This is a genomic window from Scytonema sp. UIC 10036 (assembly GCF_009725235.1).
In genome coordinates this window covers 115343-173013 of the sequence record NZ_WJFC01000004.1, presented here as the reverse complement: position 1 = coordinate 173013, position 57671 = coordinate 115343, and the positions used below count along the sequence as shown (strand labels likewise).

52 protein-coding genes (2 of these 52 running past the window's edge) are annotated in these 57671 nt (G+C 42.1%); 37 read left to right on the top strand and 15 right to left on the bottom strand.

What is annotated here, in order from left to right; translation table 11 throughout:
- Together F7734_RS03935 and F7734_RS03930 are read left to right on the top strand one after the other, a co-directional pair.
- Positions 1 to 201: the 3' portion of a hypothetical protein gene (locus F7734_RS03935; RefSeq protein WP_155743469.1), read on the top strand. 198 nt of this gene lie to the left of the window's left edge; the window shows 201 of its 399 coding nt (coding positions 199-399); its start codon lies off the left edge, out of view; its stop codon occupies positions 199 to 201.
- Positions 202 to 497: 296 nt separating this feature from the next.
- A complete protein-coding gene (locus F7734_RS03930) occupies positions 498 to 1214 on the top strand; it encodes a pirin family protein (protein ID WP_155743468.1) in 717 nt (238 codons plus the stop codon).
- 141 nt (positions 1215 to 1355) lie between these two features.
- Here F7734_RS03930 and F7734_RS03925 read toward each other — a convergent pair whose 3' ends face one another.
- Entirely contained in the window at positions 1356 to 1496 is a 141-nt protein-coding gene (locus F7734_RS03925; RefSeq protein WP_243146661.1) for a hypothetical protein, read from the bottom strand.
- Positions 1497 to 3329: 1833 nt separating this feature from the next.
- Between F7734_RS03925 and F7734_RS03920 the strand changes: the two genes are divergently transcribed.
- From F7734_RS03920 to F7734_RS03890, 7 genes are all read left to right on the top strand, one after another.
- Positions 3330 to 3731, top strand: a complete 402-nt coding sequence (locus tag F7734_RS03920) for a hypothetical protein (RefSeq protein WP_155743467.1) — start codon at positions 3330 to 3332, stop codon at positions 3729 to 3731.
- A 64-nt stretch (positions 3732 to 3795) separates the two neighbouring features.
- Complete coding sequence (locus F7734_RS03915; protein ID WP_155743466.1) at positions 3796 to 4743, top strand: tyrosinase family protein; 948 nt, start codon at positions 3796 to 3798, stop codon at positions 4741 to 4743.
- Positions 4744 to 4841: 98 nt separating this feature from the next.
- Entirely contained in the window at positions 4842 to 5993 is a 1152-nt protein-coding gene (locus F7734_RS03910) for an MFS transporter (protein WP_155743492.1), read from the top strand.
- Between the two features lie 338 nt (positions 5994 to 6331).
- A complete protein-coding gene (locus F7734_RS03905; RefSeq protein ID WP_155743465.1) occupies positions 6332 to 6997 on the top strand; it encodes a 2Fe-2S iron-sulfur cluster-binding protein in 666 nt (221 codons plus the stop codon).
- Between the two features lie 10 nt (positions 6998 to 7007).
- Positions 7008 to 7997: a xanthine dehydrogenase family protein subunit M gene (locus F7734_RS03900; protein ID WP_155743464.1), complete on the top strand. Its 990-nt coding sequence runs from the start codon at positions 7008 to 7010 to the stop codon at positions 7995 to 7997.
- Between the two features lie 11 nt (positions 7998 to 8008).
- Positions 8009 to 8407: a carboxymuconolactone decarboxylase family protein gene (locus F7734_RS03895; protein ID WP_155743463.1), complete on the top strand. Its 399-nt coding sequence runs from the start codon at positions 8009 to 8011 to the stop codon at positions 8405 to 8407.
- A gap of 1 nt (position 8408) precedes the next feature.
- Entirely contained in the window at positions 8409 to 10649 is a 2241-nt protein-coding gene (locus F7734_RS03890; RefSeq protein WP_155743462.1) for a xanthine dehydrogenase family protein molybdopterin-binding subunit, read from the top strand.
- A 25-nt stretch (positions 10650 to 10674) separates the two neighbouring features.
- Here the strand turns inward: F7734_RS03890 and F7734_RS03885 are convergent, their stop codons facing one another.
- Both F7734_RS03885 and F7734_RS63050 read right to left on the bottom strand, forming a co-directional pair.
- Entirely contained in the window at positions 10675 to 11343 is a 669-nt protein-coding gene (locus F7734_RS03885; RefSeq protein ID WP_243146660.1) for a LysR family substrate-binding domain-containing protein, read from the bottom strand.
- Positions 11282 to 11566 carry a LysR family transcriptional regulator gene (locus F7734_RS63050; RefSeq protein WP_243146659.1) on the bottom strand — a complete coding sequence of 95 codons (285 nt, stop codon included), beginning with the start codon at positions 11564 to 11566 and terminating at the stop codon, positions 11282 to 11284. The genes F7734_RS03885 and F7734_RS63050 overlap by 62 nt, the downstream gene beginning before the upstream one ends.
- Positions 11567 to 11849: 283 nt before the next feature.
- Here F7734_RS63050 and F7734_RS03880 point away from each other — a divergent pair, with 283 nt between their 5' ends.
- The 6 genes from F7734_RS03880 to F7734_RS03855 all read left to right on the top strand — a co-directional run bounded on the left by F7734_RS03880 (position 11850) and on the right by F7734_RS03855 (position 22772).
- Positions 11850 to 12773 (top strand): alpha/beta hydrolase, encoded by a 924-nt coding sequence (locus tag F7734_RS03880; RefSeq protein WP_155743461.1) that lies wholly within the window; start codon positions 11850 to 11852, stop codon positions 12771 to 12773.
- Positions 12770 to 13381: a flavodoxin domain-containing protein gene (locus F7734_RS03875; protein WP_155743460.1), complete on the top strand. Its 612-nt coding sequence runs from the start codon at positions 12770 to 12772 to the stop codon at positions 13379 to 13381. The genes F7734_RS03880 and F7734_RS03875 overlap by 4 nt, the downstream gene beginning before the upstream one ends.
- A 198-nt stretch (positions 13382 to 13579) precedes the next feature.
- The gene (locus tag F7734_RS03870) at positions 13580 to 16240 is read left to right on the top strand and encodes a glucosidase (protein WP_155743459.1); all 2661 of its coding nucleotides are present in this window, start codon (positions 13580 to 13582) and stop codon (positions 16238 to 16240) included.
- 252 nt (positions 16241 to 16492) lie between these two features.
- Positions 16493 to 17833, top strand: coding sequence for an efflux RND transporter periplasmic adaptor subunit (locus tag F7734_RS03865; RefSeq protein ID WP_155743458.1), 1341 nt, complete (start codon positions 16493 to 16495; stop codon positions 17831 to 17833).
- Positions 17834 to 17952: 119 nt separating this feature from the next.
- On the top strand, positions 17953 to 21165 hold the full coding sequence (locus tag F7734_RS03860; RefSeq protein ID WP_155743457.1) for an efflux RND transporter permease subunit: 3213 nt from the start codon (positions 17953 to 17955) through the stop codon (positions 21163 to 21165).
- Between the two features lie 413 nt (positions 21166 to 21578).
- Complete coding sequence (locus F7734_RS03855; RefSeq protein ID WP_155743456.1) at positions 21579 to 22772, top strand: MFS transporter; 1194 nt, start codon at positions 21579 to 21581, stop codon at positions 22770 to 22772.
- Between the two features lie 22 nt (positions 22773 to 22794).
- On the opposite strand, the gene F7734_RS03850 is transcribed toward F7734_RS03855, so the two are convergent.
- The 5 genes from F7734_RS03850 to F7734_RS03830 all read right to left on the bottom strand — a co-directional run bounded on the left by F7734_RS03850 (position 22795) and on the right by F7734_RS03830 (position 30551).
- On the bottom strand, positions 22795 to 23034 hold the full coding sequence (locus tag F7734_RS03850; RefSeq protein ID WP_155743455.1) for a hypothetical protein: 240 nt from the start codon (positions 23032 to 23034) through the stop codon (positions 22795 to 22797).
- Positions 23035 to 23272: 238 nt separating this feature from the next.
- On the bottom strand, positions 23273 to 25831 hold the full coding sequence (locus tag F7734_RS03845) for a CHAT domain-containing protein (RefSeq protein WP_155743491.1): 2559 nt from the start codon (positions 25829 to 25831) through the stop codon (positions 23273 to 23275).
- A 40-nt stretch (positions 25832 to 25871) separates the two neighbouring features.
- Complete coding sequence (locus tag F7734_RS03840) at positions 25872 to 27200, bottom strand: response regulator (RefSeq protein ID WP_155743454.1); 1329 nt, start codon at positions 27198 to 27200, stop codon at positions 25872 to 25874.
- The gene (locus tag F7734_RS03835; RefSeq protein ID WP_155743453.1) at positions 27197 to 29722 is read right to left on the bottom strand and encodes a CHASE2 domain-containing protein; all 2526 of its coding nucleotides are present in this window, start codon (positions 29720 to 29722) and stop codon (positions 27197 to 27199) included. Before F7734_RS03835 ends, F7734_RS03840 begins: the two co-directional genes overlap by 4 nt.
- Positions 29723 to 29846: 124 nt before the next feature.
- Positions 29847 to 30551, bottom strand: a complete 705-nt coding sequence (locus F7734_RS03830) for a DUF928 domain-containing protein (protein WP_347566120.1) — start codon at positions 30549 to 30551, stop codon at positions 29847 to 29849.
- Between the two features lie 954 nt (positions 30552 to 31505).
- On the opposite strand from F7734_RS03830, the gene F7734_RS03825 reads away from it, so the two are divergent.
- From F7734_RS03825 to F7734_RS03775, 12 genes are all read left to right on the top strand, one after another.
- Complete coding sequence (locus tag F7734_RS03825) at positions 31506 to 32771, top strand: NF038122 family metalloprotease (protein ID WP_243146658.1); 1266 nt, start codon at positions 31506 to 31508, stop codon at positions 32769 to 32771.
- A gap of 213 nt (positions 32772 to 32984) precedes the next feature.
- Positions 32985 to 35585: an S-layer family protein gene (locus F7734_RS03820; RefSeq protein WP_155743451.1), complete on the top strand. Its 2601-nt coding sequence runs from the start codon at positions 32985 to 32987 to the stop codon at positions 35583 to 35585.
- Between the two features lie 260 nt (positions 35586 to 35845).
- A complete protein-coding gene (locus F7734_RS03815) occupies positions 35846 to 37393 on the top strand; it encodes an energy transducer TonB (RefSeq protein ID WP_155743450.1) in 1548 nt (515 codons plus the stop codon).
- Between the two features lie 51 nt (positions 37394 to 37444).
- Complete coding sequence (locus tag F7734_RS03810; protein WP_155743449.1) at positions 37445 to 37840, top strand: VOC family protein; 396 nt, start codon at positions 37445 to 37447, stop codon at positions 37838 to 37840.
- 45 nt (positions 37841 to 37885) lie between these two features.
- Positions 37886 to 39553 (top strand): response regulator, encoded by a 1668-nt coding sequence (locus tag F7734_RS03805; protein ID WP_155743448.1) that lies wholly within the window; start codon positions 37886 to 37888, stop codon positions 39551 to 39553.
- Between the two features lie 239 nt (positions 39554 to 39792).
- Positions 39793 to 40053: a hypothetical protein gene (locus F7734_RS03800; RefSeq protein WP_155743447.1), complete on the top strand. Its 261-nt coding sequence runs from the start codon at positions 39793 to 39795 to the stop codon at positions 40051 to 40053.
- A 50-nt stretch (positions 40054 to 40103) separates the two neighbouring features.
- The gene (locus F7734_RS03795) at positions 40104 to 40415 is read left to right on the top strand and encodes a type II toxin-antitoxin system RelE/ParE family toxin (RefSeq protein ID WP_347566119.1); all 312 of its coding nucleotides are present in this window, start codon (positions 40104 to 40106) and stop codon (positions 40413 to 40415) included.
- A 129-nt stretch (positions 40416 to 40544) separates the two neighbouring features.
- Complete coding sequence (locus tag F7734_RS65050; protein ID WP_155743446.1) at positions 40545 to 40712, top strand: CopG family transcriptional regulator; 168 nt, start codon at positions 40545 to 40547, stop codon at positions 40710 to 40712.
- A gap of 52 nt (positions 40713 to 40764) precedes the next feature.
- Positions 40765 to 41394, top strand: coding sequence for a Uma2 family endonuclease (locus F7734_RS03785; protein WP_155743445.1), 630 nt, complete (start codon positions 40765 to 40767; stop codon positions 41392 to 41394).
- 21 nt (positions 41395 to 41415) lie between these two features.
- Entirely contained in the window at positions 41416 to 41643 is a 228-nt protein-coding gene (locus F7734_RS65945; RefSeq protein ID WP_347566123.1) for a type II toxin-antitoxin system VapC family toxin, read from the top strand.
- Between the two features lie 88 nt (positions 41644 to 41731).
- Positions 41732 to 43123: an ATP-binding protein gene (locus F7734_RS03780; protein WP_155743444.1), complete on the top strand. Its 1392-nt coding sequence runs from the start codon at positions 41732 to 41734 to the stop codon at positions 43121 to 43123.
- A gap of 10 nt (positions 43124 to 43133) precedes the next feature.
- Positions 43134 to 43985 (top strand): ATP-binding protein, encoded by an 852-nt coding sequence (locus F7734_RS03775; protein WP_243146657.1) that lies wholly within the window; start codon positions 43134 to 43136, stop codon positions 43983 to 43985.
- A 72-nt stretch (positions 43986 to 44057) separates the two neighbouring features.
- Here the strand turns inward: F7734_RS03775 and F7734_RS03770 are convergent, their stop codons facing one another.
- Positions 44058 to 44591: a Spy/CpxP family protein refolding chaperone gene (locus F7734_RS03770; RefSeq protein WP_155743443.1), complete on the bottom strand. Its 534-nt coding sequence runs from the start codon at positions 44589 to 44591 to the stop codon at positions 44058 to 44060.
- A gap of 606 nt (positions 44592 to 45197) precedes the next feature.
- On the opposite strand from F7734_RS03770, the gene F7734_RS03765 reads away from it, so the two are divergent.
- Entirely contained in the window at positions 45198 to 45656 is a 459-nt protein-coding gene (locus F7734_RS03765; RefSeq protein ID WP_155743442.1) for a hydrocarbon-binding protein, read from the top strand.
- On the opposite strand, the gene F7734_RS03760 is transcribed toward F7734_RS03765, so the two are convergent.
- Positions 45653 to 46558, bottom strand: coding sequence for a helix-turn-helix domain-containing protein (locus F7734_RS03760; RefSeq protein ID WP_155743441.1), 906 nt, complete (start codon positions 46556 to 46558; stop codon positions 45653 to 45655). The two genes, F7734_RS03765 and F7734_RS03760, sit on opposite strands and share 4 nt — an antisense overlap.
- A gap of 144 nt (positions 46559 to 46702) precedes the next feature.
- Here F7734_RS03760 and F7734_RS03755 point away from each other — a divergent pair, with 144 nt between their 5' ends.
- Positions 46703 to 47086 carry a DCC1-like thiol-disulfide oxidoreductase family protein gene (locus tag F7734_RS03755; RefSeq protein ID WP_155743440.1) on the top strand — a complete coding sequence of 128 codons (384 nt, stop codon included), beginning with the start codon at positions 46703 to 46705 and terminating at the stop codon, positions 47084 to 47086.
- Between the two features lie 83 nt (positions 47087 to 47169).
- Here the strand turns inward: F7734_RS03755 and F7734_RS03750 are convergent, their stop codons facing one another.
- Complete coding sequence (locus F7734_RS03750) at positions 47170 to 47589, bottom strand: hypothetical protein (protein WP_166481711.1); 420 nt, start codon at positions 47587 to 47589, stop codon at positions 47170 to 47172.
- 386 nt (positions 47590 to 47975) lie between these two features.
- On the opposite strand from F7734_RS03750, the gene psbQ reads away from it, so the two are divergent.
- The 3 genes from psbQ (at position 47976) to F7734_RS03735 (ending at position 50647) form a co-directional block, all read left to right on the top strand.
- Complete coding sequence (psbQ, locus tag F7734_RS03745) at positions 47976 to 48443, top strand: photosystem II protein PsbQ (RefSeq protein ID WP_155743439.1); 468 nt, start codon at positions 47976 to 47978, stop codon at positions 48441 to 48443.
- A gap of 206 nt (positions 48444 to 48649) precedes the next feature.
- Complete coding sequence (locus F7734_RS03740) at positions 48650 to 49762, top strand: FAD-dependent oxidoreductase (protein ID WP_166481719.1); 1113 nt, start codon at positions 48650 to 48652, stop codon at positions 49760 to 49762.
- A 42-nt stretch (positions 49763 to 49804) separates the two neighbouring features.
- Entirely contained in the window at positions 49805 to 50647 is an 843-nt protein-coding gene (locus F7734_RS03735) for an alpha/beta fold hydrolase (RefSeq protein ID WP_155743438.1), read from the top strand.
- A 118-nt stretch (positions 50648 to 50765) separates the two neighbouring features.
- On the opposite strand, the gene F7734_RS03730 is transcribed toward F7734_RS03735, so the two are convergent.
- Positions 50766 to 50978, bottom strand: coding sequence for a hypothetical protein (locus F7734_RS03730; protein ID WP_155743437.1), 213 nt, complete (start codon positions 50976 to 50978; stop codon positions 50766 to 50768).
- Between the two features lie 80 nt (positions 50979 to 51058).
- On the opposite strand from F7734_RS03730, the gene hemJ reads away from it, so the two are divergent.
- Both hemJ and menH read left to right on the top strand, forming a co-directional pair.
- Positions 51059 to 51634: a protoporphyrinogen oxidase HemJ gene (gene hemJ / locus F7734_RS03725; RefSeq protein WP_155743436.1), complete on the top strand. Its 576-nt coding sequence runs from the start codon at positions 51059 to 51061 to the stop codon at positions 51632 to 51634.
- 430 nt (positions 51635 to 52064) lie between these two features.
- Positions 52065 to 52922, top strand: a complete 858-nt coding sequence (menH, locus tag F7734_RS03720) for a 2-succinyl-6-hydroxy-2,4-cyclohexadiene-1-carboxylate synthase (RefSeq protein WP_155743435.1) — start codon at positions 52065 to 52067, stop codon at positions 52920 to 52922.
- Between the two features lie 16 nt (positions 52923 to 52938).
- Here the strand turns inward: menH and F7734_RS03715 are convergent, their stop codons facing one another.
- Both F7734_RS03715 and F7734_RS03710 read right to left on the bottom strand, forming a co-directional pair.
- Positions 52939 to 53598, bottom strand: coding sequence for a glycoside hydrolase family protein (locus F7734_RS03715; RefSeq protein WP_155743434.1), 660 nt, complete (start codon positions 53596 to 53598; stop codon positions 52939 to 52941).
- Between the two features lie 166 nt (positions 53599 to 53764).
- Entirely contained in the window at positions 53765 to 54424 is a 660-nt protein-coding gene (locus tag F7734_RS03710; protein WP_155743433.1) for an NAD(P)H-binding protein, read from the bottom strand.
- Between the two features lie 165 nt (positions 54425 to 54589).
- Here F7734_RS03710 and F7734_RS03705 point away from each other — a divergent pair, with 165 nt between their 5' ends.
- Positions 54590 to 55243 carry a DUF1997 domain-containing protein gene (locus tag F7734_RS03705; RefSeq protein ID WP_155743432.1) on the top strand — a complete coding sequence of 218 codons (654 nt, stop codon included), beginning with the start codon at positions 54590 to 54592 and terminating at the stop codon, positions 55241 to 55243.
- A gap of 66 nt (positions 55244 to 55309) precedes the next feature.
- On the opposite strand, the gene F7734_RS03700 is transcribed toward F7734_RS03705, so the two are convergent.
- A complete protein-coding gene (locus F7734_RS03700; RefSeq protein ID WP_155743431.1) occupies positions 55310 to 55780 on the bottom strand; it encodes a DUF4079 domain-containing protein in 471 nt (156 codons plus the stop codon).
- A 202-nt stretch (positions 55781 to 55982) separates the two neighbouring features.
- On the opposite strand from F7734_RS03700, the gene F7734_RS03695 reads away from it, so the two are divergent.
- Positions 55983 to 57260, top strand: a complete 1278-nt coding sequence (locus tag F7734_RS03695) for an ankyrin repeat domain-containing protein (protein ID WP_155743430.1) — start codon at positions 55983 to 55985, stop codon at positions 57258 to 57260.
- A gap of 135 nt (positions 57261 to 57395) precedes the next feature.
- A protein-coding gene (locus F7734_RS03690; protein WP_155743429.1) for a hypothetical protein crosses the window boundary here: on the top strand, positions 57396 to 57671 show its 5' portion. It continues 69 nt past the right edge of the window; 276 of the gene's 345 nt are visible here — the first part of the coding sequence; its start codon is at positions 57396 to 57398; the stop codon falls past the right edge of the window.

Here is a 57671-nt window from a genome sequence, read left to right as displayed (position 1 = left end):
CATTCCTTAAGAAGTGCTTCACTTGGCGAGTATCAACCGATTGCCATCTGTAAAGTTGTTTCAGAAACTTCTGACCTAGTCGAGGCTTTTTTCTTATCACATTTCTCAGCCTACCGAGGTAGAAATTTATCTGCGTCCGTCTGCGTTCATCAGCGGTTAATTTTTTCTGAAAATACCTCACGGAAGTGTGAATCTCCATAATGAAGCTTTTTGTTTAAGACAAATGGTTGCCTTATTTACGCCATGCTGTACTAGGATATTTGTATCACCAAAAAAGTGAAATGATATCACTACAAAAATCGGTAATTTTAGAGTGATAATGGAGTAGTATCTTTTTGGTAAGTACCGCACTTTGAAGTGCGTACTTTTCATTTTAAATATACATAGTTTAAGATAAAGATAGTTAAAAAAGAGTTGCAAGAATATTGGTTGTAATGCTTACTTATTCAAGCAACTTGCAAACATTAATTGTGAATTTTTAAATGGAGGAAAAACTTATGGCTGTTAATTCTAAAACGCACCTTATTCACGATCGCAACGCACGGGGTCAAAGTAAAACTGGCTGGTTGGATAGCCGTCACACATTTTCTTTTGGTGGTTTTTACGATCCAAATCGCATGGGCTTTCGTTCTCTAAGGGTGATTAACGACGATCGCGTTGTTCCTGGTGCGGGTTTTCCAACTCACGGGCATAAAGATATGGAGATTCTCACCTATGTTTTGGAAGGAGCGATAGAGCATAAAGATAGTTTGGGAAATGGCTCAATTATACTTCCGGGCGACGCGCAAATCATGAGCGCTGGTACTGGTATTCTGCACAGCGAATATAATCCTTCTGAAACAGAACCAGTTCATTTTCTGCAAATTTGGATTGTTCCTAACAAGCAAGGGCTGCAACCAAGATACGAACAAAAAAGTTTTCCCATTGAAGAAAAACGTGGAAAGCTGCGTTTGATTGGTGCCAAAGATGGACGTGATGGTGCAGTGACTATTTATCAAGATGTTGATTTATACACATCTATCTTAGATGCTGGTGATGTTATTAACTATCACGTTCAACCCAATCGTTATGCTTGGTTGCACTTGACTCGGGGCGTAGCAACCTTGAACGGAGAAGAACTTAGAGCAGGCGATGGGGTACAAATTAGCGGAGAGGAACAACTTGAAATTACCACAGATGTAGGTGCGGAAATCTTGCTCTTCGATCTACGCTAATGTGTTTGATTGAGATAGTCTTGCTATCTTACGAAACTAAATTAACCTGAGTTCGCTCCCTCATCTCGTTCCCAGCCTCAGGCTGGGAATGCTTTTTAGAGGCTCCGCCTAGTTAATAGGGTGGACTACTAACGTTATTTCTCAACTTTCACTCTCAAAGAGTTTGACAATAGTCGTCATTGGCAGAAACAGGCGGTTAGGATAATCTGGAAACTGAATAAATTCGTAATGTTCGTAAAAAGAGCGTGCTTGGTCATCTTTGGCATAAACAACAACAGCCATTACAGCAATTCCCGATCGCGAAGCGCAAGCTGTACCCAGCTTATCGCAAACAGTTCAAGGACCATACTACCTCGACCCCAAACTGATCCGCGCTGATATTGCTGATTATTACCTAGCATCCATTATCATTGGCGTGGATCGCAATGCCAGACCCACAGGGGAAATTCCTGCTGGTATAGACTTTCAAACGCTACCGAAACCCACCACGCCCCTCGTTCCTGCCATTTCTAGTACACAGTAACTTACACGATCGCTCTCCCGATTTGCCTCAACTCCCACTCGTACAGCGAAGCCGTACTACTTTATCAAAGAGCATTGCAAATTGCTGAACTTAGTTTAGGGATAAATCATCCCAACACAATTAATCCGTGAAAATTTGGGCATTGTATAGTACATAACCTCTATTTCTCCCTCTTTTATGCAACTGCCTGTAAAGATAGGGTATACCTATATTTACAAACAGCGAAGCCGTTTTAATTCTTCTTGCCCTAACCCTCATATACAGTAGATTACAACAAGTGTAAGGTACAGATTGTTGTATGAATTTCCTATTAAAACAAATGGATATCAGTCGTATAAATGTTAGTATTGAGACAAACGCCATTGCCTGATTTAACTTATCCCCAAGCGCTGCAAAAGCCTTTTCTGTCTGTTGCCAAACAGTAACCGCTTCCTCAAACAAACCTGCTTCATAAAGCCTTTTGCCTTGTTCTTCCAACCGGGAAGTATCAGCTTGGGTTTGGACGGTAGAAGTTGATGCTCCAACTTGGTTAGCAACTAGAATTATGTCAACCGACTTTTTCCTACTTTTTAAGTATTGTCGCTAATTCGTTTAAATAAAATATCCTATTTTTACCCATTGCACTCTAAAAAAATCATGAGAGTATAGTGACAAAAAATTGATTTATGCAGTTCTTGAAATTTTTTGTGCTGAAAAGAAGGTGAATGTTATGAGTAAAAATACTATTAATCTACTTCTTTATTTATCTATAGAAGATGAGATAAAAGAGGTAGTAACGCTCACTAAAAGTAACTCACGACTCTAGCAGTAGTGTTGATAGCGTCCCAATACTACTCGGTTAAGATATAAATTCCAAAACATGTAGGTTGGGTTGAGGAACGAAACCCAACATCTAAAAGCATTTGTTGGGTAACGCTTGTGCTCAACCCAACAAAGCTAAAATTCTCAGCCCTTGCAGTATTGGATAGCGTCCAGCAATTGTAAGAGGTAATGACAGTGACTAGAAGGTATTCATTTTGGAAATAGGCAGTCGTAATCGTTACAGTAGCATTGCTTTGTACTGACAATTGGTAGTGGTGTCAATTTGAAGTAAAAAGGTGACAATTGATACGATTGTCACCCTTGCGTCGATCGCAATCTTTAGGAGGCTAGGACAACGAATTTATTTCAATAATAGTGCTCGTACCTCATACTGGAACACCTTAAACATAAGGTTTATTTGAATACATACAGTTAGAATCTTGTCAATGCGTATGTCTTATATTTCTGTTTACAGGTCACTACACTTAGATAAGTAGTTTCAATATCAATATCTATCTATAGATAGATATTGATATTGAAACTACTATGTCATTATTGCTACATTCTAAATAAAGCAGTTAGTGCCGAAATATAAACTTTGCAAGGTAAGCGTAAAATATGCATTCGTAAGAATTACGGTAATTGACATTGCTGTGAAGTTTCTAAACAACCTAGTGTGAGATTACCCTATATAGGGAAATTTGACTAAACTCCGCTTAACTACTTGGAATTTAGAATTCTCTCAAGGACTTTCGTAACAAATTAGTGAATTGTATTCAAAAGGAAAATAGATGTTTTCTAATTTTTCTCGCCGTCAGCTTTTAAGCTTAATTGGTTTTGGAGTTACTGGAACTGTAGTAGCCGGAAGTGTTCCATTTCTGGGCAAGTTCTTTGCTAGTAAAGCCCAAGCTCAAGAAACCGAGGAGTTCGTATACAAAGGCAGGAAATATAGAATTGTGACCAATCGAAATTTAGGTAGACCTGCATCTGTAGACAATACATTTGATACGTCTGAGCAGCTATTTCTTGATAACAAACAAATTAATATTACCCGAAATAAGATAACACAGACATATATGACACCTCTTTTATTTGGTCAGTTTAACTCGCCCCATGAAATAGCCAAAAGGTTAATAGACCAGGGAATAAAGTTTCCTAGTGGTGAGGTAAAGCTAGATCCTAATGTTGATTGAAAATACTTGGCGTAAGCATTTAAGGAATTGAAGAAACAAATGTTGCAAAAAATTGAGGTAGAAGATGAAGAATATTAGAAAAAATGTCAGGGATCTGAGTAGCACTGAAAAACAAAACTACATTGAGACAGTCAAAGCAGTCAAAGCTAGTACTAGTCGTACTACTAACCGTAGTATTTATGATGAGTATGTGCTTTGGCATATTTTAGCAACAGAACGCGAAGACCCAAACGATCCCAGGCATTTCCGGAATGCTGCTCACGCGGGTCCGGCGTTTCTTCCTTGGCATCGCTATTATCTTTACAGATTTGAGCGGCAATTACAAAAAAAGATACCTGGTGTAACAATTCCTTACTGGGACTGGACCCAAGATGCTGACGATCCTTTCAATTCACCAATTTGGGATGCTGACTTTATGGGAGGTAATGGTGACCCTGAGGATAATAACTTAGTTAAGACCGGTCCATTTGCAACCGATCGATGGATAACCATTAATTTAGATGGCAGTCCTAAGGGAGGCATACAACGCGAGTTTGGTAAATTCATCAAAGGACTACCAACTCAAACAAATGTGAGGATCGCGATTGAAGAAACTCCTTACGATCGAGAACCATGGAGCGTAGATAGCAGTCCCAGTCATCGCAATCGGCTTGAAGGCTTCCTCCCTGAGGGCGGGGCATTTAATCCAGACGGAACACTGAATGTTGCTCCAGACGGAACATTTGTTCTCGAATTACACAACCAAGTTCATGCATGGATCGGAGGCGATATGTCAAATGTGTTTATTTCACCAAACGATCCAGTTTTTTGGCTCCATCATTGCAACGTAGATCGGCTCTGGGCAATATGGCAAGAAAAGAACCCAAGCCAAGGATATTTACCTACTGGTGAAGGACCAGAGGGACACAATCTCTACGACCTCATGTATCCCTGGGATGGGCAAACTGTCAAGCTAAAGGCTAAACCTGCGGATGTTTTAGATTCAAGAAAACTCGGCATTTACTACGCTTAGGTAAAAAGGGCACACAAATAAAATCTGCCTGATAATACGATCGGGTGCAGGAGGCAATAGGATTTGGGATAATTCACTCAATCACTCATAATATTTCAATGTGGATTGCGATCGCTCTGTGTTTCTATGCCTTTATAGCCATTGGCATTGCGGAAGGAGGGTTAGGTGTTTTGATCCCCTCTATTCAGGAAACATACAACTTAACTTCTGCTAGCATCTCCCTCCTTTTCCTCAGCCAAGTGACAGGGTATATTTTTGCAGCATTAGCAAGCAGTCTGTTGAGTAGCAGTATGGGAATGGCGCGGATGTTACTGCTAGCATCCACTATTCTCACCTGCGCCCTTGTGACTTATGCCCTCAGCCCTGATTGGTGGTTAATGGTTGCTACAGGAACATTTCTCGGTCTGGGAATTGGTCTAATTGATGCTGGTATTAACAGTTATATTGCTAACGAACAACAGCAGGCTGACTTAATGGGGCTGTTACACGCATTTTATGGTATCGGGGCTTTGTTAGGTCCAGCCGTAGCTACCACACTTCTAGCATTTAACCTGCAATGGAGAGGTATTTACCTAGTTTTTGCAACGTTTGTCGGGATAATGGTAGCAGGAATGCTTTGGGCTGTGGTGTATAACTACAGACCTTTGAATAAGCGCGTACAAGTGACGGAAACGAATGCGATCGCTAATCTGCGTGTAGCCCTGACAACTCCTATTGTATTTCTAGCAGCACTGTTCTTACTGATTTACGTAGGTACGGAAGTTTCACTTGGAAACTGGGCTTATAGCGTACAAAGTCTCAGCCGTGGCACGCCAAAATTGCTTGCAGGTTACAGTGTCAGTGGTTATTGGGTAGGGCTTACCCTTGGACGTGCAGTGACAGGACGTATCGTTAATCGGTTAGGTGCTGTTCGTACTCTTGATAGTTCCTTGCTACTGCTTGGGCTTGGTTTAGTGGCTTGGTGGTTACTACCAAATCAATTACTGAGTTTACCAATTATTGGCTTTGCACTAGCTCCTATATTTCCGCTAACAATATGGTTGATGCCGCAACGAGTACCAGAAGCGATCGTTCCAGCTGCAATTGGATTTATGACAAGCGTTGCGAGTTTGGGTGCAGCAACTATTCCCTCTGCCGTTGGTACTTTAGCAACGCGTTTTAGCTTGGAAATTATTCCAGTTTTGATGCTTCCTCTCGCAGTAATTATGGCGATTTTGCATCGTTTGTTGATACAGTGTCAAGTTAGGTAAACTATATTTTTTACTTAATAAAAATTTCTAGTATAGGCTTTCTCAGTCTAATGAGGTACACCCCCCTTTCATCCCCCCGTTGTAAGGGGGACAGAGGGGGGTAATTTTTGTACTTCACTAGGTTGAAATTTGCTGTACAGAGAATGCATACTACCAACAACACCAAAAACAACTTACTAAAGATTGGTATTGACAATCATCAAGCATTTTTAGTTCAGTCTTTAGTTAGAAAATTAATCAACCCTAAGACTTATATCCTTTTGCCAACAGTCTTTATAGCGTAAATAACTAGAGGCAGTAATATTTATTTGCCAAAAGTCACACAAGGAAGTTGACGCATGAAGCTTAGATTCAAACGGCGACGGTTCGGTCAACTAATAGTCATTAGTATAGCAATGGTATTTGTAAGTAATTATACCAGAAAAACTGTTGCACAAACAAGAAAGAATTTGCCCATTACGACAACACAAACTTCGGTACTTGAAAGCGTTAAAGTCAGGCTACGAGTAAATGGTAAAGAACGTGCCTTGCAAATTGAACCGCGAGTCACTTTACTTGATGCACTACGGGAACATCTTGATTTAACAGGCACCAAGAAAGGTTGCGACCACGGTCAATGTGGTGCTTGTACGGTGCTTGTTGATGGAAGACGGATTAACTCCTGTTTGGCACTGGCTATTATGTATCAAGATGCAGAAATTACCACCATTGAAGGATTAGCACGTGGAGATACACTGCACCCCATACAAACAGCGTTCATCAATCATGATGGATTCCAGTGTGGATACTGCACACCTGGTCAAATTTGCTCAGCAGTCGCCATGATAGCAGAAGTACAAGCGGGTACGGCAAGTGCGGTAACACCAGATGTCAGAAAGCAGGGACAAATCGAGTTGAGTGATGCAGAAATACGCGAACGCATGAGTGGCAATATCTGTCGCTGTGGTGCTTATCCGGGTATTGTGGCAGCAGTGAAGGAAGCAAGTCAAACAATTAAGGCGTGAAACAAAAACAATGAAGCCATTTGCTTATGTACGTTCTACCGATCGCGACACAGCGATTCAAACAGCCGCAACTGACCGAAGAGCAATGTTTATTGCAGGTGGGACTAATCTTATCGACTTGATGAAAGAAGGTGTCGCACTTCCCGATCGCCTTATAGATATTACACAACTTGATTTGGTGAAAATTGAAGCCATACCCAATGGTTTACGCATTGGTGCATTAGCACGTAATAGCGATACAGCAAATCATCCACTGGTTCGGGAACGCTATCCCCTTTTGTCGCAAGCCTTACTTGCTGGTGCATCACCACAACTGCGAAACATGGCAACAACTGGCGGTAACCTGATGCAAAGAACTCGCTGCTATTACTTTTATGATACAGCAATGCCCTGCAACAAACGCCAACCTGGGTCTGGCTGTGCTGCCATTGAAGGGTATAATCGCATCCACGCCATTTTAGGAGCAAGCGATCGATGTATCGCTACCCATCCTTCTGATATGTGTGTGGCACTAGTTGCTCTTGATGCTGTTGTACAAGTTGAGGGACCAAAAGGTAAGCGGGCTATTCCAATGACGGAGTTTCATCGTTTACCAGGAGATACACCTGAAATTGATACAGTGTTGCAACAAGGTGAATTGATTGTGGCAGTTGACTTACCTTCTTCACCTTTTGCAGGGCGATCGCATTATCTAAAAGTCAGAGATCGGGCATCCTATGCCTTTGCCTTAGTTTCTGTTGCTGCTGCGTTAGATATAAACAACAATACCATCAGGGCAGCGCGAATGGCGTTGGGTGGTGTGGCACACAAGCCGTGGCGGGCAGAGGCAGCAGAGAAGATTCTCGTTGGTGCAAAAGTTAATGAGCAGACTTTTAGGGCGGCAGCAGAGGCGGCGGTGCAGAGAGCTAAGCCTTATAAGTACAACGCCTTCAAAGTGGAAATGGCAAAACGGGCGGTAGTTAGAGCGCTGACCACCGCTGCACAAGGAACATCTGTATAAGGAGATTGAGAATGTCCGCGTCTAATAAATTACCAGCTGACCTTGCCGCCTTTCAGAACAGCTATGCTGAGTTATTCGGCTCTGTTCCACCCCTTCCTGCAGCCAAGTTTGAATTTAGTGGTGATATCGATCCAGAGGCTCTACGCCTTGCCGAACAACTCCGTGCTCATGCCTTTTACTCAGACATTTTTGATACCAAGACGACGCAACTGATGCTCTTCGGTATGCTCTTGGTTCTAGGAGCAGGTGCTGCCCGGTTCCACGCTATTGCCGCTCGTCGGACAGGTGCAACTTGGGAAGAACTGCACAAGGTAGCAGAGTTGGCATCTGCTGTTGTCGCATTAGGTCCGCTCAACAATGGTAGCGCCATATTGAACGAGTTAAGAACTAACGAAGCGAAAGGGAATTAGGATGAATAATTCAACTGGCAAACCAATGAATCGAGTTGACGGACGCCTGAAGGTGACTGGAGGCGCACTTTACGCCGCTGAGTTTCTCTTGGAAAACATGACTCATGCCGTTATACTAAAAAGTACGATCGCTCGCGGACGCATTACGAATATTGATATAAGTGTAGCAGAGAAGTCTCCCGGAGTGCTAGCCATTATTACCCACCTCAACGTGCCAAAAATCAATCAATCTGCTAATCGCAATACGAGTGGAGAGCAAGCAGTAGAAGCTGGTGGAAACCCGTTTACTAAACCGATTCCTGTATTGCAAGATGCTAAGATAAATTACTATGGGCAGCACATTGGTGTGGTTGTTGCCGAAACTTTAGAACAAGCAAGATACGCTTCTGAACTAGTAAAAGTAACCTATGCTCAAGATTCTCCATCTCTCATTTTAGAGAAACATCTTGACCGTGCATATAAACCAGAAAAGTTATTAATACCCTTGGAACCTGATTCTGGTCGTGGCGATGTCAATCGAGGACTGAAGGAAGCAGAGGTAAAAATTGATGTTACTTACTCAACTCCTGTGGAACATCATAACCCAATGGAACCTTCAGCAACGATCGCTATTTGGCAAGGCTCGCGCCTCACACTCTACGACGCATCACAAAATGTCAACGGTGTCCAAACAACAGTAGCAAATACACTCCGTATTCCCCCTGAAAATATCCAAGTCATCTCGCGTTTTATTGGTGGTGGGTTCGGTTGCAAGTTTCCTGCAAAAGCACACAATATTTTGGCAGCCATAGCCGCTCAACAAGTTAAGCGCCCTGTCAAACTTGTTCTAACTCGCCAGCAAATGTTTGATTCTGTTGGTTTTCGTCCCCATTCGTTACAACGTATTCGCCTTGGAGCGAAACGAGATGGTCAACTAACCACTGTTGCTCAAGAAATCACAACGCAAACAGATATTTCCAGGGAGTTTGTAGAACACGTTGGAGCTGCAACTAACATGATGTACAACGCTCCCAACACCTTAGTGACCCATCGTGCTGTACCTTTAAATATAATAACGCCAACAATTATGCGTGCGCCCGGTGAAACACCAGGGATGTACGCTCTAGAATCCGCAATGGATGAATTGGCTTATCAACTCAATATTGACCCAATTGAATTACGGATAATTAACGATCCACCACAAGATCCAGAGAAGAACTTACCTTGGTCAAGTCGCTCGCTCGTTCAGTGTTTGCGTGAAGGAGCAAAGCGCTTTGGTTGGGAAAAACGCAATCCCAAACCTCGTTCTATGAAAGATGGTCGTTACCTCATCGGTTACGGTGTCGCCAGTGCTACCTATCCTGCCAATCGACAACCAGCCTCAGCTCGCACCCGGATTTTGCAAAATGGTAATGTACTCGTACAAATTGCTGCTACAGACATCGGTACTGGTACGTACACTATATTGACACAGACGGCAGCCGAGGCGCTTGGTGTTTCACCTGACAAGGTGCAAGTGGAAATTGGAGATACGCAACTTCCACCTTCACCTGGTTCTGGTGGTTCTTGGGGGGCGGCTAGCTATGGTTCAGCAGTCCATGAATGCTGTTTAGCTGCTCGAGATAAAGTACTAGCACTGGTACGAGAAGACACACGTTCTGTTCTCAAAGGTTTGAGTAGCAGCGATCTTGAAACGCGTGCAGGAGGAATTTTTTCTAAGGGAAACTCTTCTCGGGGAGAAACGTATCAAGAAATTCTGACACGAAACAATCTTAAGGAAGTTGTGGCAGAAGTTGAATCCAAACCTGATGGAGCAATGAAGAAATATTCCATGCACTCTTTTGGCGCACAGTTTGCCCAAGTGCGTGTCGATCCAGATTTGGGAGAAGTCAGAGTCTCTCGCTTTCTTGGGGTATTTGGTGCAGGGCGTATTCTCAATCCTAAAACAGCAGGCTCCCAAATGATTGGCGGTATTGTTTGGGGTATTAGCCAAGCACTGCATGAAGAAACACACATAGACGATCGCTACGGACATTTTGTCAATCACAATCTTGCAGAATATCACGTACCTGTTAATGCAGATATTCCCAATATTGAAGTAGTCTTTGTCGAGGAGAAAGACCCTTATGTTAACCCACTTGGAGTGAAGGGAGTGGGTGAAATTGGTATTGTGGGAGCAGGAGCAGCAGTCGCCAACGCTATTTACCACGCAACGGGTAAACGCATTCGCAATTTGCCAATTACGCCAGACAAGTTGTTGTAGAAAATTCAGTACCTCCGTTTGTTTCCTACTCATGAATGTATGCTGAATTCTCTCTAACGATTTGCAGAAAAGCTTGAACCAAGGGTGATGAGTTACTCTTCCGCCATGCGATCGCCAATGCCACTTGTGGTGAAGTAGGTTGCAACTCTCGATAAATGACCCCCAATCGCTGAAACTGCTTCGCGGATTCTGGAAGGATCGCAATGCCGAAACCTGCTGCTACTAACCCTAGCAGCACCTGCATCTCATTGACCTCCTGCTTGATAACGGGACTGAAACCTGCGCTACGACAGACTGCAATCACCTGGTCGAACAGCCCACAACCGCTATGGCGCTGTCCGATGATGAAAGCTTCGTTGGCAAGCGATCGCACCTTTACCTTTGCTTTTGCAGCTAAAGGATGGGCTTCTGGTAGAGCGAGGACTAAAGGCGCTTGAATGACAGTTTCAAGTCCTAAATCTTCAACCTGTCCTTGGAGTGGTGGTACCATAAACCCTGCATGAATCTGACCCTCACGTAGTGCTTCAATCTGCTCATTGGTAGTCATACCTAGTACAACCAATTCAACATCAGGAAAACGTTCTCGGTAGGCTTTCAACGACATGGGAATTATATCATACGCCGAAGACCCTTCAAATGCAACGACTAACTGTCCGATCGCTCCTTGATTTGACCTTATAAAGGCTTTGTTCAACCTGCTCTAAAATCCTGCGGGCTTCTTCCACAAACAGAATGCCTACCTCGGTTAATTCCACCCGCCGACTTGTTCGCTCGAAAAGCTGTACACCCAACTCTTGCTCGATTTGCCGAATTTGACGGGTCAGCGGAGGTTGCGCCATGTTGAGCCGTCTGGCTGCGCGTCCAAAATTTAACTCTTCTGCAACTGTTAAGAAATAGCGTAGCTGCCGAAGCTCCATGATTAAGGCTAGATTATTAATACCTTAAAGGTATCATTACTACTTAAAATTGATATGGAGTGATTACAAATCTCTACCTTTTGAATGAGATTGCATTCAGTTAAATCCTTAATAATGATTGTGGATAACAAGAAGCACGTCCAACTAAAGGCACATTTAAATGTAGGCAAAAGTAGACCGCTAAATTTTCAAATCATAAATAAGAATATTTGAATCACTAGTAGTGGAGTTAGCAACAAATGGATGCTCAATGGGTACAGAATTACTTCAGTGAGTGTTTGAAATGACTCAAAATACCAACTTCAACCAAAAATTTAGTCATCATACAGCGATCGTTAATGACATCACCTTGCATTACACGATCGGCGGTAAAGGCGAGCCTGTGCTGTTATGGCATGGCTTTCTGGAAACTTGGTATTGCTGGCGAAAGGTGATGCCTGCCTTGGCAGAACGGTACACTGTTATTGCACCCGATATGCGAGGCTACGGGGATTCTGACAAACCAGCACAAGGCTATGATGCGCGAACTTTGGCAGAAGATTTTCGGCAACTGATTCAACAACTTGGGTTTCACCAGATTCATCTTGTGGCTCACGATATGGGCGCACCTCCGGCGTTGCTTTACGCAAGTGAATACCCTAACGAAGTCTTAAGCCTGACATATTTAGATGAGCCTGTACTGCTTGAAGAACCCCTCCAGCAAATTTTTAAGTTTGCTCCTGAAACAATGCACAACGGCGGATTGTGGTGGTGGACATTTGCCCTTGCTCAAGATCTGCCAGAACAATTAATCGCCGGACATGAACGCGAGTTTCTTACCTATTTCTACAACACCTATTGCTACGATCCGAATTCGATCTATGATGCAGTTGAGGAATACTTGCGAACATTTGCAACACCTGGTGGAGTAAGCGGTGCATTGGGTGTGTATCGTGGTGTATTTGAATCAATCCAGCAGACAACACCGTTGTTACAGAACAAAATTGAAATACCTGTGTTGGCATTAGGTGGTGAGAAAAGTATGGGCGATCGCGTCAAAGCCATGCTTCAAAGCGTTGCTAGCAATGTACGTGGTGGTATGGTCGAACACTGCGGACACTTTATTCCCGATGAACGTCCAGATTATCTTGTCGATCGATTATTCACGTTTTTCGCTGACGTATCAAAATCAACCAGGGAAAATGCTGCATCAGGAGTAGCTCAATGACGAATGTGTTAATCGTTTACACAACATCGACAGGTAATACTCAGCAAATGGCTCTTGCGATCGCAGCAGGAGCACAATCAGTCCAGGGGACAACTGTAAACCTCAAGGAAGCACAGGAAGCTACCAAAAACGATGTACGGGCTTGTGACGCTTTGATTATAGGATCGCCCATGCGGCATCGAACTGCTGATTCTCGCATCAAAAAATTCATTGAAGATGTGTGTGAACAGCTTTGGCTAACCGATGAAATGGTGGGCAAAGTTGGCGGTGTATTTACAGTTGGCGGTGGCTACGGCGATTGTGGTGCGGGCTGTGAACTGGCACAGCTTGGACTATTGGGCGCATTTGCAGCAGGTGGCATGATTCTGGTGACACTGCCGAAAACGACACCGGGTTTTCAAGTTGCAGGAATGCATTGGGGACCACACGGGCGATCGGGAGGTCCAGAGATGGAACCGATTGGTATTACAGAAGAGATGAAGCTGGCTGGCTGGCATCACGGTGCAAACATTGCCAGAGTTACCGCAGAGTTGCGCGGTAAGAATTTACTTGCACGGGGGAATGTCGCACCCTCAAAAGAATTGTTAGAGCAATTTGCGAACGCTTAATTTTAATCAAAAATCAAGGAGAGTTTTCATGTCGTCAGTGAGAAATGCCGTTGGATTAAGGGACACACCTTTCAAGCAGGTGGTGGTTATGTCTAATGAAAGCAAATTTTTCTTACCTAAGAGAGATTTATGAATAACTGTTTCTCGGCAAACTTTATTTAACTTTACACTTTGTTTTGGTATAATTGGTATCTGCCCATGAGCCAAAAAGACAACCTTGATGCTGAGTCTTTACGCCTTGGGGAAGATGTAAGGCGTGAGAAAAACTGGAAACGCTGGGGTCCCTACTTAGCAGAAAGACAGTGGGGAACAGTGCGTGAAGACTACTCAACAGACGGTTCTTCCTGGGACTCCTTTCCTCACGACCACGCACGCAGTCGAGCTTATCGATGGGGTGAGGATGGGCTTTTAGGGATATGCGATCGCGAAGGACGCCTGTGTTTTGCTCTTGCACTTTGGAACGGACAAGACCCTATTCTTAAAGAACGTCTTTTTGGCTTAACCAATAGTGAGGGAAATCATGGGGAAGATGTCAAAGAATATTACTTTTATTTAGACTCAACCCCAACCCATGCATATTTGAAAGCTTTGTACAAGTATCCACAGGGGGAGTTCCCTTATACACGCCTGGTGGAAGAGAACCGCAACCGAAGCAAGGACTTAGGGGAGTTTGAACTGGTTGATACTGGAATTTTTGAAGGCAATAAATACTTTGATGTATTTGCAGAATATGCAAAAGAATCCCCCAACAATATATTAATCAAAATTACAGTTGCCAATCGCAGTTCAGAGACGGCTAAACTTCATCTTTTACCCACAATTTGGTTTAAGAACAGTTGGTCTTGGGGTCGCACGGGTGAGAGTTATTGGTCACAACCCTGCATTGAATATAAAAAAGATGGAGAGCTTTTGCTTTCCCATGAGACATTAGGTAAGTTTCATTTTATTGCAGAACCACTTCCAGGACAAAATACCCCCCATTTTCTATTTACTGAAAATGAGACTAACTTAAAACGGCTATTTGGTGTAGAAAACCGCACTCCCTATGTTAAAGACGCTTTTCATGAATATATTGTGCATGGGCGGGGTGATGCAATTAATCCCAAGATGCAGGGAACTAAAGCAGCAGTACACTACTGCTTGGAAGTTCCACCAGGAGAGGAAGTAACAGTGAGATTGCGCTTGTTTTCTGAAGAAGAATCACCAGAACATCCCTTTGGGCAGAATTTCGAGCAAGTATTTCAACAACGTATTTGTGAAACAGAAGAATTTTACACAAATCGGATTTCACATGAACTGTCGCAACATGAAAAGCTAGTAACACGACAAGCTTATGCCGGGTTGCTTTGGTCTAAACAATTCTATCATTACGGTATCAAAGACTGGCTCGAAGGCGACCCCTCACAACCGCCACGCCAAAGAAATGGAGAGGTTCGCAATGCTGATTGGATTCACCTCTACAATCGCGATGTTATATCCATGCCCGACAAATGGGAGTATCCTTGGTATGCAACTTGGGATATTGCTTTCCACCTCGTCGCCTTTGCCAACATCGATCCAGATTTTGCCAAGCAGCAACTGATTTTGTTTTTGCGTGAGTGGTATATGCATCCCAACGGACAACTACCAGCTTACGAGTTTGACTTTTCTGACACAAATCCACCTGTTATCCCTTGGGCTTGTTGGCGTATTTACAAAGTAACGGCTGAGAATGGGCAAAAAGACCGTGTTTTTCTCTCTCGTGTTTTTCAAAAATTATTATTGAATTTTACTTGGTGGGTCAACCGTAAAGACATTGCTGGAAAAAACATCTTTGCGGGTGGTTTTTTGGGAATGGACAATATAGGTGTTTTTGACCGTTCCAAACCTTTGCCCACTGGGGGTAATCTTCAGCAAGCAGATGGTACTGCTTGGATGGCATTTTTCTGCGTGACTATGCTAGCAATGGCATTAGAACTGGCTGATGAAGACCCAGCCTATGAAGATATTGCCTCCAAGTTTTTTGAACATTTCATGGCTATTGCTGAAGCGACCAATACTATTGGAGGAACTGGGCTCTGGGATGAAGAAGATGGCTTTTATTATGATTGGTTGGCAGTAGATGGCAAATATATGCCTCTGAAAGTACGCTCTCTTGTGGGAATTGTCATCTTACTTGCGGTAGAAACTTTGGATTTTCAGGTGATTCAAAATTTACCAGGCTTTACGAAACGAATGCACTGGTTTTTGGAAAACCGCCAAAATATTACCAAGTATATCTCCTGCATGGAGAAAGCAAAAGCAACCAATCATCTTCTGTTAGCAATTTCTACACGAGAACGTTTGCAACGAGTGCTATCCTCTTTGCTTGATGAAAACGAATTTCTCTCTCCTTACGGTATCCGTTCCCTATCCCGCTTTCATCTGGAACATCCCTACGTTTTTCCTATTGACTATCAAGAGTACCGTGTTGAGTATCTTCCTGGAGAATCAAACAGTAGCTTGTTTGGTGGTAACTCTAACTGGCGCGGACCAATTTGGTTTCCTCTTAATTACCTGCTTGTGGAAGCTCTAGAGCGTTACTACCAATTTTACGGTGATGATTTATTAGTTGAATGCCCTACTGGTTCCGGACAAATGATGAATTTGGGGCAAGTTGCATTCATAATTTCCCGACGCTTAGCGAGTATTTTCCTTCCAGATACACGGGGGTATTGTCCTTGGCAAGGGAAAAACCAATATTTTTCTGTAGATCCTTCCTGGCGGAACCTCATTCTTTTTCACGAGTACTTTTGTGGTGACATGGGTCATGGTTTGGGTGCTAGCCATCAAACAGGTTGGACAGCATTGATTGTGAGATTATTAGGGGGTAGGGGATAGAGGGTAGGGGGTAGAAGCAAGATTTGAATAGCTTTCGCAAGAACTGAAAAGACAACAGGCTCGCTTTTTATGTAAGCTAGCTTTATCATCATTCTTCTTTGGATAGATAAATAGCTGGAGGGAAGCAAGTATATTTGGGTAGGTTATATATCATAGTTTGTTTACATAGCCTCAACCAAAAGAAATAAATTTTATACTAGGATAAAAATCCTATGAGCTTCCAGTTAGTTTCTCCTTAGGTGCCTGTGAGTCATGAAATTCTCTGAGCCTCAAACTCATTTTGAAGATAATCTTCCAGAGCGAACCTCAGAAGAGCCACCCCGCAAACAGCGACGGTGGCTTTGGTTGTTGATAGCTCTACTAGTACTGGCAGGTGGAGGCTATGCACTGTGGCGTTTCCTTGCCCCCGGACAACAACAATCTCCACCAGCCAGCGCTCAACCTCCAGGGGTGAGAGTTAAGATATCGACGGTGCAGACAGGTATAATCGAGGATAGTTCTGAATTTGTTGCTAACCTGGAATCGCGTCGGTCGGTGAATCTCCAACCAAGAATTCAGGGTCAAGTCGCTCAGATATATGTTAGGTCGGGAGATACAGTAGCAGCAGGAGACCCAATTATTCAAGTCGATGCACGAGAACAACAAGCATCTGTGAGTAGTGTTGCAGCAGCAGCAGAAGTGGTGCGATCGCAATTGGAAAATGCGCGTGCAACTCTCCAATCCCTACAAGCAGAGCGCTTATCGAATGTATCGAATGTGAAATTGAACCAGCGAGAATACGATCGCTATGCTCGGTTGGCAGCGGAAGGAGCAGAATCCCGACAGGTACGAGATCAGTATGCAAACAGGCTAGAAACAGCACAAGCGGAGCTCCGTGCCACAGAAGCGCGGATAAAAGCCCAGGAAGCAAGCATTAACCAAGCAGAAAAATCATTACAGCAAGCTCAAGCAAATATCAATCAACAGCAAGTTCAACTTCAGTACTACAAAATCACCGCTCCTTTTCCTGGCACAGTTGGAGATATACCAGTTAAAGTGGGTGATTTTGTCAACACATCGACACAACTAGCCACCATTACTCAAAACCAACCTTTAGAATTAAACATTTTTGTGCCAAGTGAGCGAGGCCCGCTATTACGTAAGGGAACACCAGTGGAGGTAATGGACGCACAAGGAAAAAGTATAGGAATGAGTCGAGTATTTTTCATTTCACCAAGTGTGAACAATAATACCCAAGCAGTACTCATTAAAGCCCTTTATGACAACAGTAGAAATCAACTGAGGGCAGACCAATTTGCACGCGCCAGAGTTATCTGGAACCAGCGCCCTGGAGTTTTAGTGCCAACAACAGCAGTGACTCGAGTAGCAGGAGAAACCTTTGTCTATGTAGCTCAAACACCACCACCGTCACCATCCCCCCAAGCCGCTCAAGGAGAAGAATTTCAACTTGTAGCGCGGCAAAAGCGCGTGAAGCTTGGCAATATAAAAGGTAATAATTACCAAGTTCTTGAAGGATTACAGCCAGGAGATAGAATCATTGTCTCAGGGCTACTTAACCTTAGAGATGGAGTACCCATTATTCCTGAATCATAAGTCATGGCTAATGGCTAATGGCTAATGGCTAATGGCTAATGGCTAATAGTTAGTCAAAGTCAATTAGCAATTAGCAATTAGCAATTAGCAATTAGCAATTAGCAATTAACAATTCCCCTATGTTCGTTGATTTCTTCATCAAACGACCTGTCTTTACGAGCGTTTGCGCCATTATTGTTTTGCTGGTAGGGGCAATTAGTATTCCCACACTACCCACAGCCCAATATCCAGAAATTAGTCCAGTTCAAATCGAGGTGACCGCTGACTACGTCGGCGCTAATGCTGAAGTCGTAGAAAACACGGTGACTACTGTTTTAGAAAGGCAGATCAACGGGGTCGATGGTATGCGGTACATGACCTCAAGTAGCAGTAACAATGGCACCAGTAAAATCACAGTCACATTTGACCCATCACGCAATAAAGATATTGCAGCAGTCGATGTGCAAAATCGGGTGTCGTTGGCTGAACCGCAATTGCCAGAACTAGTACAGCGAACAGGGGTCACTGTTAGCAAACAATCAAGCGACATCCTTTTAGCAATAGGGTTGTACAGCGATAACAACGAGTACAACAACGTCTTTTTAAGTAACTACGCCGATCTTTATATAGTAGATGCTCTCAGAAGAATTAACGGTTTGAGTGAAGCGCGGATATTTGGCGAACGTCGCTATGCTATGCGTATATGGCTTGACCCAAATCGTCTCGCCAGTCGTAACCTCACCGCTCAAGATGTGATTGATGCCCTTGAAGAACAAAATATCCAAGTGGGTGCAGGGCAGATCGGTCAGCAGCCGTCTCCCGAAGACCAGATGTTCCAAATAGACTTACAAGCCCTTAGTAGACTTAGGGAACCATCAGAATTTAACGAGATGGTCGTTCAAACAGGGCAGGATGGTACCCTAGTTAAGCTTAAAGATGTGGGTCGAGCAGAACTAGGAGCGGAAAATTACAACTCCTTTCTGCGATTTCGAGGTCAAGAAGGGGTGGGAATTGGGATATTTCCTACTCCCGGAAGTAATGTCTTAGATGTTGCTAAGGCGGTCAAAGAAGAAATGAAGCGAATCCGATCCCAGTTTCCGCCCGGTTTAAAATATCAGGTCGCATTTGATACTACCTTATTTGTCGAAGAGTCGCTAGCAGAAGTCGTCCAAAGCCTTTTTGAAGCAGTTGGTCTTGTCATCCTCGTGATTTTCTTATTCTTACAAGACTGGCGCACGACTATAATTCCTGCAGTTGTTATTCCTCTAACATTAATTGGCACTTTTGCCGTCATTAAGGTTTTTGGATTTTCCATCAATACCCTAACCTTATTTGGTTTAACCTTAGCCACAGGTCTAACAGTTGATGATGCGATCGTCGTAGTTGAAAACATTACTCGCTTGCTTGAAGAAGAAGAGATGACACCGTTTCAAGCAGCCTCCGAAGCAATGCGCGAACTGTTTGGAGCAGTGGTTGCTTCTTCCTTAGTGCTTATGGCGGTGTTTGTTCCAGTAGCCTTTTTCCCAGGCTCTACAGGAGAGATTTATCGGCAATTTGCGCTGACAATTGCTTTTGCAGTGGGGATTTCAACCGCTCTTGCTATCATATTAACGCCTACTCTCTCAGCCTTGCTACTGCGTCGCGGTCAAAAACTAGGTGGTTGGATAGGCTGGGTGTTTGCGCGGTTCAATAACTTTATTGATTGGACGCGCAGACAGTACGAGCGATCGCTCATAGCTCTCAATCGTATCAGAGCAGTTGTGATATTGCTGTTTGTTGCATCTTTGGTGTTTACCGGCTGGTTTTATACCCGCGTACCAACAGCATTTCTTCCTGATGAAGACCAAGGCTATTTCATCACCATTATCCAAGGACCAGAAGGGGTTTCGCTCAACTACACTAGCAAAGTCATGCGCCAGGTAGAACAAGAAATTCTCAAATTGCCTGAAGTTGTTGGAACGTTTGCTATAGGTGGCTTTAGTTTCAGTGGTAGCACGGCAAATAACGGTGTAATTTTTACAACCCTTAAGCCTTGGGATGAGCGCCGCAAGCCGGAGCAGTCAGTACAGGCAATTATCGGCAATTTGATGGGGAAACTATCAGCAATTACAGACTCAAGAGTTTTGCCGGTTAACCCCCCAACTATTCGGGGTTTAGGTAGTTTTGCAGGCTTTCAATTTCAGCTACAAGATAAAAGCGGTAACAGTAGCTTAGATACCATGTTGCAATATATGGGTCAGTTACTTCAGCAGGGAAATCAGACACCAGGATTGCAAGCTGTATTCAGCACTTATGCTGCAAGTACGCCTCAGTATTTGATTGAAGTAGACCGTAACAAAGCCAAGGCGTTGCAGGTCGATATAGATGATATCTTTAACACTTTACAAAGTTACTTGGGTTCTCGCTACGTTAACGACTTTAACTATCTCCGCCGGACTTACCGCGTCTATGTTCAAGCTGACGCTGAATTTCGCTCCAACCCTCAAGATATCGGTCGTTTGTATGTCCGTTCTGCTAGCGATCGCGCCAACACTCAAGTCAACGGTCAAGCCAACGGTCAAATGATTCCTCTAAGTAATTTGGTGAAAATCATTCCAACCACTGGGGCGCAAACAATTAACCACTACAACTTGTTTAGGTCAATTGAAATCAATGGTGGTGCAGCTCCTGGTTTTAGTTCCGGACAAGCAATTAGAACGATGGAAGAACTAGCAAAGCGACTTCTGCCAACAAGTTTGGGTTATGAATGGTCGGGGATTGCGATCGAAGAGCTAGAGTCTGGTGGTCAAGCACCCCTAATTTTTGGCTTGGGAATTGTCTTCGTTTTCTTGGTACTAGCTGCTCAGTACGAGAACTACATCGATCCGTTGATTATCATGCTCTCAGTTCCTCTAGCTGTTTTAGGAGCGCTAGCAGCACAGTCCCTACGCGGTTTGCCCAATGATATATACTGCCAAGTCGGTCTGGTAATGCTAATTGGTTTGGCGAGTAAAAACGCTATTTTGATAGTAGAATTTGCTAACCAATTACGCGACGAGGGTTACCCAGTTACCAAAGCAGCTATAAAAGCATCAGAACAACGTTTGCGACCTATTCTCATGACAACGTTTGCTTTTATTTTGGGTATTTGGCCATTGCTATTTCCAGAAGGAGCAGGAGCAGCTAGTAGGCGATCTCTCGGTACAGCGATTGTTGGTGGGACGTTAGTCTCTACTTTGTTAAGTCTGTTTATTGTGCCAATTCTTTATATCGTAATTGGCAAGATTCGCGATCGCTTTATGCCACGCCGTCCTTCATTACAGTTAGAAGCGGCTGAAGAAGATGGTCGAGTTCCTTATGAAAGTCGTCGCTAATTAACTGCACAAATGGTGGAGTCTTTCAATACGGCAAGGGCTGAGATTAAAAATCCAAAAATGTGTAGGTTGGGTTGAGGAACGAAACCCAACATTTACAAGCATTTGTTGGGTTTCCTCAACCTACAAAAATTCGAGAGCTTTTGCAGTATTGGGGCGTCTTTACATTCTTAAGATCGGGATGACCACATGGTTAAATTCAGAATTCTCTGCTTTTAGCGCTGACTACAGAAGCCATATCGCATTGCTCTAGTTTGGAAAGAATTTTTTGTAGATTCTGTGGTCTATAGTCCTTGCAAACTTTCAAACGCTGGATTGTACTGTAGCTCTTGTAGTATAAATATTCATACAGGGCGATCGCCCAACCACTCTTTGATTACTTACATGCATCTAACGACTAAGAAAATAAATTCATGCAACCAGCCAGCCTAGACAGCCAACCAGAATCCCCCAAGCCATTGTACTCAGACACAAATTTTCAAATTATTTGTGCAGTTTCTCTCATAGCAGTACTTGGAGTTTCTAGCATCACCCCTGCGTTCCCTAAACTAGCCCTAGAATTAAATGTTAACCCCCAAAATTTGGGATTGTTAGTCACCGCATTTACATTTCCTGCTGTGATTCTAGGTCCTTTCATTGGTGTCCTAGCCGATCGCATGGGGAGGAAAAAAATTATTGTTCCTTCTCTGTTTTTATTTGGTCTTGCAGGTACGGCTTGTGCATTAGCTCGCGATTTTAACCTTTTGCTTTTACTGCGGTTCCTGCAAGGAATCGGTGCAGCTTCTTTGCTATCTCTCAGTATTACCTTAATTGGTGATTTATACGCAGCAGGTAGACGCACAACAGCAATGGGTTACAATGCTAGCGTTACTAGTATTGGTACAGCTTCTTACCCCACAATCGGTGGTTTGCTGGCAACTTTTGGTTGGTACTACCCCTTTTTATTGCCCATAGTCGCAATTCCCATTGGGTTACTGGTATTATTTGTGTTGAAAAATCCAGAACCCCAGGGAGAAATCAACTTAAAAGAGTATTTGAAAAATGCTCTACAAGCTTTAAAAAATCGAAAATTAGCTGGATTATTTATTGGGAGTGCTGCTAACTTTGTTCTTCTCTATGGAGCTTATGTAACTTATCTACCTCAACTTATTAGTCAGACATTTAAAGCGCCTGCTGCAACAATTGGATTATTGCTATCTAGCGTTTCTGTTGCTATTACAATTACATCGTCACAATTAGGAAGGTTGTCAAGAATGTATCACTCGACAACCTTGATTAGAGCATCCTTCATTTTATATGCTTTAGCTCTGTTGATTGTTCCCCTGGTATCAAATATTTGGTTACTCCTAATTCCGACGACAATTTTTGGTATTGGCTTGGGAATTGGCGCTCCTAGTATACAAACTCGTTTAACCGAGATTGCACCAAAACAATATTTGGCTACAATTCTATCTGTCAACGGCACGTTTTTTGGGTTGGGACAAACCCTAGGTCCATTACTGATGCTTGTAGCTTTTAGTTTTGGAGGTATCAACAGCGTGTTTTATGCAGGCGCAGGATTTGCTCTTTTAATCCTCGTCGTGTTTAAGTATTGCACTTGCTTGTGAGTTAAACTCAAGCGAACTCAATCTAGGGTGCCTCTGGTGCCTCTGGTGGTTCCGGTAGTTCCGCTGGCTCCGGTGGTTCATTCTGTTGAGCACCTTTAATCATAGCTAATATATCGTTAGTGAATCCTCCAAAGAGGAGGTTATAAAGTGAAAGCGAAAACCCGCTCACAGACAATCCTCCTACTACAGACGTTAACTCTTGATTGCTAAGTTCTTCAATTTGGGTGACTGATTGCAATTCAGCGATTTTGACGATAGCCATGATTTTTTTTCTTGTAACAACAACAGGGCTTACGCAACCTCAACGGTATTTTGGGGATTTTACGTGTTGAAAATCCCCATCTTTCCCTTTAAAAAGGGAAACTCTGCGTAAGTTATAAACAAGAATTCTTTTCAGAATATCTATTTAGATTATTCCGCCAACATTATTGCCAACAGGCAATTTGAGGGATTTTAGTATGACGTAATTGGAACTATTTTGTCATCGTTCTGCACTTAAGTTACAACCAATGTCCGACTAAGACAAATGGTGCCCAATAAAAAGGGTGAGAAAAATCTGCATCCTGCAAAAATGTTAACTGGGCTTGTCGCAAAGCTTCCGCTTTACCAATTCCCGGTTTTTTCAGCTGTTTATAAAACTCTGACATAAATTTGGCTGTCGATTCATCTTTAACAGCCCAAAGGGTTGCTAGGGTACTGCGTACACGTGAATGAACTGCTATTCCCGCCAACCCCAAGATAGCGCGCTCGTCTCCTAAAGCTGTTTGACAGGCGCTCAGAACCAATAACTCCACTGGTTGAGTTTCGGTTTCATCTCTAGACTTAATTAATTCCCCTAATTCCTTAACTTTCAGCTTGCCATCCCAAGTTAGTATAAAAGTGTTATCAGATCTACTACTAAACTGACCGTGAGTCGCTAAATGCAAAATTGAAAAAGGCTGCGAGCGAACAGCTTTTTGCAGGTTGGCGCTGGTAAATTTTTCATTCAACAGAAGTTGACTCGGAAGTTCTGAAACAATTTGTTTGACTTCTAAATTGACTCCAGGTAACGCTTTAAACCCTTGACGCGCTGCACTCAATCCCCCTGTCATTACTTTTAAATTATCGCCTTCGAGCGATCGCGCCTGTAATAACTGCATACCAGGAGAGAGTGCAACACTATATTTTTCCACGAGAAACTGTTTGCCATCATGTAAAGCAGCCATTGGTAAGCTTCGCAAAGAACCATCTAACACAAATACTAAAGTTTTCACTCCACTGTTGGCTAAGTCAAATTCTGCAGGGCGAATCAACCGATCGTATAAATATTGGTATAGGCGCAAGCGTTCTTCTTGAGAGTAAGCAAGATTGAGGGACTGTCGCATCCGTTTCATCTTGTTTTCCAGCTCGGTTTTAGAGAGAGAAGTTTTGTAGCTTAAAAGAGGTTTTCCAGGAATCGATAAAATGACTTCCAGGCGATCGGGTAAAATAATTGGATAAATAACTGCACCTGTTTTGTCGATTTGGTCGATTTGCTGTGGTTTGGCTTCCAAACAAGCTTCGCGAAAGAAGTTGTCTAGTTCAGCCAGCTGTAAAGCTTCTATTGTTTCCCTCGCACGGGCTAAATTTTCTGAACTGGGCTTGGATTGTAACAAAAGATCCACTAACTCCCGATAAATCGGTTCTACACTCTCTTGAAAAGAAAACTGCACATCTCGATTAATGGACACCAAGTCACTACGCAAAGACTTAAGTTCGTTGACGGCTAAATCGTATGCTACTATTGCAGCTTTCACATTCCCCTGACTTTTGCGAATGCGCCCGATTTGCCAATAAGCTTGGTAGGCGATATCTGAAGCATAAATCCCCTCTGCAATCTGTTGGGCTTGTTCTGTCAGTTGCAACGCCAGATTTAACTGTTGTGTCTGGAAATACAATCCTCCTAACTTAACTAAAGCATATGCTTTGGCTCGCGGATCTTTCAAACTTTCTGCTTGTTTTACTCCACGGGCTAAAACCTCTGCGGCTTCTCGATATTGTGCGGGATGAGCTTCGCGTTGTTGCGCCCATTGAGAAAGACTGCGAGCAAAGTTAACAGCCGCATAAATCGATGTGCGAGAAGGGGGAAGATTGTTGAGTTGGGTTTTTATTGGTACCAATAAAGATTGAGCTTGTTCCCATTGTGAAGTTTCTATATAAAGACTGAGTTGGTTCAACTGAGCTTCTACTTGCAATCGCGGGTTGGTTGTTGTTGCTGCTGCTTGTTGGTAATAATTCAATGCCACTGGCTGTTGCTGTAGATCTCTTGCTGTATTTCCCAAGCTAAAAAGAATTTGACTGGTATCCTCACGCGAGTTCAAGCGATCGCTAATTGCCAAACTCTGTTTTAAAATCTCCTGAGATTCTTGTATATCTCCTACCATTTGTAAAGCCACTCCCAGACTTTGTAGTGCTTGCATTTTTAGTAAAGAATCCGGTTGGCTTTGCAGTTGCTCGGTGATACTTGCTAACAGACTTTGCGCCCTCCTATAATGTCCCAAAGATTGTAACGCTTGCGCTTGGTTAATTTGACTACCTGTTTTTCCCAAGCGATCGCCAACGGTAGCATAGGTGCGTTCGGCTTCTTGCCAGCTTTTGAGAGCTGCTTCTCCTTTTCCTTGTGCGAGTTGGAGATTTCCCAAAGTATTTAAAGCTACTGCTTTAACACGTAAATTGGCTTTTTGATATTTTAAGAGATTGAGGCTGTTGACAATGGCTTTTTCTGCCTTGTTCCACTCTCCCAAATTCTGATACGCTAAGGAAAGATAAGATAAGCTCCAAGCTTGATTGACTGTATCCCCTATCTGCTGAAAATTTATAGCTGCGACTTCCCAATATTGAGCAGCTGCAGCAAATTGCCCTGCTTCAAACAAGTCTCTACCTCTATCAAGTTCAGATTTAGCATCTTTGACTTGAAATGTTTCATAGTTACTAGCATCAGAAGCTACTAAAGAGCGAGCTTTTTCAGTTTTTAACCTCAGTTTCAGATCGGCTTTCGCTACTGATGGAAAATTACTAATTAGCAGCAAGAAAACCAGCATTATTGGATAGGAAATATATTTTATTAATGGCACAAATTTGTCAATCCTTTTCTTTTATGGGAATTTCAATTATAAATTCTGTTCCTTTGTTCACTTCTGAAAAACAATAAAGCTTACCCTCATGTCTTTGTTCTATAATTTCTCGAGAAATAGATAATCCCAAACCAGTTCCTTTCCCTACAGCTTTTGTGGTAAAAAATTGTTCAAAGACTCGTTCTTTGATTTCCGGTGGTATTCCCGGTCCATTATCTTTGATGGAGATAATAATAGAATTCCCCTTGCTATTGGCTGATGTAGAAATATGAATAATATGTTTAATCTCTTTTTCTAATTTTAAACTTTTTTTAGCAGCTTCATTAATAGCATCTATAGCATTAGATATTATATTCATAAAGACTTGGTTAAGTTGTCCGGGGTAGCATCTGATTTTTGGTAAGTTTCCATAGTCTTTGATAACTTCAATACCCAAGCGATTTTTACCATTTCGCAAACGATACTTCAAGATGACTAAAGTACTGTCAATCCCTTCATGAATATCAAAAGAGGTTTTATGAAAAATGTCAGAACGAGAAAAAATGCGTAAACTATGACTGATTTTACTTATACGTTCTATCCCTTCACTAATAGATGATAACAAATCTGGAATATCTTGAATCATATTGTCTAATTCTATATTGTTAGCAGATTCCACAATTTGCTCAACTGGATTAGGATAATGTTGTTGATAAAGTTTTAAATGATAAATGATCTTGGGTAGGAAATTTTCTAAATAGTTCAAGCTACCTTCTACAAAAGTCAGGGGGTTATTAATTTCATGAGCAATTCCCGCTACAAGTTGACCCAAGCTAGACATTTTTTCATATTGCACTTGTTGAAGCTGAAAATTATGTAGTTCCTGTAATACTTGAGAAAGTTTTGCAGTCCGTTCTTGTACCCTCTTCTCTAACTCTATATTTTGGTTTGCAAGTTCTTGCGTCAACGAACGTAGCTTTAAATGAATGTTAATTCTAGCTATGACTTCTTCTGGTTGAAAAGGTTTGGTAATATAATCTACGGCTCCTAAAGAAAGACCTTTGACTTTATCAACGGTTTCTGAAAGAGCCGTCATAAAAATTATGGGTATTTCCTGAGTGCTAGAATTTTCCTTAAGTATTTGACAGGTTTCAAATCCATCGATTTCTGGCATCATGATGTCTAATAAAATCAGGTCTGGCTGGGCATATTTTGCTTGCTCAACAGCGCTTTCTCCATCAGTTGCAACTAAAATTTCCCATCCCATATTTGCAATAGCACTACATAAGACCTTGAGATTTTTAGGATTATCATCAACAGCTAGGATCGTGGCATTTTGACAGGAAATAGAATTCATAAAATTTCCTCTTGAAAAGATTTAATAAATTCCCGAATATTCTTGAGTTGGAAGTTGTCCGCCAATGGACGAACTTTGTGAATAAACGGTAAGAATTTATCATCTAATTGCTCTAATTCATCCAATAAAATCTCTATACCTTGAATATTCCCTCTCATAGCAAAATCCAACAGTTTGTTCAGTTGTGCTGCTGGTGGAGGTATGAGTTCAGTCTGGAAAGCAGCAGGGCTTGAATCAGCAGAAGAATTTTTCCATTCCTCATCTAAACTTTTGTCTTCAATACCAATCGTCTTTTTATTTTGGGCTACTGGCTCTGTATTTACCGAGTGACAACCTATTAATAAATCTACATCTAACCAAAATTTACTACCAAAACCCAAAGTACTCTCAACTTGAATTTTACTTCCCATTAACTCAGCCAAGTTACGGCTAATTGCTAAACCCAAACCCGTTCCTTCAGTCTTTTTCTTGTTTTCGCAAACCTGCTCAAAAGGCAAAAAAATCTTTTCTATGTGTTCTGGTGTTATTCCCACTCCAGTATCTTCGACTTGGAATCGTACACGAGCGATTGGGGAGCCAGCGCCTTGTAGGGGTTCTAGCGACTGGCGTAATTGGAAAGAATTTTCAAGATCCCTCATATCCCTCATCGCTACTTCGTGGGAATTTTGAGTTTTCCAGTTCTTAGTCTCTAAGATTTCTACTTTGAAAGTAACTCCCCCTTTTTCCGTAAACTTAATGGCATTGCCTAGTAAATTAATTAAAATTTGCCGCAATCGTTTTTCATCAGCGCAAATAACTTCTGGAAGCTGCGGGGCGATTTGGTACGTAAAAGATATACCTTTTTGAACAGCACTGATACGACACATTTCCGCTACGGCTTTTAAAAAAGGCAAAAAAAGAAAATCATTATTGTACAGTTCTAGTCTGCGAGATTCGATTTTTGACAGATCTAAAATATCGTTGATGAGATTTAACAAGTGAGAACCGCACTGATAAATAACATTTAGACCTTCCTTCTGAGATTTTGCCGGATTTGGAGAACGTTGCAGAATTTGTGCGTACCCAAGAATACCATTGAGGGGTGTCCGCAGTTCATGACTCATGTTTGAGAGGAATTCGCTTTTGGCGTGGTTGGCAATATCAGCAGCGATTTTGGCTGCTTCTAATTCTTTGGTGCGTTCTCGCACTCTCTGCTCGAGAGTGTGAGAATATTCCTGTAATTGCTTGTTAACTTTTGCTAATTGGAATTGTTTATAAAAGTTGGTGGTAACAGTTGCACTAGCAATGAGAGCCAGTAAGGGTGAAACAGAAGGAATCCACCAACCTATAAGAAACATCACATAGGCAGTGCTTAAGATAACGGCTATTGCAAATGTCATTCCTATAATCAGCAAACCAAAAAATTTTTGTAGATGGTTAAATTTGATATGCAATAACTGCCAAGTTACACTACTACTGACAAAAGACCAGCAACAAACCCACAACCATTCCATATGGTAAGACCAGGTTTTCATAAGAGGTCTTCCATCAAGAGCAGCACTGATAATTTGACTGGTCAAATTGGCGTGAAGCACCACTCCCGGCATTGGGATGCCACCATGAAGCAATGCACTCTTCCTGTAACCTACATAAAGTTGGTCCCGGATACTCTTAGCTGTAACGCCTATTAAAACAATGCGATCGCGTATTCGTTCTGGAGCCACAGAACCATTGAGGATTTCTCGCATAGAGACTGTATCAAAGCAATCTTGATAACCCCGGTAATTCAATAAGATTTGGTATCCGCCGATATCTGCTCCTCGATAATTGAATTCATTACCTTCAAGAGGTGTAAAGACTGCTTTACCTAACTGCAAAGAATCCCCATTTTTGTCAAGAGGTTTCAAGGAGATGCCTTTTTTTTGTTCTAAATACATTAGGCTCAAGCGAGTCGCTAACCCCAAAAAAATCTCATCTTTGTCATTAGCAGCAGATAGCAAACCTCGTCTGATTTTACCATCTGTATCTTCAACCCAATCCACAAGAGCAATTTGCTCTTGTTTAGATAAGATGGGGGGTGGCGGAACTTTATCTACTCCCGCTAGTTTCATGACACCAATTAGGTTTGGTGTGGACTTCATCACTGCTACCAATTTCTCATGCCCTGGTTTTACAGCCAAATTGCGATATATATCTAAGCCAATAACAGCTGGTTTGTGTGCTTTAAGTTCGATTAGCAAATCAGCTAAAACATTGTCAGGAATTGGCCATGCACGAACTTGGGATATATCTTGTTCTTCAATCGCAACAATGAGAATGCGCTGTTCCCGTGGTTCCACAGGACGTAAAGTATAAAATCTCTCTAGGATTTGCCACTCCAGCATCTGGAACAATCCAGCTATTCCTCCAGCGATGACGCAAACAGCCACAGTGGAGGATGCCATCAGTACATAACGACAGCCTCCCCTTAACTCTCCACAATTGAGTTGAGGCTTCCAGAAGATCGACACAAGTTGAGTAATGGTTTTCCAATTGAATAGCATTTTTTAGTGACTAGTAACCAGTGACCAGTAAACACTGACCACCTGACCAGTGACCAGTGACCAGTAGACAGTGACCACCTGACCAGTAAACAGTTAATCACCAAACATCTTGCGCCTTACTGCTCTATTCATCCCCATAAGTCAAATAAGTCGATCGCGGTGCCAAAGGTGCATTGGCGATCGCATTTAAACCTACAGCATTTAACAGTTGTTGCCAAGAAGACTGTATAGTTTGGTTATGAGGCTCAGCTTGCCTTAATTTAGCCAGTTCAAAAATAGTATCATACCAAATACCTTGTTTGGCTAAGTGAGAAGCCAACTCTAGAGAAGGAGACGAGTTGCTTTGATTTTTCAAGCCTCCTGGATATTGAACTCGTTGAATCCATCCACTGACGAGTGGGCTATCTGGCTCTAATTCAGATGAGCAAATCATTGCCAAAGACCATTGATAATTCTTACCGGGCTTGATTCCGGGTGCGGAGTTAGGGAGTTTGATTGCCATCACGCCCGGTTTTGCAGGTAAATTGATGGTTTTTTGGTAGTGGTTTTTGGCTTGCTCATCATGTACGCTAAACAATGCTGTTTTGGCAGTAGTAGGCGGAATGTAGACTAATATTGTCGGACGCTCTTTTACAGTCAAACCAATTCTGCTTGACGGGAGTAAGGCGGTGATCGAGGCTGTATCTCCTACGTTTTCAGCCATGAGGCAATTGTTCCCATCTCGAGAAGCTCCTCCTGTTGACTGTCTTGGTGCTGGTAGCCGTGGAGGTTTGAAAGTTACTTGAGCCGCTTCCAGCCCATCCCATGTAGGTGTAAAAAACACTAACACGAACAGAGCTCTTCCCAAGAGGAGGAATTTGGGCACGGAGTTACGCTGATTTTGCATATACTATAATGTGCGTTTAGAGTTTTTGAGAGGGTTAAATGAGGGTTAAATATTAATATTTAATGTTTATGTACCGTTATTAAAGTTTGCGGTTAACTGATTCACACCCTGAAAATCATGACATTTGCTTGTTTTAAACATTTGGTTTTCTTTTTGTTACTAATATTACACCTAAAGCTGGTATTTTTGCAAAAATTTAAACTTATTTTTTTTTAAGCTCAATATCATTTTTTTAAAGAAAAATAGCCATTGTAATTTATTTCATAAAATAAAAAACTAGTATCTCCCAGATACTGGGTTTCGGAGGAGCGACATTATCTCACAAATCGAATAGGATTGTTATAGCAATTTTTGATTTTTTTTGTTAAATTTGTTACATTGCATTAGACCTGAATTGGTTTTCGCACCTGGAAGTGCTCTCCTTATAAAGGGGGGCTGGCAGCTCTTTGTACTTTGCAGCAGGACTAACTGAGCAGTGTTGCACCCTACTTTGTGTTTTGCAGATAGAACTAGTCTAAATGGATTCTAGTATATTTACTGGTAAAATAAAATCCGGGTATATGAATTTTTTCAAGTAAGTCTAAATGTATTTACGTCCAATCATGTAGCAGGATAGTTAGTTAAAAGATTTTCATGACCCGAAAGATAAAGCATTTCTTAATTGGTTGCAAACTGGCAATGAGAAGCATTAGAACTCACAAGCCTCTTGTGTACAGTGGTAGAATTAAAATAAAGCCAGATACTCATTTGAGAAAATGGTTGTTGCTACCATTACTTCTTTGCATTGCGATTATTGGTAACTCAACACTGGCACTGGCAAAAACTACGTATACTATAAACTCGACAACAAACACAAACTTCGAGATCTATTATGGAGCTGAGATTACATTAACACAAATGATTGCAACGGAAGTAGCAGCCCAGCTATGGTCAGAACTGTTAGCTGATGATGTTACTATCAAGTTATTTGTAACAACTACCAATCACATGCCTAGAGGCGTTTTGGGAAGCGCAACAGTGGAGAAGTTAGTATCCGAAACTCCATACCAAAATTTCCTCTCTAAACTTTCTGCAGGTAAAAAATCGCTGAATGATAAAATTGCCTACAAAAACCTGCAAAAAGGAAACAATGGAGAGGCTTCTGAGTTAAGTGTGATGGTTAACGAGCGCGTATTATCAGGCATTGATGATATCCAACTTGCTCGTGCTAATGCCAAAGCCTTAGAACTACTTCCCAGCAACGATTTAAATTTTGACGGTCATATTGTTTTAAACAAACTCAGTAACTCCTCATCAGGTATCCCATTGACATGGAGCTATAACTTGACCAGCAACCAAATTCCGTCTGACACATTAGACTTTTTAAGTATGGCTGTACACGAAATAGGTCACACTCTCGGTTTTATCAGTGGAGTAGATAATCCTAACTTACAGTTGGCAATCAAAAATGACAAAACCAGAGGTATACCTATAGAAGAGTCTGTTGTAGAAGACAGTATCACTCCACTAGATCTATACCGCTTCTCCAATCAAAGCAAAGACAAGATTGTATTGGGTGATAATTACAGCTTGATTACCATGGGAATACCAGATTTATCACCCGGTAAAGTTGCTTTCACAACTTTCGATTTAGGGTTGTCAAAGGTTGAGTATATGTCAACAGGAGATACTACACTAGGTGGAGATGGAAACCAAGCCTCTCATTGGAACCAAGACAAAAACGCTGTCATGGAGCCTTATCTACGAACCGGTCAAAGAGAGGCGATCGCCAGCGCGGATCTCATTGCATTCGATTTAATTGGTTGGGACGTGCGATCGGAAGCTAAGTCACTGAACCAATTGGGAGCTATTCTACCAAGCCTGTACGAGCGAGCCAAAGCGACAGCAGAATACAAACTTGCCAATTCTTCAACTTGGATTCTGATCGATCCCCCACTACTCGTAAATCCCATCACTTTAGACGTTAACAACACGCAGAACAATAATGTCGATGATAGCGATGATGTTGATGACCTTACTCCTCTTTCAGCGTATTCACAAGATTCTGCTTTAGCAGAGGTTTGCAATAATTCACAGAACAATAACACATCTCATTGTATATTATGGCGGACTTCTGGTTTCGGAAAATGGAGAGAGTATTATGGACAATTAGGTTTAAGATAAACGTAGCAACCAAATGCATCAATTACCGAAGAAAGGCAGATGGCAGAAGGTAATTGTAATATTTAATAAGAAGTTTCTCTGTGCCATTTGTCCATACCATTTAAAGTAGGGTGGGCTAAAGCCTAGCACATAAGGCTTTTAAAAAGAAATGCTCACCCTACGTATATCTCAAAATCAGGTAAAATTTTCCTGTATTAAGAACAGTACAATAATATGTTTTTTAAATTGAGAATAATTTTACAAAAAGCTTTATATTTCTGTTTTCAAAGAAGATACGTATATCATCTTATTACTATTTCTCTGGTTTGGAATACCCCATTACCAGCTAGAGCACAAACCCAAATAACTCCAGATGGTAGCCTACCTACTAATATCAACAATAATGGTGGGGGGGTCTATGAAATTACTGGAGGCGGGCAACCTAACAAAGGTACCAATCTTTTCCACAGCTTAAAAGATTTCTCCATCAAATTGGGAGACACAGCTCGATTCGTTCATCCTCAAGGTATTGAGAACATTATCACCCGTATCACTGGCGGGTTGCCTTCTCAAATTAACGGCACTATTCAAACACTTATAGAAGGTACTACAGATATTGGTCGTGCCAACCTCTTTCTGATCAATCCCAGTGGTATTATCTTTGGAGAAAATGCCCGTTTAGATATAGGTGGTTCTTTTTTTGCCACCACTGCAGATAAACTAAAATTTGCTGACGGTACGGAATTTATTGCCACCAACTCTACAGCCAATCCACTGCTAACAATTAGTGTTCCTATTGGCTTGCAGTACGGGTCGAATCCTAACAGTAGTATTCGTGTCAACGGAAATGGTCACAATTTAGGATTTTCCTTTGACTCTGGTTATGTAGATCGTAGTAACCGTCCATTAGGATTGCATTACGGAACCCAAACAGGTAAAACCATAGCTTTGGTGGGTGCGAATGTGGTTTTGGATGGTGGAAATATCACCCTTCCAGAAGGAAAAGTGGAAATTTGGTCAGTCAAGAATGGTGAAGTTTCTTTAATCAACAACAACCAACAACTACAACTTGAACCAGGGCAAGGAATTAATTACAGTCATATAGAATTGTTGAATGCAGCATCTATTGATACTAGTGGCAACAGTGCAGGTAGTATACAACTGCGAGGTAAAAACATTAGCCTGACTAATGGTTCAGTCATTGTTACAGACACTTTAGGGAATGGCACTTCAGGAACACTCAATATCTTGGCGTCAGAATCCGTAAAGATACAAGGAATAGTTGATAATTCAAACAGTCAATATTACAGTGGTATATTTGCTGATGTTGCACCAAACGCAACAGGAGATGGCAGCAACATCACTATCGAAAGTAAATCCTTACAGGTGATTGATGGAGGTCAAATACAAGGTGCCACTTTTGGGATTGGTTCTGCAGGTGATTTATATGTCAAAGCTGCGGATATTCAACTTGTTGGCGATTCTCGACTAGCAGCAAGTGGTCTCGCTTCCCCAGTTACACCAGGAGCCACTGGCAATGGAGGTAACTTAATTATTGAAACTGAAAATTTAAGAGTTTTAGCGGGTGCTCAAATTACCACAACGACCTTTGGCTCTGGGAATGCTGGAGACCTAACTATCAAAGCTTCCGATATAGAAGTAAAAGGTGTCGCAGAATATACAGACATTTTTACAGGTGAAAGTGACGAAAACCCCAGTATACTTGCAGCTGCAGTCGAAAAAGTATCAGGATTTCCCAATTCTGGTATCGGTCAGGGTGGAAACGTGAAGATTCAAACCCAAAATTTGCGTCTTGTGGAAGGTGGCCAAGTCGTTTCTGCAACTTCTAGCTTGGGAGATGCGGGGAATTTGCAAGTTAACGCTAACAATGTTGAATTGATAGGAGTTAGCAAAACAACTCGTAGTGGCTTATTTGCTAGCGCCATCCAAGAGAGTGGTGATGGAGGCAATATCACTGTCAATGCTAATCAGTTAACGATTCGTGATGGGGCTACTATTAGTGTTAGCAACTTCCAAAGTCAAAACAAACTTCCTCCTGGTACAGGGGCAGCTGGTAGTATTCAGATGAATGTCCTTTTTCTACTCATGAAACAAGGCACAATTACTGCCGATACAAACGCCGGCGATTTTGGAAACATTACAATCCAATCGCAAAACATAGTAATAAGTCAAGGAAGTAGGATGACTACCAACGCCCTCAACAGTTCCCTTGGTGGAAATCTTAGTATTTCTACCAATTCTTTAGTCGCTGTAGAAAATAGTGACATAACTGCAAATGCTCAACAAGGTTTTGGCGGAAGGGTAGCCATCAATGCCCAAGGTATTTTTGGTAGCCAAGTTCGCCAACAACAGACTTTAGAGAGTGATATTACTGCCTCCTCAGAACTAGGACTGGAATTTAATGGTACGGTGCAAGTCAACACCCCTGGTGTAGATCTTTCTCGCGGGTCGGTGGAACTACCAACAACTTTAACCGATCCCTCCCAACAAATTGCTACAGGTTGCCCTACGGCAGCAAGAAACAACAGTTTAGTCTTTAGTGGACGAGGTGGATTACCAGAAAACCCCGATAATACGCTACGAGGCCAGACTTTATGGTATGATATGCGGAATTTGCCAGACTCCCAACAAGCAGAAAGTCAACCTCAAATAATTAACAAGCAGTCTCATAGAACGCAAATACCAGACGAAAGCATTGTGGAAGCGAAAGGATGGGTAATGAATTCCAAAGGCGAGTTGGAGTTGGTGGCAATGGTACCATTAGCTATTGCTGGTTTGCCAGTTCCCAGTTGTGATGGAGGGGATAGGGGGTAGGGAGTAGGGAGTAGAAAACACGTAGGTTGGGTTGAGGAACGAAACCCAACATTTCCATGCCTTTGTTAGGTTTCTCCACATATCTTTGAGCAAGATAAGAACATTTTCCGCAAGAACATGAAAGACAGCAGCACAGGTCTTTCGGTAATCTTCTTATTATTAAGGAAAAAAACACTCTTTATGCATAGCTGGGGCATACCGAAAATAATGTTAAATAGAGTTTTGAGGCTGCTGTTGAAACAATAGGACGCTAGCTCGCTATGGTTAAGTCTTATACATTACAGCCGGAAAAAACAGAACAGAGCGATCGCCTTCCTAAAGATTTGCTCTTCTACATAGTCGCTTCAATTTTCCTACACGCCATCATATTATTTGGCGTCGATTATTGGATGCAAGTTTTTAAGCCCAATCGAGAGAGAGAACTTTCCCAACCCATTCCTATAGAATATCTTGAAGTTCCTCCCGAACCAGCAAAGACACCTCCAGTAACCTTAAAACGCGCTGCTAGAGATTCAGTTAACGGTGGCAAAGTCAAACAGAAAAGTTCAATTTCTGTTAAAAAGTCGGCATCCCCAGCAGAATCTAAGCCCCCTGCTGTTCGCCCTCAAACCTTACCCGAACCAAAACCAGCAACAGTATCGCCACCAAAACAACCAACGCAACAACCAGCCATATCGCCAAATTCGTCATCTCAACAAGCGCAATCTCAAGCATCAAAAACGGTAACACCTCCTGTCACGCAACCAACAGAACCTAAAATCGCTCAATCAGAAATTCCCGCCAAGACTTCTTCTGAACCGCAACTTCCACAAATAGAGGAAACTCCAGCTGTTGTACCACCAACCGACGTACCGCAACCAACACAAACTCCAGGGGATACAACAGCACTCACCAACCAACTCAGACAATCAACTGTTGCGCGTCGCTTGAGGACGTTACCAACACCCAAACCGCAACCAACACAAACGCCAAGCGATACCACAGCACTCACCAACAAACTCAGACAATCAACTGTTGCGCGTCGCATTAGGACGTTATCAACACCCAAACCACAGCCAACAAACACTCCAAGCGATACAACAGCACTAACCAACAACCTCAGACAATCAACTGTTGCGCCTCGCGTTAGGACGTTACCAACACCCAAACCGCAACCAACACAAACTCCATCTGCAATCCCATCACAACCCAAACCCCAGCAAACAACTATTGCTCGCAGTACCGCTTCTTCAAACTCTAAACCCAATCAAACGAATGTTGCACCTGCAGATCAACCAACAAATCGAACACAAAAACTGGCAGCAAGCCCTTCCTCTAGGCAATTACAACCTCGGTCAATTCAAAGCACGCCACCTAGAGTCAAGCCATCCCGAACATCAGGAGCAGCAAGTCGTTTAGGTGGTCCAGTCAGTTTATCAAGTCGTAATATTCAGGAGAGTTTAGCCGCCCTACCCCACTCTAACCCTTCCAATCGAGCTTTGGATGGTATTGATGCTCGCAAAGATGACCTGGGACCTTATCTCGAACAATTGCAGCGACAGGTGAAGCAGCAATGGATACCAGGGCTTACCCAATCCTCCCGCCGAACAGTCCTTTACTTTACTATTAGTCGTTCGGGTCAAGTCAGCGGTCTTCAAGTTGCACGACCATCTGGATTCGATGCTATTGATGAAGCTGCACTAAGTGCCGTCCAACGAGCAGCACCTTTTGCTCCTTTACCTACTACATATTCAGAAAACTATTTATCCATTGAATTTACATTTAGTATCAATGTGTATGGGCAACTCGATTTATTCATGGGGCAATAGGGACAGCAAAATAGGAGAATAAATAATTAAATTCACACACATGGGGTCAACATGAAAGTTGGTACAGCATATACAAGATTGCTTGTCAAAGACTGGAAAGCTTGCTTTTTGTTCTACAAAGAGGTTATTGAATTTGATGTTGCAGTGGTAGATGAAGAAGCCGGATATGCTGAGTTTAAAGCCGGAGATATGCGGTTAAGTTTATTTCGACGACAAGAAATGGCACAAATGATTCACAATGCTGATAAGCCTGCTCATGCTGAATGCCAAGACACTGTAGCTCTAGTTTTTGTCGTACAAGATTTAGAGGAAGAATATCAGAGATTGAGGCATAAAGGCGTGAATTTCACTGCTACACCTATGAATAATCCATATTACAACTTAAAAACAGCTTATCTTCGAGACCCAGACGGCACTTTAATTGGTTTGTACCAATATTTAGTGTAATGTAAAATACACCAAGAATTTAATAAAGGAGGTTGTCAAAGCGCTATGGCTACGAAACCTGTAATTATGACGGTGGACGACGATCCAGAAGTTTTACAAGCTGTGGCGCGAGATCTACGCCAAGAGTACGGCGATCGCTTCAGAATCATCCGTGCCGAATCTGGTGCTAGTGCGCTCGACGCGTTAGAACAACTCAAGCTCCGCAATCAACCAGTGGCATTGTTTTTAGCCGATCAACGGATGCCACAAATGTCTGGAGTGGAATTTTTGGAACAGGCAATGTCACTGTTCCCTGACGCAAAACGGGCATTACTAACCGCTTATGCAGATACTGATGCTGCCATTCGCGCCATCAACACCACCAAAATCGATTACTACTTGATGAAGCCGTGGGACCCACCAGAAGAACGTTTGTATCCAGTGCTTGACGATTTGCTGGATTATTGGCTAGCAGATTTCCGTCCACCATTTGAAGGCATACGTGTCATTGGCAATCGGTGGTCTCCCCATTCCCATCAGCTGAAAGACTTCTTAGCACGAAATCAACTGCCTTATCAGTGGTTGGATATTGAGCTATCAGAAGAAGCACAAAAATTAGTGGACTATGCTGAGTGCGATCGATTACAATTGCCCCTGGTTCTTTTTGGTGATGGTTCCAATCTCATGCAGCCAACCAACCTTCAAGTTGCTGAGAAAATTGGGCTGCGAACGCAAGCAGAAAAGCCATTCTACGATTTAATTATCATTGGGGGCGGACCTGCAGGTTTAGCAGCTGCGGTCTATGGAGCATCAGAAGGGCTACGCACTGTGATGATTGAACGAGAAGCTCCTGGGGGTCAAGCAGGAACAAGTTCGCGTATTGAAAATTACCTTGGCTTTCCTGTTGGACTGAGTGGGGGAGACTTGGCACGACGTGCTGTCACTCAGGCAAAACGCTTTGGGGTTGAGATTTTGACACCACAAGAAGTTACAGATATTCGCTTGCAAGATCAGTATCGAATTGTACAATTAGGAGATGGGAATGAAATCAGCTGTCATGCCATGATTTTGGCATTAGGTGTATCGTGGCGGCGGTTAGATATTCCGGGGCTAGAACGGTTGACAGGTGCAGGAGTGTATTATGGTGCAGCGCAGAGTGAAGCTTTGAGTTGCCAAGGAGAAGACGTTTACATCATTGGAGGCGCAAACTCAGCAGGACAAGCGGCAATGTACTTTTCTAGGTACGCCAATCAAGTGACTATGTTAGTACGTGCTGATTCTTTAACAAAGAGTATGTCGCAATACTTAATCGAGCAAATTGCAGAAACACCAAATATTACAGTAAAGACACATACTAGTGTAATAGAAGCAAAAGGCGAGACAAGTTTAGAAGCACTGACTCTTCAAAATTCCTTAACTGGTGAAACACAGACTGTTCCTGCAACTTCCCTGTTTATTTTTATTGGTGCAGTTCCTCGTACCGATTGGTTAGATGGAGCGATCGCAAGAGACGAACGGGGTTATATTTTAACAGGTCCCGACTTGCAAAAAGATGGGAGTCCCATTAAAGGATGGACATTAGAACGCGATCCCTTTTTACTTGAGACAAACATCCCCGGTATTTTTGCAGTAGGAGATGTGCGCCATGGTTCGGTAAAGCGAGTTGCTTCCGGAGTCGGTGAGGGGTCAATTTGCGTTCAATTTGTTCACCGATATCTTAGTAATGTGTTGTAAGCATACATTACGTAGGTTGGGTTGAGGAACGAAACCCAACATTGAACCCTTATTGTTAAATTTCGTTGCTCAATCCAACCTTTTTAATAAAGTAGCTTAATGAATCTATATCTCCTATAATTCCCTAAGTTCTTGACAAAATAACAGTTTTACCTTGTTACCGCCCTTATACTTCAATATGGTTCGGTGAAGGCTTAAAGTAACGTTACTGTGCTATAATTTTAAGCTGACAGAGGACAATGAAAATCAAAGCATACGAATTTCCGGCAAAAATCACACCTGAAGGAACGTTAGAAGTTCCTGAAGAACTTTTGGGCAGTTTTCCCAGCGCTCAAATTGTAAGAGTGATTGTGTTAATCAACGAACCAGTTGAGGTGGAAAAAGCCGATGACAATGCTGTAGAATTTTCAGCAGACAGCTTTCGTCAATCGTGGCACGAAGCAATAACCGGACAAACACTTTCTCTTTCCCAGTTGTGGGAAGATATTGAAGTTGACTGAATCATCTCCCATAGAAATTAGACTAACAGTTGAATTTCAACGGAAAATTCGTGTCCAAAAAGTATCGCCAGATTCAAAGGGATCTAAAAGAAATTATAGAGCAATTGCAAGCCGGAAATCTCCCAGGCGATCGCCTCACTGGCGTAGGTTATGAAATATTCAAGGCGCGGGTTAAGAATAGGGATATCAAAAAAGGTAAAAGTGCTGGATATCGACTCATTTATTGGATTCATTCATCGAACACTATCGTATTACTAGATATTTACTCAAAGTCTGAGCAGGAGGATATAGAAGTCACAGAAATTCAGCGAATTTTGATTGAGTTTGAGAAGCACAGTAATGCAGAAAAAACAGAAGAATAAACCGAATCGAGGAATCAATAATATAACTCTGGTGCTATAGTAACGGTAGCTAACGGTAAATGTCAGCAATATAAAAAAAAGAGCTAGATAGCCCATAATAGGGGTATTTAGAATCACTTAGCGCTATCCATGCCGCCAACCAAGAAACCCAAAATCTCTATTTGTATAACTCAGGAGCAGAAAAAAATCTTAGAGGAGTGGGCTGAAAGCGAAACACGCTCAATCAGCAATCTAGTAAACCATCTTATTGAGCAAGGTATACAAAAATACATACAGAAAAAAGCAAATAAACAATGAACTTAGCAGCAAAGTCCATATCAAATGACAATTTAGATGGGAGACTTTTATTATGGTCACAACCATAACACCCGCAGAAACCAGAACCATACTTGAAAACATTAGCTGGCAAACGTTCAAAAGTATGCTGGCTGATATGGGATCGGGGCGTAACACCAGACTTGCTTATGACAATGGAATAGTAGAAATTATGTCTCCACATAAGGCACATGAAAACCCCAACCGCTTAATTGAAGCTTTTATTGGGGTGTTATGTGAAGAACTGGGCTTGGAAATTAGCCGCACTGGCTCGCTGACTTTAACAAGAGATGACTTGGAGAAGGGAGGGGAGCCAGACAGTAGCTACTACATCCAGAATGAGTTTTTAGTTAGAGATAAGGAAAAAATAGACTTGAGCAAAGATCCACCGCCAGACCTTGTACTTGAAGTGGAGTACTCACGTTCTGCCATAAATAAATTGAATCTTTACGCTTCAATGGGTATCCCAGAATTCTGGCGTTACAACGGTAGTATCCTGCAGATTTACAGACTCAGTGGCAAGCAATATTTAGAAGTTCAAAGTAGTCCTACCTTTGCCCCTGTGCCAGTGAAAGAAATTCCTCAATTTATTGAAGCAGCTAGAAAAAATGGGGAAATGGCAACGACTCGTGCTTTCCGTACTTGGGTTAAAAGCTTAATATGAGCGACTACTTATGTTAAAGAAATTTATACATTTAGTACAGCTAGTATTTGGGAAATAGCGATAAAGCAAAGCACTGGCAAGCTTAGTGTTAACAAACCATTTCGTGAATTAATAGAGCAGCAACTCAATTTAAATGATTTCTCTTTGCTAAACATCTCAATCGACCATCTTGCTGTTGTTGCTACTCTTCCGTTTCACCATCGTGACCCTTTTGATAGACTGTTAATTGCACAAGCTATTGTCGAATAAGTAACTGTTTTAAGTGCTGATTCAGTCTTTGATGCCTATCTAATTCAGCGACTTTGGTAATTAAAAATATTCTTATAAAGGAGTTGCCATGCTGCACGATCCAAATCAAATGACGCTTTTTCCTAAGTTGCCAGATGAAGCTTTGGAGGAAATGAAGCAGCACGGTACGGAAATAGAACTCAATCCAGGTGATGTCCTTTTTTATGAAGGTGATTCCAACTATTGCTTTCATGTCGTCCTTGAAGGTGAAATCGAAATTGCAAAGCAAGTTGGCAAGGAAACAAGAGTGCTTGCTGTTCACCGCGCTGGTGAATTTATGGGAGAAATTTCAATGCTGACTGGTGCAACTTCTATTGCTACCGCCCGTGCGATCGCACCCAGTCGAGTTTTGCGAATTGAAGTCGATATGTTCCGGCATATCCTTGCCGAATGTTCGCCTTTAGCTGACACAATACTAACAGCTATGGCAGGACGTACTCAAGATGTAGAAGCACAACTCAGGCAACAAGAGAAGATGGCAGCATTGGGTAAAATGTCAGCAGGGCTTGCTCATGAATTAAACAATCCGGGGGCTGCAGCGCGACGGGCGGCTTGTCAGCTGCGCGAGAACTTTCAAGACTTACAAACTATATCTCTACAGCTTAATTTACTTTCCAAAGAGCAAATTAAAATAATTACCGATATTCAACGTCAAGCCACTGATAACGCTACTCGTGCGGCTAAACTCGATCCCCTAACTCAAAGCGACAAAGAAGACGAAATTACAGACTGGTTGGAAGACCATGATATCGGCAATGCTTGGAAACTAGCCCCTACATTGGTTAATGGCTTTTTAGATGTTGAAAAGCTTGATTTTCTGGCAGATAATATCCCTGGCGAGTGTCTTGGCAGTGTTCTGAAATGGTTGGAAGCATCATTATCATCCTATGGGCTGATTGACGAAATAGAACAAAGCACAACTCGTATTTCCGATCTGGTAAAAGCAATTAAGGGCTATTCCTACATGGATCGAGCACCTTTACAGGAAATAGATGTACACGAGGGAATTGAAAATACTTTACTTATCCTACATCATCGGCTTAAACACGGAGTTATTGTTAACCGCGATTACGATCGCACTCTCCCAAAAATTTGTGTTTATGCAGGGGAACTTAACCAAGTATGGACAAATTTGATTGACAATGCCATAGATGCAATGAACGGTAAAGGAAATTTGACAATTCGCACATATAAAGATAAGAGTACTTGTCTTGTGGTAGAAATTATTGATACAGGAGCAGGTATTCCCCCAGCCATTCAATCTCGAATTTTTGAACCATTTTTTACAACTAAAGGAGTAGGTAAAGGAACTGGATTGGGTTTAGAAATTGCCTATCGTATTATTGTTAATAGACATCACGGTAACATTAACTTTAAATCTCAACAAGGACATACCTGCTTTCAAATCCGTTTACCTTTAACAGTGACCAGTGACCAGTGACCAATGACAAATGAGTGTAGTTATTCCCGATGACATTCTTACTGCTGCTGGAATTTCAGGAACAGCAACAAAACTAGATCCAATCGCACAAAGCGATTTAGAGGAAGAACTCGTGCAATGGTTAGAAGCATACGCTGTGACCAATGCTTGGAAACTTGCTCCTACTTTTGTAACATCAGGGCTAGATATAGAATGGTTAGACAATGTTAGAAAAAATGTTGGTGAGGAGTTACTTTGTAGTGTGTTGGCTTGGATAGATGTAACGCTGCAAGAAACTGGTTTATTAGATGAAATAGACCATTGTACGGCACGAATTTCTACCCTTGTTGAAGCAGTTAAAGATTATTCTTATATGGATAAAGCAGCACTTCAGGAAATAGATATTCATGAGGGTATTGAAACGACTTTAACAATTTTAAATCACAAACTCAAGCAAACTCATGTGGAAGTCATTCGAGAGTTTGATTGTGAAATACCTCACATTTATGCTTATGGAAATGAACTCAATCAAGTTTGGACGAATTTAATAGATAATGCGATTGATGCTTTAGTAATGGGGACTGGGGATTGGGGATTGCGGACTAGGGACAAATCATCCCAATCCCCAGTTCCTAAAATTTGGATTCGTACAAGTTGTGAGAATGACTTGTTGTTAGTAGAAATTGCAGATAATGGACTTGGTATCCCTCAAGACATTCAACCTCATATATTTGAGCCATTTTTTACCACTAAAGGTGTGGGTCAGGGAACTGGTTTGGGTTTACACATTGTGTATCGCATTGTAGTAGGACAGCATCAAGGTGACATTCGCTTGTTCTCTCAGCCCGGAGACACTCGGTTCCAAATCAGGTTACCAATGTGAAGCTTTTTTCAAACCGTATTTCTTACAAGTCGGGAGAGATATAGCAGTACTGAAATGCTAATTGGCTCATTACTATATAGGAAATCCACCAAAACTTTCTGGATTATTTCTATTATGTATTTGCTCAGTGCGATCGCGTATGAGTTGTTGTTGTTCAGGAGTGAGAATCTCAGAGATTTTTTGCCTTTGTGATTCCATAGCATCTTGTATTTGTTGTTTTTGCTCGTCAGATAAGTTGAGCGACAGCATTGCTTGTGGTGGTTTCTGACCTGCTGCAATGGCTTGTTTTAAGGTATCGCGCTGTTCGTTTGTAAGAATTTCGTCGAGCTGAGTACGAGTATCTTCTTGAACTTCTTTCAGTTTATCCTTTTGCTCATCGCTGAGGTTAAGCTCCTTAAAATCTGGTTGTCCTTGTTCTGTAACGGGAAAACCTTGTCTTCCTGGAAATTGCCTTTGGTTTGGTGGGAATTGTGCCAGTATTACAGATGCAGTTGTAATAATAGCTGCTGTAGTGAGGATAAATACTGATATATACTTGAATTGCATCCGAACTCCTAAACATTGTTGTGTAGAAACTCTTTCTTGTTTGTTCCATGTTTTCATCATAGAAAACCCCAATCAAACACACATGGTACTGTGTCTCTAATTTCATCTAGTGCTTTATTCCTAGTTACTGATGCCAAAAATGTAACTAAAAATCTAGATATTAAGTAGGTAGGGCTAAAGCCCACCACTCGCAATACTGCCAGGACTCTCGAATTTTAGCTTTGTTGGGTTGAGCACGCGCGTTACCCAACAAATGCTTCTAGATGTTGGGTTTCGTTCCTCAAACGCCACTTCACTCAACTCTGGGAACCAGAGCACTTTTTGTGGCTCCCCAACCTACGTGTTTTGGAATTTATGTCTCAGCCCTTGTAGTATTGCCACCACTCGCTTATTGTTAGTAGAAAATTTAGATAATAAGTCTAATTATAATTCGCAACTGATAACCTGCATTGCCACGAAGTTTAGCTACAATAGTAAAACAATCTTAAGATTTATTTAACGGTTTTCTTCCTAAATAAAACAATACAAATATGCTGATGAACTCAAGGCAAACACTGTTGCACATTAAGTTGCTCTTTGTTGTATCCTGAAGTTCTTACAGCCAAAATCCTAATAGGAAAAGCTACAACGAGAGCTTAGAAAAGTTAATCTACAGGAGCGTAATTGATGCTACGTCCAACATTGGGAGATTTTAGCAGCATTGTCTGTTTTAAGGCAGCAATTGAGGGAATGGAAGAAACTTTGGGCGAAAAGACGATAGCGATCGCATTAACTGCGGCAGGTCGCAATCGCGGTAAAAAGTTAGCACAAGAATTAGGTTTGGTAGGAACAACCATATCCTTAGATAATATTGCTTACAAGCTTAGACTCGCTTTAGGTCAAGATGGTACGCGGCTTTGTGTCATCGAGCGAATTTTCTCTGAAGATAATACTATAAAAGTTTACACTTCAGAAACTTTGTGTTCTGCGAACGAACCCCAAGGTTCAACTCGTCAATGTACCTATACATTAGGCGCTGTTTGGGGCGCTCTAGAACAGATCGTTGGTAAACGCTTGCAGGGCAAACACACGGAATCTGTGCTACGTGGAGGTACTTATGATGTATTTGAGTTTACTGAATTTTAGATTTTCACTTGTTTTCTATATGCCTTAGGTGTCGTACCTATTAATTTACGAAATACATTGGTAAAGTGGCTTTGGCTTTGAAAACCTACTTGCTGGCATATCTGATCGATTGCTTCTTCTGTTTTCACTAATAATCTTTTGGATTTTTCTATTCTGGAATTCAAAACATATTGGTGGGGTGAAAAACCTGTTGATTGTTTAAATAACCTTGAGAAATGATATATGCTCATACCTGCAACTCTCGCAATTTCAGTCAAGGTTAAATCTTTTTCTAAATTTTGATTGATATACTCAATAGCTTGTCGTAACTTGACATTCGAGAGGGCTTCCGATTGTGTAGCAATCTTCGTAGAAGAAACAGCATATTGTTTAAGAATGTGAATGCAAAGGGTTGTTGCTAAAGATTCTATATAAATACGGCTACCTTTATACTGCGATTCTAGTTCTGACTTAAGTGCCAATCCTATATGATGAACTAACGGGTCTGGGGTAGCAAAATGGGGTAGTATTTCTAGTTGATGCAAATCCACTGAGTCATAGAGAGCACGGGTAAACATGGTTTCTTCCAAGCTGAGAACCAAAAATTCTACTTCTGAGTGCCAAGTGAATTTATGATAGGTGTTTGCTGGAATCACTGCAATATCGCCATAGTTAATGCTTTCATGGCGCGTGTCACCATTCAACACCCGTTTGGCGCTGAATGTCTGTTTTTCCAAGCTAATGCCGATCGCATACTGTTGGGGACTGTGTTCTGGAGTCTCATGAGCAGGTTGCAAATGATGATCTAAACGAATACATTCCCAATTAGCACGGTAACTTGAAATAAGAGGAGATCGCGGTAGAATTTGTGTATATGCGTCTTCTTGAGCAAAATCCACACATATAATGTTCTCCTGTGGCATCGTTTTTTCCCCAGAAACGATTGCTTGAGTGCGAGTTTATGTTGTATATGCTCTTTTCAACAGCCAAAAGTACTGTATGAAAAAGCAAAAAACTTAATGTTAAAAATATTAACACACTAAGCGTTAAAACACCTACATAGTCCGATGAGTTATTTTGTAATCTACGACGGAAACTGCAATCTCTGTGTGACACTCGTGCAAATGCTGGAAACCCTTGACGGGGGGCAATTGTTTCGTTACATTCCCATGCAGGATGAGCAAAGGCTCTCACAATGGGCTATTACTCCAAGCAATTGTGAATTAGGCATGATTCTTCTAGACGCAAACGCCCCAGAAAGACGCTGGCAAGGCAGTGCTGCTGCTGAAGAAATTGGCAAACTTCTACCTAATGGCAGTATCTTTGTGGATACTTATCGTGCATTACCGGGAGTCAAATGGGTATGCGATCGCATTTACGAACAAGTTCGCGACAACCGTTACACTATTTTTGGCAAGCGTTCTAGCACTTATGTATCGGATAAATGCTAATGGCTAATGGCTAATGGCTAATGGTTAATGGCTGATGAAAAACAACAATTAGCAATTAGCAGTTAGCAATTAGCTATTAGCTATTAGCTATTAAATATTTCCAAGACTTGACGACAGAAAAGTTTTAGTTTGTCGCCGATTTCTGGGGTAGGTTCAGATGTACCAACAAAATTCCAGTTTTCTACTGTAGAAAGTCGCCACTGTTCGCCCAGATGGTTGAAGCCAGAGACTTCAAGCCCAATGGCACGATGTAAATTGCTAATAGGGTCATGATAAAACCGTATTTGAATTAAGATGCTGCGGCTTTGCCAGGACTTACTAATACCTGGAAAATGAAAGCCAATGTCTATGGAATCTGGATCTATTAATTCTCTGGTTTGCGGGTCGTTTCTCCAAGGTTTGAGGTCAGATCTAGCATCTGGAAACTCAAATTTAAATAAGTTAACGACTGTAGCAATCTTGCTGGCGAATTCAAGGTTTGTTGCCATCTCAGCTGCATTCACGAATTAACTCCTCTGTTGCGTTGACTCCTATAAAGGTGTGAAGACAGATAACCGCCAGTAAGGCTTGTTTTGTTATTGTAAGAAATTATACAGATTATCGAGAAGCTCTACGTTTGGGCAACTTTACATGAGAATTTCTTGACAATCGCTGTGGCTGAAATTCCAAAAACCTTGGTTTGATATTTTTGGAATTAAACTATATATATTAAGCAATTGTACTTAATTTTTTCAAGAGAAAAGCAAAAATTGACCTTTTGGCAGAGAATGTGAAGGACAGTTGAGAAATTTTCGGCAAAATCCCTTGCAGACAAGAACGAGGAGATACCGTGGCGATATAAAATGTCACTGAGTAATTGGCAAAAACAGGCAAAATACAACTTTAGGTTATGGCGCGTTATCGCTCAATTCTGTCACTGGTTCTAGTATTGTTGGCAACATTCCTGGTTAGTTGTGGCGGTCCTTCAGTCGCAACAGCACCTCCAACTTACACTCAAGCTCAGATCGAGAAAATTCAAACATATGTCCCTGAAGTTCAAGCTGTTCGCGATCGCGCAGCTGAACTGCAAAGGCTGATCCAAACAAAACAATGGGTAAAAGTCAGGAATTTTATCCACGGTCCGATGGCAGAAGCACGGTTGTCGATGAATTACATCACATCCAATCTGCTACCCCAGAACCAAAAGTCAGCTCGCGAGAGAGTGAAAAATTTGTTAGACCACCTGGTTAAAGTTGACCAAGCTGCTGAGGTCGCAAATTATCAACAAGCTGTGATTAACTCTCAAGCTGCATTTACTGATATCGAAAACTTCCTCAAACTTGTTCCTCAAGCCAGTACTGAGGCTGAGGCGAGTTAGGAGTGATAAGGTGAAGGAGAGGAGACAAGGGGGACAAGGAGGACAAGGGGACAAGGGGGACAAGGGGACAAGGGGGACCAAGGGGGACAAGGAGGACAAGAGGGACACGCAGTGTATGGTACAATCCTCTCCCCTCTCTCCCTTGTTCCCCCTCTCCCCCCTCCCTTGTCTCCCCTCCTCCCCTTGTCTCCTTTGTCTCCCTCCCCATTCCTGACTTATGTAGTGATGAAAGTATTGATGTCGGTTGTGGTGTGGTTGGGGCAACAATTGCTTATGAACTCAGCCAAGTTAAAGGGCTAAACATTACTGTTGTTGACCGCCAACCACCTGCTCAAGCCTCTACAGGGGCAGCGTTAGGCGTTTTAATGGGTATCATCAGCCAAAAAGTTAAAGGCAATGCTTGGCGAATGCGTCAAACAAGCCTTGAACGTTATGAAACCCTCGTTCCTGAATTAGAAGCTCTGACGGGTCGTAAAATTCTATTTAATCGCCAAGGCATTCTCAGTCTTTGCTTGTTGGGAGATTATACCTCCGAGTGGGAAAAGTTGCAAGAAATTCGCCACGCTCAAGGTTTCCCCCTAGAAATTTGGGATGCAACAAAACTCAAGCAGTTGTGTCCTCAAGTTGACAGTGACAAAGCTATCGGCGCTGTGTACTCTCCTCGCGATCGCCAACTCGATCCCACAGCACTGACGTTGGCTTTGGTAGACGCTGCACGCGCTCGTGGTGTGACTTTTAAATTCGGTGTTGATGTTTTAGGTATAAAATCCTTAGAAAGGGTAAGTCACTTCAATGACTATCATCTAGAGACAACACAAGGAAAAATTCCTTGCGATTGGTTAGTCATAGCAGCAGGGCTAGGTTCCTCTCCGCTACTAGCACAATTAAAGCAAGTAGTTGATATCCGCCCAGTTTTAGGGCAAGCTTTACAAGTACACTTAGAATCTTCTTTAGGAAATCCAAACTTTCAACCAGTTATCACCGGACATGATGTTCACATCGTTCCCGTAGGTGGTGGCGATTACTGGATAGGCGCAACCGTAGAATTTCCCACCGATACTCAGGAGATACCACCCAACAAAGAACTGTTAGAATCCGTTAGACAACAAGCGATCGCATTTTGTCCCGAACTAGCATCAGCCACAGTAACCCGTATGTGGTCTGGATTCCGCCCGCGCCCCGAAGGACGTCCCGCACCAGTTATCGGTCAATTACCCGGATGCGATCGCGTCCTTTTAGCAACAGGTCACTACCGTAACGGCGTTTTACTAGCACCAGCAACTGCTTGCGCGATTCGTGAGATGATCGAAATATTTTAACTTAGCGCCTTAGCGCCTTTGCGTGAGACATTTAAAATCAAAATGACAATAACAGAAAACAAAATTCAAGCAGAGTCTTTAGAGTGGTTTTATCGTGAATCTGTACCAATTGGTAGAACAGATTTACTTCCCGTATTGTTATTACATGGTTTAGTATCACAAAGTTATAGTTGGCGCAATATAATGCCAGCTTTCGCACAACAAGGAACCAAATCCATTGCACCAGATTGGATTGGTTTTGGGTTTTCAGCCAAACCAGAGAAAAGAGACTTTGCTTACACACCCGATACATTTATCAATGCATTAGAAGCATTTATCAAAGCCATAGAACTGGAACGGTTTTCCCTTGTTGTGCAAGGCTTTTTAGGGTCTGTTGGTCTGCAATATGCATTGCGACATCCAGAACAAATAGCCAATATAGCTATACTGAATACACCAGTTTCCCAGCAAGCAAAATTACCTTGGAAAATTCAACAAATGGGACTGCCATTAGCAGGTGAAATGATGACTCAAGACCCCTTACTTGTCGATCGCACTCTAGAAGGAGGGAGTCGGTATGTCATCAACGATAGCGATTTAGACGTTTACCGCAAACCGTATTTAAAAAGTTCCGCCTCTGGAAGAAGTCTTTTAGCAACGATTCGCAACTTGCAGTTAAACACAGCAATGGCAGAAATCGAAACAGGCTTTCAAAAATGGCAACAGCCAATTTTAGTTCAATGGGGTACGACCGACCCCTGGTTACCCACAGACATAGCACAAAATTTTGTAAAAACGCTACCCCAAGGTGAATTAATCAAACTCAATGGTGGAGGACACTATCCGCAAGAACATCATTCAGAACCCATTCTTCAAGACCTTTTACCCTTCGTGCGCGTGATTTAACAGTAACCAACGATTTCTCGTTCCCAGGCTGAGCCTGGGAATGCATACACAGAGGCTCCGCCTCCAGTAAGCACTAGTGACCAGCAATTTCTCGTTCCCAGGCTGAGACTGGGAATGCCTACACAGAGGCTCCGCCTCCAGTAAGCACTGCCGTAAGCATTCCCCAACCAACACCACAGAAAACCTTGCAAATGACAAATGACAAATGACCAATAACAACTAAATCATTAATTTTTCTGACCATTTTGTCACCTTCGATGTAATTTCCGTACAATATTTTTTTTAGTGGAACGGCAAAGCTAGATTCACGAGCAAAAAAGTGCAGTTTCATAAAATCAGATAGGATTGCTATATAGCACCTCGAAATCATTAACTTCTGCCAAAAAAATCCTTTGACGGAGACAAAGATTCATGGCTTATTCTTGGTTTAAAGCTTTTCACCTTGTTGGAATAGTAGTTTGGTTTGCGGGTTTGTTCTACTTGGTACGTCTTTTCATCTATCATGTAGAAGCAAACGAAGAACCAGAACCCGCACGAACGATACTAAAAAATCAGTATCAAATCATGGAAAAGCGCCTCTACAACATCATCACAAATCCAGGGATGTTCTTAACGGTAGCAATGGCAATTGGTTTATTAACAACCGAACCGGAAGTGCTCAAGCAAGGTTGGTTGCACGTCAAATTAGGATTTGTCGTTTTGTTGTTAGGATACCATCATTACAGCAAGCGCCTGATGAAGCAATTGGCAAAGGATGAATGCAAATGGAGTAGCCAGCAACTGCGGGCGTTAAATGAAGCACCGACAGTCATGTTGGTGGTGATTGTCCTGCTAGCAGTATTTAAAAATAATCTCCCTACCGATATTACTGCTTGGGTTGTTGTTGGGCTTGTGATTTTTATGGCAGTAACTATCCAATTATATGCAAGAAAGCGTCGTCTGGATAAGGAAAAGCAAACAGAACCAGTAGCACAGCAGCAAACTTAAGATCCACTCATTCCCGGCTTTTTTAGTAAGTACGAAAACACGTAGGTTGGGTTGAGGAACGAAACCCAACATTTACAGACAATTGTGAGAAAACACGTAGGTTGGGTTGAGGAACGAAACCCAACATTTACAGACATTTGTTAGGTTTCTCCACAGGTTTACCCAACCGACAAAAATTCGAGATCCCTTGCAGTATTGAGTCCGGGGGTATCTGCGACGCGTGAAATCCTCAAAATACCGTTGAGGTTACCCAAGAGTGTTTTACAAAAAGTCGGGAATCTGGCTCAAAGATAAATATGCTTAGATATAGTTAAACTATACGCATTGAACTCTCCACCACGGGTCTACCCGCCTTAGCTCGGACTCTGTAGCGAGCAGATACGTATTAGTAGTAATATTAATCGCTGTCTGTTCTGTTCCTGCTTTACCCATGAATCCACAAAATTATCAATTTCACTACACCTTTACTGGTTCTTCAGATAAACCATTGATTCTTTTTCTACACGGATTCATGGGTAACAGTCATGAATTTGACGAAGCAATAACATTACTCTCTAACGAGTTTTACTGTCTCACAATTGACCTTCCCGGACATGGGAAAACACAAATTTTTGGGGACAGCGATCGCTATACAATGGCTAACACTGCCATAGCTCTAATTAATTTACTAGACGAACTCAAAATTTCTCAATGCTTTTTAGTAGGTTATTCAATGGGTGGAAGGCTAGCTTTATATCTCACCCTCAATTTTCCACATCGTTTTTCCAAAGTTGTTTTGGAGTCTGCTTCTCCTGGTTTAGCGACAAATACCGAACGAGAAGAGAGAATAAGGCGTGATGAACAAATTGCTAGAAAACTAGAAAGAAGCGTTGACAGAAATGACTTTGTCACTTACCTATCAAACTGGTACAATCAAGCAATTTTTGGCTTGATTAAAAATCATCCTCGTTTTGAGATTCTTATAGAAAGCCGATTGCAAAATAATCCAATTGAATTGGCAAAGTCATTACGTTTTATGGGTAATGGACAACAGCCTTCGTTATGGGAAAAACTACAAGACAATACAGTTCCTTTGCTTTTGCTAGTTGGTGAATATGATGAAAAATTTGTATATCTCAATACAAAAATGGTCGATATTTGTAAGTTTGGTCAATTAGAAATAATTGAGAAGGTAGGGCATAATATACATTTTGAAAATACTTTGGCTTTTGTTGAAAGTGTTCATAAATTTTTTCTGGAGGCGGAGCCTCGTGGTATGCATTCCCAGGCTCCGCCTGGGAACGAGTAAACGACTGGTCAGGTGCTTACTGAATCGTCAATTCTTCTTGTAACATTTTCTGATAAATTCTTGGTAAATGTCGGCTAACAGAGTTTGTTTCAATACCATAACCCAAGCTTGTCCAAGTAGGAGATAACCGACGCAAAACGTCTTTTACCCTTCCTTGACGCAGTTGTTGAGATATGTCAGTTCCCCAAACGCGGGAATCACTGAGCCAACGATAAACTACAATATCTTGATACTCTGCTTCAAAACTATAAGGAGACCAAAACATCAACCGATTGGGATTTGGGTGATAGCGAGATGCAATTCTAGACCAGGTAGTATTTATAACTTGATATCTACCAGCAGCTGTAGAACAGTTGCCTTTATTGGGACCTGTCACAATGGTGACGCATATCTCAGGATGGCGGCTGAGATTGTTAACGTGCTGTCCTCCATACAAAAGCGAGTAGGGACGATTGCCACTCGCTTCACTTGCTGAAATAGTTCGCATGAGGGCGCGAATATAGGGATCGCCCCCTTTCATTACCAAGGGAGGCTGTCTTTGGCTAAATACCGGATCGTTGTGCGATCGCAAGCTTCCAAATACATACCACTGTATCAAACACACAAAACCAAGAAGAGCGACTATCGGTCCTATGAGTTGTTCAACGCCGCCTTTCCGTTGTTCTAGACTTTTCAGAGTCCAACTCCTTAAACTTGCCTGCTGTTGTCAATCAAAATATAACAACAATATCAGACGAGGTGTTTCAGTAAAAGTTCGTTAACTGGTTAGTGGTTAGTGGTTAGTGGTTAGTGGTTAGTGGTTAGTGGTTAGTGGTTAGTGGTTAGTGGTCAAGAGGTCACTGTTAAGCTACATTGGCAAATAATTCACTAAAGCTTTTTGCTGGTGCGTCAACACTCGCAACAATCTCCACAATTTTATTTTTTGCTGCTGGTTCAAAAAGTGACTCAACACAAACTTGGGCAACTTTCTGGCGGGGTATGCTACCGTCAAACAATGTATCAGCGCTTTGCATGACAATCCGATGGGAGTTATCCTCGTTCTTTAAACCACCAGGTCGAACAATCGTATAGGTTAAACCGCTTTTTTGGAGGTATTCCTCTGCTTGCTTTTTCCAAACTAAAATCAGCCAGAACAAATTCAGTGGATGGAAAAACTGTGAAGTACACAACGAAGAAACTAAAACAAAATGCTCAATTCCCTTGGCTTTGGCTACTTCTACCAAATTTTTAGTACCTTCATAGTCTACCTTATAGGGTCCGGTGGGGTCAAAGCTTGGAGTCGCACCCGTGGCGCATAACAGCACTGTACTATCTCCTAATGCGGTAGACAAGTTTTCTGGGTGTAACACATCACCTTGTACCAACTCTGCTTCTATCGGTAAAATACTTCTTGCTTTCTCAATATCTCTAACGAAAGCACGAACGGGAATATTGCGTGCTATCAGTTCTTGCACTATCCGACGACCCGTTTCGCCTGTTGCCCCTGCTACAAATGCTTTCATGTATTCTAGGTAACTTATACTTGTACAATCTTGTTCTCTATTTTAGAGATTCTTTATGACACATTTTTGAGATTTGAGTAAAAATGGTGAATTAGTGCGAAACATTCCACTGAATTTGGGAAGTATTAATTTAGCTAGATTGTTCAGCATATAAAGAATGGTTATATGATTTCAAACAATTCGGAATATCAGTCCTTTGACACAAATGAAGCGGTCTTTCCCATCCCATCAACCTTAGAAGCGTCTGAGGAAACGACCTTAGAAGCAACTATAGGGACGCCTAGGAGGTTCTATGGCTGTTACAGCGATTGTATGGAAATGCCTGCTCCTTCTAAGACTGTTGCTGAATATTTAGATAACCATGCCTTATGGTTTTCGCGTTGTGCTGAACCTATGAAGGTAGAATCTCTCGGTAAACACGGCTATGCTCTGACTATTGGTCGCTTTGGTGCATTTGGGTATGAAGTAGAGCCAAAAATTGGTTTGGAATTATTGCCTCCAGAGGAAGGAATTTATCGCATTCGGACTATTCCAATTCCCAATTACCAAGCTCCCGGTTACGATGTGGATTATAAGTCATCGTTACAGTTACTAGAAACTGATGCCAGCGATTCTGACCGTAACACTGGTACAATCACACGAGTTGAATGGGAACTGCATCTAAGTGTTTATATTCACTTTCCAAAGTTTATTCAGCGATTGCCCAAATCTATCATCCAATCTACAGGCGATCGCCTTCTCAACCAAATTGTGCGCCAAGTTTCCCGGCGCTTAACTCGCAAAGTCCAAGAAGATTTTCAGAAATCAATGACCACCTGATCGGTAGGGGCGCAATGCCTTGCGCCCCTACAACGTTGCGGTTCATTTAGGTGAAAACTGCTGTAATTACGCTTGGGTGAGAATCCTTTGAACGATTTGCACTCCCGTAATAGCCTGCCAAGCAAAAAGACCTAGAAGTGCAAAATTTAATAAAATATGAGTTGCACGTGCCCAGTTTGCTCCTTTTTGCATATAGGGAGATAGAGAAGCCGAAAAGGCAATTAAACTGGTCATACCAAGCCCCGCCAGCAGGTGGGGTCCTACAAACAGCTTACCGTTATTGATATATGTAACCGCCATACCACCAACAGCACCTGTCACCATTAGGGCTAGAAGTATAGACCCAATTTGGTGGTGTCTGACGTTGTATTTACCTTTTATTAATTCTTTCTTTTCTTCACCCTGAGCATTTCTGGTACGCTGAACTTGTAGCCCCAAAAATGCTGCGTATAAAGATAGGAGCAGTAGCGCCCACATCATAATTGGGTGGAAGAAATTTAACCAATACTTAACCGACGGCGAAAGCTCCAGATTCATGGTGTTCTCCCAATAATTAAATCTTAATAAAAGTTATCATATTGCTACACTCAATGGGGAGTCAGGAAGTGGTAAGTAGTTAGTAGGGGCGTAATGCCTTACGCCCCTACAGTGGTTAGTAGGGGCGTAAGGCATTACGTCCGTACAATAAGTAGCTGCTACAACAACCAACCACTAACAACTAACCACCAACCACTAACGAATGACTAACAACGATGCCTTGCTGTTGGCTGCAAAAAATGGCGATATCAAACGGGTGCAAGCATTACTGAACGCTGGTGTGCAAGTGGATACAGGCAACAGTGATGGAACAACGGCTTTAATGTTTGCTGCTAGTTTAGGATATACCGAGATCGTGCGCTTGCTTCTTGATGCGGGAGCAAACATTAACATCCGGAGAAAACGCTACGGTTTGACAGCTTTGATGTTAGCAGCTAGCGCCAATCAGCTTGACATCGTGAAGCTTTTAGTATCAAGAGGGGCGGATGTTAATACGACTAATGAAGATGGCAGTACAGCCCTGATGGTGGCTGCACTGAAAGGTCATGTTGAGATTGTGTATGCCTTACTTGCTGCTGGTGCAGAGGCGAATATCAAAGATAAAGATGAGGATACAGCCTTTAATCTAGCAATTAAGCAAGGACACGCTACAGTTGTACAAGCCTTATTACAAAACGGCGCAGATGTCAATAGTAAAAATGAAGAGGGAGACACCGCTTTGATGGTAGCGGCAGATTTGGGACATTTGCACGTCGTTCAAACATTATTAGCTGCAGGGGTTGATGTTAAGGCACAAAACGAAGATGGTGGAACTGCTTTGTCAGCAGCAGCCGCCGCAGGACATAGTGCGATCGCAGCAGAAATACTTGCTTGTCAAGCGGATGTCAATGCCCAAGACAAAGATGGTGAAACGGCTCTGCACCTTGCCGTAGTAGAAGGTTATACCGATGTAGTTAAAGTTTTACTTAATGGCGGTGCAAATGTGGGAATAAGAAATAACTTGGGTGATACGCCTTTGCTGATAGCAGCGTTGCAGGGGTACAGTCCAATTGTTGAGTTACTACTGCAACGCGGAGCAAGTAGCAATGAGAAAAATTTGGGTGAATTTCCACTGACACTAGCAGCTACCCAAGGACACGCGGACACAGTAAAAGTTTTGCTTGCTCACGGTGCAGATGCCAATATAAAAGCAGACGATGGGAAAACTGCCCTGATAAAAGCAGCAGAACGCGATCGCATTGGTGTTATGGAGCAGCTTGTAGATAAAGGGGTAGATGTTAACTTGCAAGATTCAGCCAAAGCCACAGCATTAATGTGGGCGGCGTCAAGAGGTTGCGATCGCGCCGTACAATTGTTGCTGCAAGCTGGAGCCGATGTGAATGTAAAAAATCAAGGCGGTTATACAGCTTTGATGTTAGCAGAGTTTAACGGATGCCACAGGGTTGTACGGATTTTAAAAGCTGTAGGAGCACAGGAATAAAAAGTAGAAAAGTTGGAACTTATAATTTCAGAAGGAGTAACAACGTGATTACCAAACGAAAACCTAGACATCCTGGAGGGGTTTTTCATTTGTTGATAAGTTACCATAAAATTAAAGATATCCAAAGAGTAACCCATGTCTGAATCAGTCCAGTACATTACTAATGAACAAGGAGAACGAGTTGGTGTACTGTTAGATTTGCGAACATACCAAGAGTTGATAAACTTATCAACGGTAGATGCGGAAATTTTAACTGGCTTAAGTTTGGATGAACTGCAAGCTTTAGCAGAAAGTACATTGTCTTTAAAAGCTCAAGTTCAATTAGACGATTTATTAGTTCGGAATGCAGAAAATCAACTATCAGCTGATGAAACTGCTACTTTAGACCGTCTGTTAGCACAAGTCGATCAA

Bases quoted from the DNA above. Each gene is read 5' to 3' on its own strand.
- F7734_RS03930 (WP_155743468.1), top strand. From the start codon at position 498: ATGGCTGTTAATTCTAAAACGCACCTTATTCACGATCGCAACGCACGG.
- F7734_RS03925 (WP_243146661.1), bottom strand. From the start codon at position 1,496: ATGGCTGTTGTTGTTTATGCCAAAGATGACCAAGCACGCTCTTTTTAC.
- F7734_RS03920 (WP_155743467.1), top strand. From the start codon at position 3,330: ATGTTTTCTAATTTTTCTCGCCGTCAGCTTTTAAGCTTAATTGGTTTT.
- F7734_RS03915 (WP_155743466.1), top strand. From the start codon at position 3,796: ATGAAGAATATTAGAAAAAATGTCAGGGATCTGAGTAGCACTGAAAAA.
- F7734_RS03910 (WP_155743492.1), top strand. From the start codon at position 4,842: ATGTGGATTGCGATCGCTCTGTGTTTCTATGCCTTTATAGCCATTGGC.
- F7734_RS03905 (WP_155743465.1), top strand. From the start codon at position 6,332: ATGAAGCTTAGATTCAAACGGCGACGGTTCGGTCAACTAATAGTCATT.
- F7734_RS03900 (WP_155743464.1), top strand. From the start codon at position 7,008: ATGAAGCCATTTGCTTATGTACGTTCTACCGATCGCGACACAGCGATT.
- F7734_RS03895 (WP_155743463.1), top strand. From the start codon at position 8,009: ATGTCCGCGTCTAATAAATTACCAGCTGACCTTGCCGCCTTTCAGAAC.
- F7734_RS03890 (WP_155743462.1), top strand. From the start codon at position 8,409: ATGAATAATTCAACTGGCAAACCAATGAATCGAGTTGACGGACGCCTG.
- F7734_RS63050 (WP_243146659.1), bottom strand. From the start codon at position 11,566: ATGGAGCTTCGGCAGCTACGCTATTTCTTAACAGTTGCAGAAGAGTTA.
- F7734_RS03880 (WP_155743461.1), top strand. From the start codon at position 11,850: ATGACTCAAAATACCAACTTCAACCAAAAATTTAGTCATCATACAGCG.
- F7734_RS03875 (WP_155743460.1), top strand. From the start codon at position 12,770: ATGACGAATGTGTTAATCGTTTACACAACATCGACAGGTAATACTCAG.
- F7734_RS03870 (WP_155743459.1), top strand. From the start codon at position 13,580: ATGAGCCAAAAAGACAACCTTGATGCTGAGTCTTTACGCCTTGGGGAA.
- F7734_RS03865 (WP_155743458.1), top strand. From the start codon at position 16,493: ATGAAATTCTCTGAGCCTCAAACTCATTTTGAAGATAATCTTCCAGAG.
- F7734_RS03860 (WP_155743457.1), top strand. From the start codon at position 17,953: ATGTTCGTTGATTTCTTCATCAAACGACCTGTCTTTACGAGCGTTTGC.
- F7734_RS03855 (WP_155743456.1), top strand. From the start codon at position 21,579: ATGCAACCAGCCAGCCTAGACAGCCAACCAGAATCCCCCAAGCCATTG.
- F7734_RS03850 (WP_155743455.1), bottom strand. From the start codon at position 23,034: ATGGCTATCGTCAAAATCGCTGAATTGCAATCAGTCACCCAAATTGAA.
- F7734_RS03845 (WP_155743491.1), bottom strand. From the start codon at position 25,831: ATGCTGGTTTTCTTGCTGCTAATTAGTAATTTTCCATCAGTAGCGAAA.
- F7734_RS03840 (WP_155743454.1), bottom strand. From the start codon at position 27,200: ATGAATTCTATTTCCTGTCAAAATGCCACGATCCTAGCTGTTGATGAT.
- F7734_RS03835 (WP_155743453.1), bottom strand. From the start codon at position 29,722: ATGCTATTCAATTGGAAAACCATTACTCAACTTGTGTCGATCTTCTGG.
- F7734_RS03825 (WP_243146658.1), top strand. From the start codon at position 31,506: ATGATTGCAACGGAAGTAGCAGCCCAGCTATGGTCAGAACTGTTAGCT.
- F7734_RS03820 (WP_155743451.1), top strand. From the start codon at position 32,985: ATGTTTTTTAAATTGAGAATAATTTTACAAAAAGCTTTATATTTCTGT.
- F7734_RS03815 (WP_155743450.1), top strand. From the start codon at position 35,846: ATGGTTAAGTCTTATACATTACAGCCGGAAAAAACAGAACAGAGCGAT.
- F7734_RS03810 (WP_155743449.1), top strand. From the start codon at position 37,445: ATGAAAGTTGGTACAGCATATACAAGATTGCTTGTCAAAGACTGGAAA.
- F7734_RS03805 (WP_155743448.1), top strand. From the start codon at position 37,886: ATGGCTACGAAACCTGTAATTATGACGGTGGACGACGATCCAGAAGTT.
- F7734_RS03800 (WP_155743447.1), top strand. From the start codon at position 39,793: ATGAAAATCAAAGCATACGAATTTCCGGCAAAAATCACACCTGAAGGA.
- F7734_RS65050 (WP_155743446.1), top strand. From the start codon at position 40,545: ATGCCGCCAACCAAGAAACCCAAAATCTCTATTTGTATAACTCAGGAG.
- F7734_RS03785 (WP_155743445.1), top strand. From the start codon at position 40,765: ATGGTCACAACCATAACACCCGCAGAAACCAGAACCATACTTGAAAAC.
- F7734_RS03780 (WP_155743444.1), top strand. From the start codon at position 41,732: ATGCTGCACGATCCAAATCAAATGACGCTTTTTCCTAAGTTGCCAGAT.
- F7734_RS03775 (WP_243146657.1), top strand. From the start codon at position 43,134: ATGAGTGTAGTTATTCCCGATGACATTCTTACTGCTGCTGGAATTTCA.
- F7734_RS03770 (WP_155743443.1), bottom strand. From the start codon at position 44,591: ATGATGAAAACATGGAACAAACAAGAAAGAGTTTCTACACAACAATGT.
- F7734_RS03765 (WP_155743442.1), top strand. From the start codon at position 45,198: ATGCTACGTCCAACATTGGGAGATTTTAGCAGCATTGTCTGTTTTAAG.
- F7734_RS03760 (WP_155743441.1), bottom strand. From the start codon at position 46,558: ATGCCACAGGAGAACATTATATGTGTGGATTTTGCTCAAGAAGACGCA.
- F7734_RS03755 (WP_155743440.1), top strand. From the start codon at position 46,703: ATGAGTTATTTTGTAATCTACGACGGAAACTGCAATCTCTGTGTGACA.
- psbQ (WP_155743439.1), top strand. From the start codon at position 47,976: ATGGCGCGTTATCGCTCAATTCTGTCACTGGTTCTAGTATTGTTGGCA.
- F7734_RS03735 (WP_155743438.1), top strand. From the start codon at position 49,805: ATGACAATAACAGAAAACAAAATTCAAGCAGAGTCTTTAGAGTGGTTT.
- F7734_RS03730 (WP_155743437.1), bottom strand. From the start codon at position 50,978: ATGAAACTGCACTTTTTTGCTCGTGAATCTAGCTTTGCCGTTCCACTA.
- hemJ (WP_155743436.1), top strand. From the start codon at position 51,059: ATGGCTTATTCTTGGTTTAAAGCTTTTCACCTTGTTGGAATAGTAGTT.
- menH (WP_155743435.1), top strand. From the start codon at position 52,065: ATGAATCCACAAAATTATCAATTTCACTACACCTTTACTGGTTCTTCA.
- F7734_RS03710 (WP_155743433.1), bottom strand. From the start codon at position 54,424: ATGAAAGCATTTGTAGCAGGGGCAACAGGCGAAACGGGTCGTCGGATA.
- F7734_RS03705 (WP_155743432.1), top strand. From the start codon at position 54,590: ATGATTTCAAACAATTCGGAATATCAGTCCTTTGACACAAATGAAGCG.
- F7734_RS03700 (WP_155743431.1), bottom strand. From the start codon at position 55,780: ATGAATCTGGAGCTTTCGCCGTCGGTTAAGTATTGGTTAAATTTCTTC.
- F7734_RS03695 (WP_155743430.1), top strand. From the start codon at position 55,983: ATGACTAACAACGATGCCTTGCTGTTGGCTGCAAAAAATGGCGATATC.